The following is a 57,149-nucleotide window of genomic DNA, read 5'->3' on the forward strand; positions in this document are numbered from 1 at the left end:
TTCACCAAGAAAGCGTAACAGAATTCTCTTTTCATAGAAAAGTAAATGACAAACTAATTCCCAAATGGAATGTGCCCCCTCAACTGGTTTCCAAATTGCCTGTTCCAAAGTAATATTCTCTAGTACTTTTTCAAGTGGTGGAAACCAGTCTTCTTTATCTAAGCAGCTTGCCCATTGTTGTAACAAAAGTGTCCTTACATCCATTTTCTATTCCCTCCAATCATATATAATCCCTTTGTTCAATATTCATTTGGGGCGTGTCGTTTTGGCATAACTAATAATTTCGAGATGAACCATCTGATTACCTCCCTTACTCCACAATCTGGCCCGATTGTTGAACAACAAGTTAAAAAACACTCTTCAACTAAACTGCCCCGTTAGCCATCCATGAAGTGCAAAAATCAGCACTTCACCACAGAAAATGAAAGAGGATTAAGTTCTTTCATGGGAGTTCAATAAGAAAAAAGAGCTGTCTAAAACAGCTCAATGTTCTTCAAGTAAAGCCTCCGTTAGTTGAACAAGAATCATTATTTTTATGACACATCAATATCCTACTAAGACAATAGCTAGCAATAATGCTGGCTTTTTCATTTTTCACATTTCATTTATATATATATTATTTCCTTTCACATCATTTTTTTGAGGTATGGAATCTTTCGCCATACAAAATGACTTAGCAAAAAACTTAGAATGATTCCTAAAAATGCCGTCATAAGAAATTTAGTCCAGACTGATATTGGTAGGTCACTCAATGTATATTGAAGGAAGACAACTACTGGGACATGGATGAAATAAACAACAAATACATTGTTTGATAACATCTTAGACCAACGATTAGTGCCGTTATTTTTTTCTCTAAATAAAATTAGAAGACCGATTACAAGCGAAATACACAGTAACGTCTCAATTAATGATCGAGTCAACGAACCAAAGTTTTGTCCACCCTTTAAAAGAAAAAGATCTACCGTATTCCCTCCAAAATACAAAATAGTTACTATTAATACTCCAATAATAAGCCAGATGTATCCTACTCTCGCACTCAAAGTTAAAAACCATTTGCGATGATAGGCCATAATGCCTAAACAAAAGAAACTCACATACTGCGGTACATGTGCAAATTCTGTTTGAATAAATCCTACGAAAGCTGTCCAATGATCAATAGGAAACCATATCCTTGTAATGAAAGTCACTAAACTAACGATCAACCACAAGGAGAGAATCTGATAAACCTTAATGTTTCCATCAAATTTTTTTGTGGATTTCTTGGATGTAAAGAAGGTCCAGACTGAAAACACAACCGCATACACAAGTAAATGCTCTAAAAACCATAAATGGCCAAATTGCATATCAGGCCATGATGGTCCAGACCAATTCGTGGGTTCACTACCAAGTCCCAAAAATATATTAACATAGTAAGAAAAAAATGAGATGGGTTCATAATCTCTGAAATTAATGTAATATAAATACATCAGAATAGGAATTATCACGAGAAATCCCAGTAGTAATGGAATCCCAATTCTAATAAGCCGTTCTTTTAAAAACCGTTTCGGCCCTTTTCTCGCGATTGATTGAGGGAGAAAATAGGCTGATAAAAAGAAAAACATACTCATAAAAAATGCTGCATTTACAGAGAAAAACCTGCCCAACCAGTTGATAGATTCATCATCCAAAAAATACCACCAACCACCTGGTCCATATGCTTGTCCAGCATGGTGAGCTACTACAAGCATAATTAAAGCTATTTTTATATTATCGATGAAATATAAATGATCACTCTCTTTTTTCACCTTTAAAACTCCTTTCCCATTAAAAGTTATACTTTAAATAATAGTAACGTATATTTCATCATAATTGGAAAAAGGTTACATTTGCGGTTAATAATCTCTTATTCTTGATCAATCATTTTTTTGCATTATCGGCCTTCTGTGATATTGATAATAAGTTAATTCCTTATTGAACTAACCTGCCCCGTTAGTTGAGTAAAGAAAAAAAGAGCTGTCTAAGCAACTCAATGATCTTCAACAAAAGCACCCCGTTAGTCACCCATGAAGCGCAAAAATAAGCACTTCACCACAGAAAATGAAAGATGATTAAGTTCTTTCATGGGAGTTGAACAAGAAAAGTAAAGTTTATTCAACAATTGCGTTCGTTTGTTTAAGATTTTCTTGATTACCTAATTCCACTTCAGGAGAAGATTGCTTATATCCCAATTTACCCTTTGTAAAAATCAGAATTATCAAAGCGAAAAGACCTAATCCTAGACAAACAGATAAATCAGATTCTTTCAAAGTAGGGTTAGTAAAATGAGGTTGTATAAAACTAAAAGTATTCAAACTAGCGTGAACCAACATAACAATAAACAAATTTCCTTGTTTGGAGTTGAACACCCAAGTTAAAATGATGGAAGCAGCTAGGCATAGCACAATAAAAATAGGTAAATCGTAATAAAGAAGAGAAATGTTTGAACCCGGACCACCTCTTTGTGCTGCGGTTAAAAAATGAGGTAAATGCCAAAACGCCCAAAGAATTCCGAGCAATAGCGTTGCTTTTAATGATCCAAACTTAGATTGCATTCGAGGTAAAGCAAAACCACGCCAACTGATTTCTTCTGGAAACGGGCCACCAAAGAAGAAGACTACAACAAGATAAATCGGGTATGTTGCGTAAAATTGCGTTGTAAGCCCTTTAGAAGTTGGAATCCCTCCGTTTAACATTACAAATCCCAAATATATCACAGTAGGAATGACGATAAGTGCAAAGAAGTACCATTTTAAACCTACTTTAAGTTTCCATATTCCTTTTGTAAAAACTCTCCAAGCTCCTTTTCCTTCGAGAGTCCGAATCATAATATATGTAGCTAACATAGGACCAACGAAAGCATTAAGTCCAAAGAAAACATCGAAAATTTTAGCTTTGGGGATGATATTCCATTGAGATAAGATAAATGGAATTAATACAATCCACGAAAATAAATATGCCATAACAAAGAATGAAGTTAATGGATGAGATTTTAAAATCTCTTTTAGATTTCTTGAGGTACTTTTTGATTCTGTTAAAGGTTTCAGTACAAACAACTCCCTCGATTATAAAAGACTTTGATAGGTATAATATTGGTTTTTTGATCAATAACACCTCGTAAACCCACATTTCAGGTTAAATGTCTCCCTCATACTAAGATATGTTTAAAATAGCATAGGTATTACCTCCTTGTTCAACAAAACTGCCCCGTTAATTCAATAAGAAAAAAAGAGCTGCATATGCAACTCAATGATCTTCAAGTAAAGCACCCGTTAGCCATCCATGTAGCGCAAAATCAACACTACACCACAGAAAATGAAAGATTTTTACGTTCTTTCATGGGAGTTTAATAAGAACAGCGACGCTTCTTCAACAATCGCGCCCGATTGTTTCTGTAAAGTCATCCGTTTCGAGCTTAATATCTTATCCGTAAATTTCTTTATAAAAGAGAAACGACGGCTATTTAAACCGTCGTCTGAGAAATGGGATATAAATTTAGTGCATGAAAAATGCTACTACCAGATAACGGTTTTTTTTATTGCTATCTGGTAGTATTTTTTGTTGTATGAAATACATAATTGAAATGATTATAGCTATCGCAACTTAAAGCCAAATGGTTTACTTTCTCAAATAAAAGTTTTTATTTTTTAGGAAACAATGTATAAGACCATGAGTAGATAAAATCAATGATAAAAACAATGCTCCAAATTGCTCCAATTCCAAAAGTAATCTCATTAGCATAGGGTGATTCCTTTGCTATCCCTTTTTCTATCCATGACAAATCAGTTAAATACATTTTCATCTCTGTAAGGTTTTCCGTTCCCATAATCCAAAAAAACGCTTGCACTGTAACAAAAATAACCAAATGTATATACGATGACTTACGATACTTCTTTGCAATATATTTAGGGTTATTATTTCTTTTAATAATTTTATAGTCTTTATCAGATAATAATTCAACACCACGAAACGTCCCAATTTTTCTACGCATCCAACGATCTAGCTTTATAAAATCAAATATACCAAATGTAAATGCATAAATAATAAATATAGTAATAACAATTTGAAATGTTGAAATCTCTCCTGTTTGCTGATACACATACAATCCGAGTAACCCTTCAAGTATTAACATAAATAAAAATAGAAAAATGAACATAATGCTAAGTGTAGGTTTATTAAAGAAATAACGAAATATACCAAATAGGAGTAGTACCCCTATAGATAATAACTCAATAAGTATAAACAATTCCCAACTATATTCAAGAATAACTCCCAATCAAACACCTCCTTTGTTGAGAAAAAACAGTATAAGATAATTACAGCAATATGAAAAGGAAACCTTTATATAGATTTATGAACGAATTCTATTTTCAATCTGACTTATCCAGTTTAAATCTGCCTCTAAATGTAAAAGTGTGCCATTGATTAATAAATATTTATGTTCTTCATTTTGAATAAGAAATTCCGTTTTTAATTTAGTCAATTCTATAACATCTTTCATTATCATTGCTTTTTGTTGTTCTAGCATAATTTTTTCTTGCTCAAAATGGATTTTTCGAGCACAGCTCCATTTAAAATGAAAGTCGTCCTTAGTAGAATGATAAGGTACAGGTTCTAATAACCATTTTTTTAATTCATTTTCTCCTGACTTTTCTAGCTTATATAGCTTTCTTTCTTGGTCATCTATCTCTGCAGATGACACGAGTTGATCACGAATGAGACGGTCAAGAGTAGTATAAATTTGACCAGGATTAATTTTTCCTTTGATACTTAGAAGAGACTCCAATTCTACTTTTAATTCGTATCCATGATTATCCTGTTGGTATAACAATGTTAATAGTCCATACTTTACTGACATAATTGATCAACCTTCTTTAATTGAAGATAAAATATTTATTTTACTAGCAGTCATACTGGATATCCAAGAGGCAAGAAAACTTAGTAATAGACCAGCAATCAATGCTACTCCAATATTAGCAAGAGGTATATTGAAAGGTATGAAATCTCCTAAAAGCTTGGATTGACTAGTAACGTAAAGTAAAATCACACCTAATACTACACCCCCGATGACTCCTACTAAACCTATGAGTAACCCCTCACCAACTACCATCTTTCTTACTTGTTGTCTAGTAAATCCAAGTGCTCGCATTGTTCCAATCTCAGATGTTCGTTCAAATGTATTCATCAAAAGAGTATTAGCTGTGCCAATACTAGCTAAGCCAATAATTAGGAATAGCATAATTAATATTATTTCGTTCATACCAGATAACGCAGAAGTAGTTGATTTAATTTCATCTTCAATAGTTTTAACTTTTGAAAGGTGTTCATTGAAATCTGTCCATAACTGATCTTGTAATTCCTCTCCGCTATATTTATCATTTAATGCTAGTAGCATATCAAAACTATTAGCCCAACCAAATTCATTATTTAAATGATCTTCACCCATAAAACCAACATATCCTGAATAATGTGAAGTATCTACAACATCAATGACTTCAAATTTTTGATTACCAGAAGGTGTATTTATGTGAATGTATTCCCCTACTTTACCACCCCATTCATCAAAAGCTCGCTTACCGAGCAGGATAGATGGTTTCTTTTGTAATTCCTCATATAACGATTCTTTTTCAATATCTTCAAATAATATAGGTCCCTTTTTACTTACGGCAAAAATAGAAAATTGTCTACTCTCATCATTCATTGTTTCCCATGTAATAGGTGTAGCTTCTGTTAGTGGAGTAACATTTGCTACAGAATCATAAGAAAATAGAGTTTCTATATCTTCACTAGACCAAGGGGCTTCCGATGTAACCCTTAGATCACCCCCAAATGTATTTCTAATATCACGTTCATACCCTTCAGGAGCAGTTTCTATAACAGAGCTTAACAATAAGATGACTGCTATTCCAATGGCAAGTATAGCAGAAGTATTGGCATTTCTATTTAATTGCTGTGTAAGGCTATGCGTAGCTAAAATTCCTGAATAGCCAAAAAACATTTTGAAAATTGGTTTAAAGATCTTACTTATTCCTATTAACAAGAATGGAAACAGCAAAATAATACTTGCTAAAATAGCTAAATAGGAAATAAAATGATCAATAAATATAAAGGAAAGTAAGCCAACTCCTACAATACCTCTAAATAGATATTGTCTTTTCGACGATAATGTTTGAGTCGCCTCTTTTAATGTCAAGAGCACCGAAGTTTTCCCAGCATTGTAAATAGGAAATAAGGAGAAGATAATAGGAAATACAATTCCTATTACAATGGCTGTTATTGTAGGCATTTTCCAATTCAAAGTGTACACCGTATCAAATTCAAATACACTAAGCAAAGTTTGCATAAACATATCGCCAAGCCAAATCCCAATTGGAACCCCAATAGCCGTACCAATTAATGATAAAATGATTACTTCAATGAATACAAGTTTAGAAATAGAGCTTTGCAAATAACCAAAACTTTTCATTATTGCAAATTCCTTTTTTCTTTCCATAACACTTGTATAAATCATATTAAAGACAATGAATCCACTAATAAGCATAGATAAAACAGCAATTAAGTAAAAAAATGTGTAGAGACCCCTAATATCGTTACTTTGTAGATCATCTGCGACAACTGGTTGGATATATATATTTGAATTAGTAAATTCATTCTGTAAATCTTGAAAAAGTTTTTCACCATCTTCATTTGTTTGAAATCGTACATATGAAAGCTCATTATCCATACCTGTCCATTCTCTTAACAAATCAAGGGGAGCCATAATTCTAAAACTAGTTGATTCAGCACTTTCCCAATCACTAGGACTCGCAAGCAACTGTGTATACCCGACTATTGCCGAAACCTTAGCCTCTCCTAAATTGCTAAACCGAATAGTATCTCCAACACTTTTATTTAATAAATTTGCAACAGGCTCGGTTATAATTAGCCCTTCATTATCTAACTCTCCTTTTATAACTGGTAGTTTTAGTAAAGAACTATTCTGATCATTCACACCCGTAATTCGTACAGAACGTTGATTTTCCGATTTATCATCAAGATCAAAGAATACATGTTTATCAAGTGCAAGCAACGAGTCAGTAATGATTGGATTGTCTAAATGAGAGGAAACAGCCTCTTCTGAAAAGGTATGTTCATCACTTAAAAACCAATAATCAGCATTTGCTACATACATTTGTTCATAATAATTAAAAACATCATTTGTTGTTTTATCAGCAATTAACATGGAAGTTATAAAGGAAATGCCAATAATGATCCCAAGTAATGAAAAGAAAAATCTTTTTTTGCTTTCTATTATATTACGCCATGAAATTCGCCAAATATTTAGCATAATCTTCATCCTTTCTAGAAATCACCTGATCGACAATTCCATCTTTAATAAGAATAATTCGATCTGCAAATCCAGCTGCGAAAATATCATGTGTAACCATGATTATTGTTTGATTGTAATCTCGATTAAACCTAGTCATTAACCCAAGAATGTCCTCGGCTGTATTTCTATCTAAATTACCTGTTGGCTCATCTGCCAATAATACGGCGGGGTTGCTAACTAGTGCTCTAGCTATAGCTACACGTTGCTGTTGCCCACCACTAAGCAAATTAGCCTTCTTCTGCCCAAGTCCCTTTAAACCGACGGAATTAAGTAATTGTAAAACTGGTTGCTTTTTATCTTTTGTTAAAGTTCCATCTGCATGAAGTGGGAAAGCTATATTTTCTTCCACATTTAGATTACTAAGTAATTGATAATTTTGAAAAACAAAGCCAATATTCTGTCTGCGAAATATTGTCCTTTTCTTTTCTGTCATCCTATTTAAATAATGTTGATTAATTATAATGTCCCCTTCTGTAGGTATATCAAGACCACCTAATAATTGAAGTAAAGTACTTTTTCCAGAGCCACTTGGACCCATAATAGCTACAAATTCACCTTTTTGAATTTGTAAACTAACATTTTTTAATACTTTAATTCTCTCTTGTCCTTGTAAAAATTCCTTTTTAAGATTTTCAACCTGAATCACTTTATCAAATCCCCCTAATATCTTTTATATTATTATATACTAAGTATATAATGATTCAAGATTTTATATTACATAGGTTCTTAAAAAGTCTTGTTTTGCAATAAAAAAAATATTTTATAGATATATACTAAGTACTCATAGAGCGGGATAAGAAAAAAGATATCTATAAATTCAGACATCTTCTACTCGACTACAATATGGTTCTTATTTAATCATATTTATGCCTTTAAAATAATGAACCTCATTGGGACCAGAGCCATCTTCGTATTTCCAACCGAAATCGTAAGAAGAGCTGGTCGTGATTATGTTTCGTTCGTTAAAATAGTAATTTATGGTGCGTTCTTTCATTGTTAAAGGTTCTGCACCTTCCACATTATAAAAAATGTATGCACAATTTGTAGCATTTTCAGAAAAATAATAATTCTTTACTTTTGAAATTTCGTCTGAATTACTACAACCGAATAAGGAAAGCGTAAAAGCTAAAATAAAGAGTTTTTTCATAGGATTGGTTTCCTCTCAAAATATGTCATATGATGTAGTATAATAATTTACCAATGTTAAACGAATACGACAGATTAACCAATTATATTGACCGAAAAAGCCTTAAACATATAGTAAATGGCTATAAAAAAAGAAATTAGAAAAACAATATCAAAAATGAAGTTGTTTTTCTATTAAATCTTCTATTGAATCTATAAAAAGTTTAAAAGATAAAAAATGTAAAATATATGTACAATAATTATTTTACAGCGTCTTTTTTGACAAGGATTAGCGTACTTTCACTGATTGTAGTTATTTCTTCTACTTGTGTATATGATTTATTTTCTAACAACTTAAAGCATAGTCGGCCTTAGAGGCTCTATCCTTTAAAGTCAGGGCTACACGAATCATATTTCCGATGTAACGATTTTCTTTCGTACAACCGTAGTACTGAACGATTGATTTTAAAATCTGTATATACTCCGTTCATCTTTTTAGCATAAAGGGTAACATCCGCTTTATCAGACTTTGCAATTTCATCATATTCATTTATCATTGCTTTAGTTTTTGTTAAAACAGCAAAAAGAGAAATGGCAATATTTAATATAAGAACTTTTTTCATAAGAAAACACCTCATATTTAGTGTCCTCTATATTTGACTGCTTATTAAACTAAACTGCTCCGTTAGTTGAATAGCAACAATCCTTTCGAAAACAGCCTAATTAAAAAACAGAACAACTTTGTTAGAATCTGGAGGGATTATTTTAATCATCATCGAATAAAGAAAATATAGTTAAATAAATAAGAGGTGAGCTAAATGAACGATGCGTTTTATAGTAAACACTTTAAGTTAGAGAAAATTAGTAATAATAGCTTTGCAGCAATAGCCAAAGAAAGTGGCGGGGCTGTCGCCAATGCAGGTTTTGTGGATTTAGGTGATCAAGTTATCGTTTTTGATACATTTAACACTCAACAAGCATCTGAAGACTTAAAGCTCTTAGCGGAAAAAATAACAAACCGAGCCGTTTCATGGGTAATTAACAGTCATTGGCATGGCGACCATATTCGAGGCAACCAAACATTTAAAGATACTACTATTATTTCAAGCCAGATTACATACTCAAAAATAAGAGACAATCACCCCGCAAGATTCAGTAAGCAAAAAAATGATATTCAAGGTTTAAAGGACTATATCCAGTCCTTAAAAAACCAGCTAAATCAAGCCAACGATCCCTCAATACAATACCAAATAGATACTCTAAATGAATTAAAAGATTCTTTACCAACTTTGGAATTAGTAGTGCCTAACCAAACTTTTAACAATGAAATAACCTTTCAGGGAACGAAATGCAGTGCAAAGCTTTTCACGCTTGGAGGTGGCCATTCATTTTGTGATGCCATGCTTTATATTCCTGATGAGAAAGTAATATTTATGGGTGATTTATTATTTGTGAATTGTCATCCAACGTTTTTTGAAGAATCTGCCCCTGTGAAATGGAGCGATATTTTAAAAGTAGTTGAACGACTAGAAATTGAAGTAGCAGTACCCGGACACGGTCCAACGGGAACAAAAGAAGATATCTCAAAAATAATCAATTATATTTCTGAAATAACTTCCATTGCAGAAACGAGCAACAAAGATGAGGAAATAGAAATTCCTGAAATTTTTAAAGAGTGGCATTCACCGGAGATTTATCAGCAAAATATAAAACGTCTAAGAGAATTGACAAATCCTTAACTTTTAAGCAGTTGTTGTGAAAATGAGATTGATCTAATATAAGTTAAAGAGAGGACATGGCAATCTGGCCCTCTCTTTCATTCAATTAATTCCGATGTTTTAAGTTACCTCTATCGGTTGAGTTCTTTTGAGTTGTTCCTAAAATCCCTTATTTGTTAACACCGTATCCTGATAAATCATGAAATACCCATTAAAGATGAACTGGCAAATCTACTTGCTGTAATCGTACCTAAGCGTTATTACCACTTTTCATTATTCTTATGAATTTTTCTATAAACGAAATCTGCATTATTAATTCCTGTCCAATTACTAATAAAATTAATAATCACCATAAAAATTCCAAATAAAACAAACGCCATAATATAATGACCTAAAAATAATAAAACAAAAGCCATAACCAATATTAATATTATTAAAACTATTACCGTGACTTGTAATTTCCCCTTCTTCTTATCATTCATATGTTCAACCTCCTATCAAATCGCCAATATTTTTCCGTATCTTTTAATATGTTTCCAATGGTTTATTTTACCATATTTCTAATATTTAAAATAACATCCAGTATAAACCTTATTAGATTAAACTACTCCGTTCGTTGAGTAAGACAAGATAAAACAACAATCGTTACGAACAGAATCATAAAAAATAGAACAAACATATTTTTTATAAATAATATGTTTGTTCTATTTATTTACATACGTTTGAAGGTTGTCACCCAAATTGCTCCTATCTGCCTGTTCATACTTAGGAGAATCCCTGAAAAGATGGATAGGACGTCCAAAATCGTGGATAGAATACCTAAAAGGATGGATAGAACGTCCAAAATCGTGGATAGAATACCTAAAAGGATGGATAGAACGTCCAAAGTCGTGGATAGAATGTTCAAAATCGTGGATAAGCACATCATTGCTCCTTTAACCGTACTAAAGCTGTTTGAAAATCCTGGCTCTCCCCTACTTGACGGAAATTTTTAAATGGGTTGCTCACTTTTTTCATTCGCTCCAGTACAGCGGGAATCGTAAATTGATCTGGTGTTAAATGCTCATTAACTTCCTCCCAGTGTAATGGTGTTGCCACTAAGCCCTTCTCATTGCCACGAGTTGAATACGGCGCAATAATCGTCTTGCCTTCTGCATGCTGCACATAATCTAAATATAATTTTTGATGTCTATTCTTCTTTAAACGTTCGATTGTATACAATTCTGGTTTTTGCTCACATAAAAAACGACAGATAAATTCCGTAAATACGCGCACTTCGTCATAAGTAAATGCATTTTCAGGTAACGGTATATATAGCTGTAATCCTTTGCCTCCTGATGTTTTCACAAAAGATTGGAGCTTAAAATAATCAATAATTCCCTTTAAATCTAGTGCCCCAGTAACGGCAAGCGAAAATTGATCGACAGAAGGAGGATCTAGATCAAAGACAATTTCAGTAGGATGCTCTGTTTGTAAAGTTTGAAATGGAATATGTAGCTCAAGCGCAAGCTGATTGCCTAGCCACAATAGTGTTTCAAGATTGTTGCAGACAAGATAATGAATATCGTCCATCCATCCTGTTGAAGCAAATGCAGGTATTTTCTCGGGACTACTTTTTTGATAAAAGCTTTCCCCCGGCACCCCATGAGGAAATCGAATTAACGTAAGTGGTCGATCTCGCAAAAAAGGTAGCAAATACGGAGAAATCATTTGCAAATAATGCAAATAACCATCCTTCGTAATACCGGCTTCAGGCCAAACAGGCTTATCAGGATGCGTAATCTGAACAGTATCTGGAATAGGAAAGAGTTGACGCTGCATATGCTGCCAATGACAATCCTCTGGCAACATCTCCAGTCGAAATGCATGAAAACGCGGTTCTCGACATTTGCTGCCATCGAAATCAATACATGCTATATCAACACAAATGGATGGCTCCAACTCCCATGTTTCATTATTCCTCTGCCCATTTGCTTGAAAAAAAGCAATAAGTGTTTTACGTTCTTCCTCTGACATTCCATGTTTAAAACTAACAACTTCAACTAGCTTCTCCTGTTGATATATACTGCCATGAAAATAACCATTGCCATGATCATATTTCGTAACCATGACCGTTACATAGATCCAATTTTTTATTTTTAACCAATGTGTCGAGCGTGTATCTCCAATCCATTTACTCGTTTTCCTCTTCGCTATCATGCCCTCTCCGTTGTAAACCTTAATAGCTTGCCAAAGAGATTCACTATGCTCCACACTGCTAATCGCTTGTAAAGGACATTGATCCTCATAATTGACAGTCACCGGGAGATTTAAAGTCGTAAAAAGCTTAGAAAGTTGCTGTTTGCGTGTTTTCAAATACTTACTTGCCAAGGACTCCCCTTTATAGGTTAATAAATCAAAAGCAATATAATGACAAGGAAAAGCTTTTGCATGCGTAGCAATAACATCTTTGTTTTGCATCCTCCCTCTTTGTTGAACAAGCGAAAATTCACTGTTATAGTTATTCTTTAAATACACTAATTCACCATCAAATGTTAACGGTAAATACTTTTTAACTTTATTAAATATACTCCTACAAAAGTCAAGGATCTCCGGAAACAAATGATTTAAGTTATTGCCATTTCTACTTACTAACATTGGCTGTTCGTCCCACACTAACATACATCTAAATCCATCATATTTTGTTTCGTACATCCATTCCTCACCAATAGGCGTTTCAAGCACTTCCATTAAAAGCATTGGTTTCATATGAATACCTACTTTTCTTTTTACGTTCAGTTTTTGACGATTTCACTTTAAGATACATAAAAATAAGCAAAATATATCATAGTAAGAAAAACGAGGTGATACAAATGCATACAGTTTGGAAAGGCAGTATTTCATTTGGTCTTGTCAATATACCGGTAAAACTTCATGCCGCTACTGAAAATAAAGACATTAAATTACGACAGCTCCATAAAGAATGTCATACCCCTATTAGCTATACAAAGGTTTGTGAAGGCTGTAACCAAGAAGTAAAAGATGAGGATATTGTAAAGGCGTATGAATATGCCAAAAATAAGTTTGTCGTATTAGATCAAGAAGAATTAGAGAGCTTGCGGAAGGAGAATGAAGATAAGGCCGTTGAAATCATTGATTTTGTGAAATTAACTGAAATCGACCCTATTTATTTTGAACGCACTTATTTTTTATCCCCTGATTCGACTGGCGGAAAGGCTTATTCCCTACTACGTCAAACATTAGAGCAATCCGGAAAAATAGGCGTTGCTAAAATCATTATCCGTTCAAAAGAACAATTAGCGATCGTCCGTGTTTATCAAAACGCTTTAGTGATGGAAACAATTCATTACCCAGATGAAGTAAGAAGTGTTGGTGATGTTCCCAATGTTCCAAGTGAACAAAATATTGTTCCAAAAGAGCTTGAAACCGCATTGATGCTCGTCGATCAATTAACAACCGAATTTAATCCTGAAAAATATACGGACGATTACCGCAATTCATTAATGGAGCTTATAGAAGAGAAAAAAGCTACGAGTACAATTTCAGCTAACGATAAACGCCCAGTCCCTGATAATGTCACGGACTTAATGACAGCTCTTCAAGCTTCCTTAGAGAAAACGAAAAAACCCGCAACGAGAAAACGAGCAACGAAAACGAAGAAAAATGCTTAAAATACACATATAAGAAGCGTATCCTTTATTTATTGGATATGCTTAATAACGAATCTCCCTTTTACTTGTTACAACTAATAGCTTGTCTCTATACATGCCATATCTTTGATAAAAATTAGGTTTGCTGATCTCCTCAAAATAACGATTCCATTTAAACATTTTAATTACTTATTTTTATTTTCTTGGTTTTCTTTTTGTAATAATAATAATAATTGAACCGCATTCGTGTTATTATTCACAGCTTCTGCAAGCAATCCTAGTGATTTATCGAACTTCAAAAGATCAGTAAAAAAGCGACAAATGGAAATCCTGTATTGCTAATCAAACCAATTAAGAATTCATATTCTCCGATCGAAGCCCCCCTTTCTTTATAAAGGGAAATTCATGGACTTTTTATCAACCTTTAAAAAAATATCATTATGGTTGTCAAATTATCATTGTTTTTCCCTTTATAAAGTATTGAATGAATTTCAAAACTCATTTTAACGAATGGTGGATAATTCGAATGGAAACTCAAAAAAATCAAAAGGATTTAAATGAAATTCTCAAATTAATGGTACGAATATGTTGTTTGTGTTGAATAAGTAATATTGTTGCCACTCCAACCTACATACTCCACCAATTCTGTAGTTGTTAGAATATGAATACCCCTTACGCTTCGCACAATCGTCTAAAACGGATTGTAACTGTTTGCAGTTCGGTTTTTTTAACATTGCAACAAATCCAGTTACCGTAAGACCGTAGCCAGAAATGTCCAAAACCTTTGCCATTTTTGGTGCTACATATTTGGAGTACCAATACCTACCGAAGCAATTTCTACTCCTAAATCAGATATACTGACTTTATTGTTTTTTTGTGCGCGGCAGCGAGGAAACTTTGTACCGAACCTCTGTTTCTCGTTTTACAATTTTTGATGACATTATAATATCCTCCTATCCTCCTGTTATATGAATTTGTTAGAGTTGAACAACCTAACACTCTATAAAGGGGACTTTCAATTCGATTTAACAACTTTTTTTTAAAAAAGTCTTATTCATGTTCATACATTTTGACTTTACATAACATTAGAAGTAGGCAGTAACGATGAAGGGCCAACCCTTGTCATTACTGCCTTTTCATTTAAATTACAAGTTATTGCATATGCAGCATTTTATACAACGTTGGTTTGACAGCGTTTGAAGGCTGTTTTACTACCTAAATTGTGTATAAAATATTGCATACTATGATACTTGTTCAACTTTGTTTACAGTCTGAGACTGTGAACAAAGTTTTACCATTTAGAAACTGCTGTTCCAACATAAATGGCTTTTGCTTTTTTATCAAACGAAGATTTATTTGCCCAAATTTCAGTTTTCACATGTAATCCTTGAGAAGAATACCAAGTTGTAACCTTTAGATACTGTCCTACAACTGCTGGTGGGAAATCTTCAATTACACCAACACTAGTAAGACCATAATAAGTTATGAATCCCAAATATGCTTTGCCTAAAACGAATCCAATTTTACTTTTTTTGAAGTAATACTCAATTGCGGCACCTAAACCTACAACTACAAAATATTCAGCTCCAGCCTCTAATTTACTAACTTCATGATATGTTACTTCTTTTTTATCAGGATAATTAAATACTGACTTAAGATGTTTGCTTTCCGTGTACCTTCCTAAAAGTTTAGCAACAACATTTTGAGTTCCAATAGCATTAACTTTTGGCTTAGGAAGAGTAATAGTATGAGTACCAACAGTATTAGCTACTGTTGTAAAACTACTATCACTTAATCGATAATTACTTGGCCATTCGTAGCCAATAGATATGCCTGTTTTTCCTGCATCTTTTACCTTTACTTTATAAGTTACTTTAATTGTTCCATTAGTGTTTTTTGTAACACCTGTTACTGCAACATTTGCATCAATGACAGCACTAGCCATAAATAAAACACTCCTTTTTATAGTTTTTGATGTACATCTGTTATACAAAGTGGATGTATTAACATTAAAATCAACCATTCCATTAAATTAATTATTTTAAGAACGAAAAACCGATAGCTAATAGACTTTTTTTGCTATTTTTTGAACTAAAAGTTGAAAGGGACAGCATAAAGCTGTCCCTTTTTGATACCATATTAAATAAGAGAAAGAGCAGGAGGAAAAGCGCATCTTAAATTAGTTATAGGCTTTGGTAGAGCCAACTTTAGGTCTCGCAACAGATCGATATTACTTAAACTATAAGAGGCAAGCTCAAAATGAGGTAGAATTTTAAATTTGGAGGGACCTGTATGAAGAAAAAAATAAGACTTGGTTTGTTTGCAATTGGTATAGTAATGATGTTAAAAGGTATGACTTATTTAATGGGGTATTCAACAAATGAATTTTTAAAGTATCCTTTGTATTTAGGAATGTTATTAATAGTTATATTTTTCCCTATCCATAAAAAATATTAAAAAGAAAGTAAGCTCTCAACCTTTTCGACGAGAGCTTTACTTATTAGCAATATAAACAAGCATAAGTGGTTTCAGGATTTGAAGTGACCCCTAAAAGTTAGACACGGTTATTTCATTAGGCAGCGGCTAGGGCATGGGTTCGATATTGTATCGGACTCATGCCTTTTAATTTTGCCTTAATCCTTTTTGTATTGTAATACATTATATACTTTTCTAATTCAGTTTTAAAATGGTCTACACTTTCAAATTTTTTGAAGTATAAAAACTCATTAATCCCGAAGAAATTCTCCATTACAGAGTTGTCGTAACAGTTTCCTTTACGAGACATGCTTTGGAGAATACCTCTATTTAATGCCCAAAGTGCGGCAATTTTTCAGCGTAAGGCTCCTAGAGATCGTTTAACCCAACTAAGTGCAGTTCGATTACTATTCCTTCGAGTTACCATGCCATTAGGGATATTGTTTGCTTCCTCATCATTTTTTGATTTAAGTACGCGTCAAATATTTGCGATTGTTGGTATGGTAATTGTATTACCTGGATTATTTCACTTCTTTGATTCATTTTCCCAATCTCATAATAATTTACTTACAAATAAAAAACAAAAAACAAGTTAACGAAAAAGCGATTTCCGCTATCAGTCTAATTTGTAAGAATATTGTATTTATTATACAATATTCTTACAAATTAAGATAAAGTTGAAGGAGCTAAATTGTATGTATCAAAATGAGTTTAGTGGAAATCTAGAGAAATATAATAACCCTATTGAATATGATGCACTCTATGAAAATAATAAAGTAGATTTACAATACATTGAAAATCACTTAAAAACAAAGAACGATACGATTATTGAATTAGCTTGTGGGACAGGTCGATTAGCTATTCCCCTTGCCAAGCAAGGATTTGAGGTTTATGCAATTGATATTCACGAAGGGATGATTCAACAAGGCATTGAAAAAGCGAAGAAGGAGAATGTTGATATACATTTTACTGTGCAAGACTGCACACAGCTTCATTTACCAATCACATCAAATTTTATTTATATGACAGGTAATTCATTTCAACATTTTTTAAGTAATGAAAGTCAAAATGCTTTATTCCAATCCGTTAAACAACACCTACATCCTGAAGGAGAATTTGTATTCGATACACGAAACCCTATTCTAAGTGAGCTATCTATTGTAGATGAATACGAGGAAAGCTTGGTAACTAGCAAAGGAGAAAAACTAACCATTCAACACCATGAAGAATATGACCCTATCACACAGATTTTAACTGGTCGTTCTATCAATACGCTAGAACATTCAACTTTCGAAGATTCAATTCGAATTCGCTATACATATCCAATGGAATTGAAGAGGCTATTAGAACAAAATGGATTCGACTTGTTACACCTATATGGATCATGGAACAAAAGTGAGTTTACAAAAGATAGTATTTGTATGATTGTACATGCACAATTAAAAAAATAAAAACTCATTTCACAAACACCAGTTCCCCTCCCTCTGTTATAATGAAGAAAAAAACTAGGAGCTAATAGATGATAAACATTCATGACCGCATGGAGCATTACCGTATAACAGGTTTAAGGATTGTAGCTATCGAAAAGGGAAATATCAGTAAGAAGGATCATTTTGGTGTTCTAGAAGCAGGTACCGATAAAAAATTAATGAGCACTCCATTTTTAACGCTTGCTCAATCAGTAAGTTTCTAACAAGCACTTTAGTGATGAAATTCGTAGAACATGGACAGGTCTCGGTGTATTTCTAGATGGCACGGACGACAAACTCGAGTTTTCCTCTCTTGGCTGGGGTGTCGGGTTTCAATGTATGCTAGTCGCCTATCCATACCTTGAACAAGGGATAGTTATGATGACGAATACTGATACAGGCATGCATCAAATGAAGGGAATCATGGGTGAAATCTATCATTCGCTTTACTAATTACGGAAAAAGAGGCTGTTATCAAGCCTCTTTCTTCACCTTATAATGCATTTGCACCATTTGCCCATAGCGTTGTGTACTTACTAACTCCAGGTCTTGAAATGGATTAGTATCCTTAAACAATGGAATTCCAGAACCTAATAGGTGCGGTGTAACCGTAATAATTATTTCATCTATCAACTGTTCCTTTATAAAGGGATCGAGAATTCCCGCTCCACCTACCATCCAAATTTTAGAGCCTTCCTGTTCCCTTAATTTTTTTGTAAACGTTACAACATCTTCATTCACAAACTCAGCATGTTCGTTTTGTCCACTTAATGACGTTGTGAATACATAACATTTCTTATCGAGATATGGGAAAGACTCAATATGGTCTACAACGTAATCATACGTTCTTTTGCCCATAATAATAGTATCAATGGATTGATACATATCCGAATAGCCTGCATCCCCTTCGCTCTCTGCTTCTTCTAGCCATTGTAAATCATCATTTTCTTTCGCAATATAACCATCCAAACTAGTCGCTATAAATAAAATGATTTCTCGTGCCATAACATCGTCTCCTTTAAACTTTTGTAAAACTCCTGAACAAGGTCTATACTAAACAAAAAACATGACAACTAGTGGCATGTTTAAATGAAAAAGGTGAATAAATGTGTCAAAAGCAAAACGTCTATTAGATATCCTTTTGTTTGTTAGTGCAAAAAAGAAATTTACTGCACAGGAAGTAGCGGATGAATTCAACATATCGATTCGCACGGTTCACCGATATATTTTAGATTTAAGTGATATGGGCTTACCTATTTATGCAGAACAAGGACGAAACGGTGGCTATACTGTTCTATCGAGCAGACTTCTACCGCCTATTTTATTTACAGAAGATGAAGCAGTTTCGATTTTCTTTGCGTTCCAATCACTTCATTATTATCGTGATTTACCTTTTAATACGGAAATAAAATCCGCTTCTCAAAAGCTTTACAGCTCGCTACAAGAAGAAGCTAAGCGGAAAGTAGATAAACTTCAATCCTACATCGCATTTTGGAATCCAAAACGAGCAATTGAAACCCCTTTATTGAAAGCAGTTTTAGAGGCAGCCATTGAAAACAAAAATCTACATATTCACTATGAATCCAAATCAGGGACAACAACGAAACATATTCATCCAATTGGTGTGTATGCTCATGATGGATTGTGGTATATGCCCGCCTTTGATTTCACAAAACAAAAAATATTACTGTTTCGTGTAGACCGCATACTTTCCATTATAGAAAGTGAAGAAAACAAAGAGATATTTGTAAATTTGAAGGAGTGGTTTAGTAGCACATATGAACATAATCAACCTATCCGTTTACATGTACGTTTATCAAGAGAAGGTGTGCGACAATGCAAAAGCGAACCAAACCTTGAAGATTTGGTCGTGATAAAAGAAGATGGCACTGGTTATATTTATTCCATTATAGACAAGGGTGAGCTGAATTTTATTAGCCCCCTCTTCTATCGACTTGGTATGGATGCACAAATTGTAGAACCGAAAGAATTAGTCGATATTTTACGACAGCATGCAAAAGACATTTTATCTATGTATCCAGAAAATAATTAATGTTATATGACGATTTTGTAAGATTGGCGTAACATTCATCGTTACTACTTTATGGATAACTTCCGTATACTTTGTGAATGAGGAGTGAGAAAATGCAACCAATTGAATTAAACAAACGAATTGATACACTAGATTATTTAAGGGGATTTGCTTTATTAGGGATTATTCTAGTCAATATTCCAGGATTACTGTGGATTAATCCACCAGAAACATCTGTAGATGTTGCATATAATAGATTTTTAACACTTTTTGTGGAAGGTAAGTTTTTCACCATTTTTTCGTTTTTATTTGGTGTTGGCTTTTATATTTTCATTTCCCGTGCCATGGCTAAAAATGAAAATGCGTACCTATTATTTATTAGAAGAATAATTATTTTATTGTTAATCGGACTTGTACACTTTTATTTCCAACCTGGAGAAGCATTAACCATCTATGCAATATTTGGGCTAATTGCGTTACCTTTTTACAAAGTTCGTAAAGAAATAAACCTGACTATCGGGCTTATTTTATTAGCAGTAACCGCTTATTTGGGTTTCAAAATTGTTATGCCGTTCCCTCTAATTTTACTAGGATTAGCTGCTGGGCAGTATCGAATATTTGAAAAGATCCATGACAATCGTAAAAGAATAGTTATTTTGACAGTTATTATGTTCTTTATTAGCATTGGGGGATTGCTGTATCAATGGCATTATGTCCCAGAGGCAATGGTGAACTTTGATCAAATGACAGAAGGTGAGCTTAAGGAACATGTGACAAACATTGAAAATTTTGCACTAATCGGGCTTCAATTTAGCCCATTTGTATCAGCATTTTATGTAGGATTATTAATGCTTTTATTGCAACACCCTTTATGTCAAGTTTTGCTTTCACCATTAAAATACTATGGTCGAATGGCATTAACAAATTATTTAGGACAAACCGCGCTGATTTTAATAATTGGCCATGCCTTTCACCTTATTGGCAATATTCGTTTCATCCAATCACTTTGGATTTGTATTGGCATTTACATTTTCCAATTACTTTTCAGTAAGATTTGGTTAAAATTCTTTAAATTTGGTCCATTTGAGTGGTTATGGCGCATGGGTACTTATTGGACAGTACCTTCCTTGCTGAAAACTTCTACTAATTCTAAAAAACACGCCTAAAAAACAGTTATTGATTTAGGCAAAGACCTAACAGCAATCTTTTCTTTTTCATAAAATGGTAGTGTACCTAATTTGCTTCCAACTTGCTCATACCTTGGGCAAGAAACACACCCCCATCATTATTAAATCTTTCTTTGGTCACTTTCCGCTTGGGAAAGTGGCCTTTTTTTCATATCATTTACCCCAAAATTTACTTTTTATAAAAAAACCGACAAAATCATAAAGATTTTGTCGGTACTCTGCTTATTTAGCAGCCCAAATATCAATTTCTAATTTAATGTCAGGAAGTCCTAAAGCAGTAATATAAGCTATTGTCATAGATGGATAAGGATTTCCAAACATCGTTTCCCATTGTTGATAGAAGTCATCCCAATCTATTTCTTCTGTTGCCCAAATATTGGCCTTCACCACATTATCTGCGTTAAGACCCTCTGCTTCTAATATTAATTGAATATTTTTTAATGTATTCTTAACCTGCTCGGTTAGTGACGATGGCAATTCACCGCTAGCTCCTACTCCAATCTGTCCAGATAATGCATACATTGTTGCATCCTTAGGAATTATTGTAAGATGGCTGTAATTGCCAACAGGGTTCGGTACTTGGATTGGATTTTTGCGTGTTATTTTAGTATTCATAGGCAATCTCCTTTAGGGTTTTATTTTCTAAAAAAGGGCAGACTCGCCCCTAAAAACTCCATTTTAGAAAAAAACAGCAGTTGAGAATCCGATACCCATACTTAAAAAACGTATTGATCTTTTTTTCATTTGGATTCTCCCCCTTCACCTAAAGTTATTTTCACATTACCATATATTTCTTTATCCATCAAATCTCTACATTTTTAATTCATTTTCTTTTTGGTAAAAATATTCACCAAACCTACTAAATAGTAAATAACACCTGACACGATAACACTATAAAATAACACAGTGATTGACGTTGGACCCCATACTTTAATAAATTCCCAATTTGATCCCCCAGATAATATTTTCGGGAACATCATGATCAGTGCAAAAATTGTTGCAACACTTAAAGAATGAATAACTAATAATAAAGCCATTTTCATAGTTAAAGCTACTATAATTCGTTGTTTTTTACTAACCTTCTTCAAGGATTTTAGCAATAGAACGCTTAAAAACATCCCAAAGCCTACAACAATAACGGATATAAGTGAAACAATTTTATCCAAATTCTGATAGTTGTCAGCATGAATAGTATTTACCGTCTTCCCTTCCCATAAATCCATCACACTTTGCCCTATCGCCGTTGTATAGCTCGAGTTCATATTGGATAATACGGCTACTCCTAGTTGTTCATCGGGCTGCATGATGAAATAAGATGAAAATGTTGGATTATTACCAGCATGGGATATATATTGTTTATCGTCTTTTCCCATAACTCCCCATCCGCTTGCATAGTATGTATCCTTATCGAAGGGCTCTACAGATTGATCTGGGATATGAGATTCTTGAATCATTTTATTATCAACCGAAGAAATTTGGCTATTTCCTAACTGTAGCTTTAACCATTTTGCTATATCATTTGTGTTACTTATTACATATCCTGCAGGTATATTTCCACGGTAAATAGGTGGTGTATATTCCTGCTCTCTCATTAGTCCGATTTTATATCCTGATGCCATTTCATTAGATTTAACTTGATGAAGTCCAACAAATGAATCATTCATAGAGATTGGCTCTAATATTTGCTGTTTGATATACATATCAAAGGGTTGTTTTGAAACCTTTTCAATAACGAGTCCCAAAACATCATAATTGACTGTTGCGTATTCAAATGAGCTACCAGGTTGTCTATTTAATGGCTGATCAAGCAATTTTTTCACCGTCAACTCAAGTGCATTCCGTTCGTTACTTTTAGGTATAGTTGATATTGTGTTCGTAGCTATACCACTTGTATGATACAGTAATTGATTAATAGTAATCGGCTGAGGTTCTCCATTATATTTCAACTCCAACCATGGGATATACTTTTTGGCATCATCAGAGCGTTTTAGTAACCCTTCCTTTTCCAATTTTAAAATGGCCAGTCCAGTGAATGCTTTCGATGTAGATCCTAGTTCAAATAATGTATTGGAGGTTACTGGTGTTTTTGACTGAACATCGGCGTATCCAAAGCCTTTTTCATAAACCGTTTTCCCCTTCTCTACAATTACTATCGATATCCCTGGAATTTTACTAATCGCCTTTTGCTCTTGAACAAATTGATCAATCTTTTGAATTTTTTCATTTGCATCTGCGTTTACTATTGTTGGCGTTAAACTATAAAAGGCCACAATCATAACAATTATAGACATATAGATTTTTAATAGTGATTTCATTTTCATTCTCCTTTTTGCAATCATTGCTGGGTACAAGGTTATAAATTTTCATAACAGCATCGATAACTATACCAAGCAATTTGGACCACAACCATCGTTTTACATGACTAAAAACATTACAATATGACAGTTTTGTAACGTACAGTGCCTATATAACTATATAAATTTGAAATCTTGAATAGACATAAAAAGACCAGATTTCTCATTCTAAAAAATGAGCACTGATCTTTTTTATGATATCCATTAAGATTTAAATTTTTTCTCTAAAAGCTCTTCTCAACTGATGCACTTAATGGTTGCTGAAAAGAAAAAACTATGTTGTTATCGTTTATTTTTAATGACAACCTCGGTTACAGCTAACGATTTTCGCGGTTTAATATTATTCATGATAATATCCGCGATGTCATTAGGATCCATTAATGTTTTCGTTTTTTCCTCAGTAAATATTCCGTCCCAAAATTCTGTTCTCATACCACCCATGTATACAGAACATACATTAATAGCGGTTTCATTTAATTCTAATGCTAGACTCTCGGTAAATCCTCGGACACCAAATTTACTAGCACAATAAACTGATTCAGTTACTTTTCCATCTAATCCAGCTGTAGAAACAATATTAACAATTGTTCCTTCATTACGTTCTTTCATACCTTTTAGTACGGCTTGTGTACAAAAAATTGTTCCTTTTAAGTTAATATCAATCATTTGATGCACTGAATCCTCACTCAAGTTTTCAGCATAATCAAAATAACCAACACCCGCATTATTAATTAGCAATGGAATCGATCCAAAATCATCTTGTATAGAATGAATTGTTTGAGTAACCATTTGATTTGAAGTAACATCCACCTCATAAATAGAATAGCCATTGGTTAAAGTTTTAGCCGTATTCTCAAGCTTTGATTTTGTTCTACCAAGTAAACAAATGTGATAGCCTAAAGACGAATACTTTTTAGCAAGTGCTGCACCTAAACCACTGCCTGCCCCTGTTATAACAACGATATTTTTACTCATACTGATCATCCTCTCTCGCAGTTTATTATACCAGAAATATCCTCACCTCGCTCTATCGAGGAACAGAGAATCTTAAATTTAGGAACAAACGTTTACTAACATTCCTCTAAATCAATTGGGGTACATTTGAGAACAAGCTTGTCCTTTGTACCCTAAATTCATTTTGCTGAATAATTAAGTAAAGTCACTCAATTTTTAATGAGTGACTTTTTAATTTAAGGTTCAGTACTGAATTGACGTTTTATAAAATCACTTTCATTTTCTGATAGTTTCCTCCCTAGCTTTATCAACCATGGTCTATATATGTCCATCTTTTCGTGTCAACCAACATTATTTTGTCATTTTTTGGGTTTATGAAACATATACTATTATATTTATTAAGCAAAATGCATACTATCATCGAACACAGAATATAATTCTGGAGGGTGTTAAATGAACACGATTAAATCTTTAATTTTCCCCCAAGACTTGCATAGATTAAGCAAAACTCTACTTAAAGAGATTTGTAATAAAATTACTTTAGATACCAATGGCAATGTAAATGAATTAGCTAGCAGAGTATGGGATGTTTTTGAGCATATTGATGGCGATGTTCTTAAAATGATCAGCAATAATATTTTCTCTGGAGCAGTTTCTTTAGCTTGGTACCAGGCGACAAATAAAACTGATTTAACAGGATTTAAACAAAGTATTATTAAAAAAATGCCATTTAATCCTTTCGAAACAGTAGTTACACCAAATAGCGAAAATGTACCAATTGATCCTACCATTATTGGTGCTGCTGAAATCGAAGGTTCACAACTATATTATTTACGATTTATTCATAGAACAGGTGTCAATGTTGATTACTTTTTAGCTAACCGTAGAGAATACATTAAACACGAAATTACAACTGTTTACATTGATGAAGTTAAGGGAATAATTGAAGTACGAGCAAGTTCAACTGTTGCCAAAAAAATAATTGCTTGGTTAACTAAAATAGTCGATGAAGAATACGAATTCAAACAGTATGATTTATTGGAGAATTATGGTGGTAACCTTGCGACTTTAGCGGATTCCCTTCAAGGAAGGCTGATTGATGCTACAGGAAGACCAGCAGGATTAGTCAATACATTTGAAGAAACGCAAGGTCAATCCATTGTGAGTATACTTTCTGCAATTGACGAATACTATACTAGTGGTGAATTATCAGTTCTAGAGCAAAATTTAAATTGCGAACATATCACCGGTATTTTAGAAACAACACCTTTTACTTTGTTACTGTTAAGTGGTCTTGAAACGATAGGATTAGGTAGTATTAGAGAACTACGAGGTTTACCCTTATACAATTATTTAGAACCTTATCTTTCCAAACAAAAAGGATCTATACTATTTGAACATAGTGTTGATGGCGTTAAACAAGAATATTCTGTTCGAATCGGTGTCAATACAAAGACATTTAAGTTCAATGTATTTGCGTCTGAACGTGTATTGGATTATATTAGAGAAAAATTGATTTACCAAATTTATTCTGCGAGGTAAAAGTATTGAGCAATTTAAAGCCATGGGAAATTTCTCAAAAAATAGATAATGCACTTGAGGTAATTGCTATTAGTAAAATTGATAAATTTTACCATAGTTATATTGCAAAAATAACTAACTTGCCTCTTGGATTAGTTATTGATCAATTATCTGAATTAGAAAAACAAGAAGCGCTCGTTATAAAATTAGAATTTCAATGTGAGGAATGTAGTAGAAGTATTTTAACTGCTAGTAAATCCGAACTTGAAAATATGGATTTCATTACTTGCAAATATTGTGGTACAGAAAATTGTTTTGATCCTTTAAATGCTATTCCAATCATTGAATTAAGTGAAGATTTCAGACAAAGTTTTTCAAAAAAAAAATTACTAATAAAGAGGAAAATGTCCGGTTAAGTAAACAAAATAAACCAGAGAGTTTAAGAGAAATTATAGATATTTTAGCAAAAGAGAATTCTGATCAAGTATTAGATAAAGTATCAAAACTTGGGAAAGTAACTATTATATTAGGAGATGGTTATATGGGTGAATCTAGTAAATATGGTGGTCTAACTTTTGGAGAAAACAAAGGTAATATAACTATTGAAAACAATGGTACACTCAGTCAAGGGATAGCTAGCCCGCCAAGTGACATTATCAATGCTTTACAACAACTTCACGAAGAAATTCAACACCTATCCGTTGAACAACGAGAAATTGCAGAAGCTCATTTTGAACTCCTTGAAACTTATATAAAAAATGGAGAAAAAGAGAAAGCTAAAAAACCATTAGAGAAATTAACTACAATACTAGGTGTTATCAGCTCGATTGTATCTATTGCTTCTGCCTTAGGACTTGGAATTCCGTTAAAATAATTATAGAGATCAAAATTGGGGTACAAATTATATTTGTACCCTTAATTATTATATAAACATATTTGTAGTTTTAGTGTGTTCATAAAGAAATTTCTTTTTTAATGGTATTACTTATATCTGCATCTGACAGGCCTATTCTCCATTTATTTCAAATCTAAATTTCTTCTGCTTTTAATTAATTTCCGTCTACATGACTTTATTTGTTCTACTCATAAAAATATCCCCTTCAAAAAGGACATGTAATAGACTAGAAATATAGTCATTTTTTAGATGCCCTATTTAAAGAGGATAATTCCACACTAAGTGTTCTCCAGTTTATTTACTATCATTCAAATCATCAGGATAAACAACTTTGTTAATTACATCTCCATTTGCTTCATCTTTAAAAATTACTGTCACTTTAAACTTCTCCGGATCCATTCCATTGAAAAGTTGATAATACATTCCCACTATCGCAAGTCCCATTGATGACATAGCATCAAAACTGTTTTCAAACTGTTCTTTATTTACAGTTAGTGTAAACTCAGTAAAGGATTTATTATAAGTTACATCTTTTATAGAAGTAAAATCATCACTAGTTTTAATTTCTTCTACCGTTTCTACAACACTTTTTTCCAGATCTTTCAACATTTTTTTATGAACTGATTTAGGCATTTTGTATGTTACAGAGCCGTCACTATTTTTAATGACTTCTTTAACCCCTTCTTCTTTCGCTGCAGTAATCGCTGTATCGATGTCCTGACCTTCCAAAAACGAAGCTGGTATTGTAACTTCAACGTTTAATAGTCCTTTATCGACTTTTAATGGTGTTTCCTCTGCTGTTTTATCAGCATTATCGGTTTTCTTACCACTATCGCTTTCTTTATCTTGGTTACACGCTACTAACAAAATAACTAGTAGCAATGTTAGTGGTACTAAAAGTAATTTTTTCATTGTTCAAACTCCCTCCTCCATAAATATACATAAACGGCTGGAGATTTACTATATCAATTTTTATTTCTTCCTTTTCCTTTGCTTTCCACTGATTCATTTAGCTTCTTTCTCAGTTTCATAACAGCAATGCTTTTTCAGGCCATGGTAGCGTTGCATCCTGATAATAAAACTCAAGTGATTCTCTTTTTCTACACAAATTTGGGGTACAAAATGGGGTACAAGTTATTCTTGTACCCCAGACTTTGATATATAGGCATTTGTAGTACTATCTAAAGATATTGTGCTCATAAAGGTAATCATACGAAAGATCGACGAACAAGTACTCATGCTCGTTTATAGCAATCGAAAATGTTCTTGTAATTTCCCCTGTCTCGATATCTCGATAAAGCTCTGAAATTTCTCCGCTTTGATCGTTGCGCATTTTAATGATTGTTTGTAGGAAGTATGGACGCCAACTCCAGTTTTTATTGATCGCTCTTGGCTGCAATTCCCACTGACCTTCTATACGCATTACGTTTGGCGATAGTTGGAAACCATCTTCATTACAAATATACACTCGGAACGAATAACTATCCAACAGCTGCGCTAGATGCTCTAGATGTGTGATGTTGTCACTAGAAGGTTTTACACGATGGACGATCGCTTCTAGCTCCTCCCGCAACTTTTTCAACTCAAAATATTGCGCCTCTAGAATTTTCTTTTCAGAGGTAATAAATTGCTGGCACTCCTCTTTAAAACGCTCCTTTAAAATATCCTTCTCTACGAATGTCAATGCGGAATTTGCTAAGTATCGGCCCTGATAATATCGGCCTCCATTCTTCCACGCAAATTGTAATTGATAAACAGTTTCGATTCCTTCAAACAAAAGATTTGCGCCAATTTTATAAGCGAGGCTACCTATTGCTGATATCATATCTGACTGTGCAGACCAAGAATCATAATTTAAGTCACGAATATTAACCTTTAAGATTTGTGGTGATAATAGAGCAATATGCTCTAAATGACTCTCCGCACCTACTTCCTGAATAGCAATTTTGACACCAAAAGTCGTAAAGTAACGTACTGCATGGTGCAACTTATGAATATCACCTAAAAAACGATGCTCAGAAACAACTAATACAATACGATGTAAATCCTCTTCACTAATATATTGTTGAATAATATTAAAATGACTTTCACCGAAATCCTGCATCAGTAAGTTCGGGTTACTTGGAATATAAATATCAATATCCTGTCCGATTTCTTCTACTTTGGCTAACGCAGCGTGTAAAATTTTATGTTCCATATCGATTCGATATTCTTCTGGGATATCTTCGTTATTCACAAAGTCTTTTAAATTAATTTGTTGACCCTCAATTTGTAACTGTCCGGAAATTTCGTAGGCAATCACCGTATGCGCATCCGCGCTAAATATCGGTTGAAAATACCCATGTATTTGATCTAAATTTGTTAACACTTCAATTGCATCCATTGTCGAAACCTCCATACATGATGTTATCCAAGAATAACATTACATTCACAGCTCATTTCATGAAAAAAAGCTCTCTGACTGTATAATAATTTGTTTAAAGTAAATTGGCAACTTCACATGACGTTATTTTATGGAATAAATTGTCCTGAAATTTAACAAATCCCCACCAAAATGATGTATTAATAAAACGCATTAGCGTTTTAAAAAGTTTTTTCACACGCTTTCTGCTCATCACTTCTTACAATAAAGGTCACAAGAAGTACCATTACTTTGACGAAAAACATTTCTTTTTCATACTACATTCGTACACTAAACATATGCTTAGGTTTATGTGCGTTTTTCTGACAATTCATCATTCATAACGACTTTCCCATAAAATAGGTTGCTTAAGTACATATATTTTTATTTAGTGCCACTCTAACACATGGATTCGCCTTTTTCATGTAGTACTGTGCAAAATCCCCTTAGAATTTCTTCCTATTATAACTTATGCAACTACCGGAAGTGAAAGCCGTGATAACTAGAGGATTTCATCCTATTTCCTAACATTATTCAGCCGTTCACCTATTTATTTTTTTTGCTGATGCATTCTCTACTAATTAGATGAATTATGCCTCGGTATAATTGCATGAAAGAAGTTAAAAAGCAGTATTCCAACGTATGGATTATACCCTACAGGAATACTGCTCATAACTATTCTGACATAAAGAAATACCAAATAATCGCCATCGTAATTAATGATAAGATGACTGCAAATGTTACACGAAGTGGTGAAATCGGGGCATCTCCACCTACTTGACCTGTCTGTCCATTCACCATGAATCGATAAACCTTTTCTTTGTAGCGGAATGAAGAAAGCCAAATTGGTAACATTAGATATTTATATGTAATATCATCATGTGTTGTTGAGAAATTTAAGCCAGATACTACATCCGCATGATGTTCCCAACGTATTTTTGAAGTAATTTGTGCCTCCAGATGATCCGAAATTTCTCTCTTCGCTTGACTCCATCCGTCCTGTAAACCAATACTGTAGCGCTCTGATAAAAAGCCTGATACATATTCTGGTTTATAGGCTTTATTATTGAGTAAATTAAAGGGTTCTATTTTTCGCATCATATTTCGATCATAACGGGCTGTCGCACTTATTAAATGATCATCAATAAATTCCTGATAAAAACCACTTGTGGAATACCAATCCGTTTCAGTTCGGGTATTCCCCTCTTTATCTGTAACTGTTCGATGTCTACCGTATCTTGCGGAATACCTGGAGCTAGTTTTAGTATCAAAAGTCCAGTATGGAAGATAAACCCCTTTAAATGAATCAGGCTTTGCACTATCTTTTGCTGCTCTCGGTGTAAACCATTTTCCTTTAATCCATCTTTGGAAGTTCTCTCCTGCTTGCTTATCTGTTATTTCAAACGCGCATACTCCGTTCGGTGCTAGTGTATTTTTAGCACTAGCCTCCATAACTTGATTAGAACCACAATACGGGCAACTATCGGCTACTTGTAATGCATCATATATAGTTTCTGCCGCACAGGATTTACAAATAACTGTTTTTTTCTCTACACCCCAGTTAAAATTCCCTCGTTCTTCAGCCTTTGCAAAATCCATTTCCTGGGCAACTTTTTCCTCTCGCTTCTCTGGGGCTGCAATTTCAGTCTCATAGCCACAATATGGACACGTAAGCTTTCCAGTTGCGGGGTTAAATTCAATAGATGCACTACATGATGGACACTCAGCGTCAAAATCAAGCTTTACTTGTTTAAAATTTTCAGCATCTTGCGTTGGCATCATTAGTCATCTCCTTACTTAACATCATTCTCATCAAAGACATCGCCACACTCCGAACAGAACTTTGGTGGGTTCGCTGGATCTTCTGGCTGCCATCCACATTTATCGCAAACGTATTGTAATGCTCCTGAAGGTTTTTTAGCACCGCATTCGCTACAGAATTTGCCTTTGTTGACAGCACCACATGTACAAGTCCATCCTTCTTCTGCAGGTTTTGGTGTCCCACAATTTGAGCAGAATTTACCAGTGTTTTCGTTACCACATGCACATTTCCATGCATCTGAGTTCGTCGCTGTTTGTTGTTGCTGGGCTACCTGTTTATTTTGCTCATTCATTTGGTAAAGCTGTCCTGCATTAACACCGCCTGCTTGAGCTGCCATGTTCATGCCCATAAATCCTGCCATTGCTCCGCCATCATTTTTGGATGCTGCAATCATTGCTTCCGCCTGAGCACCCGTTAAATGAGCCGCAGCCATACCTGGATCACGCATTACTGCATTTCGTTGTAGTTGTTTAATCATTGCTTCATCTTCTTCAGATGCTTTTAAAGAACTGATGCCAAAGGATACAACTGCTAAACCACGAGTTGCTAGCCATTTCTCTGATAACACTTTATTAAGGGCATCTGCTAGAGCAACTGTATGTGCCGGAATTTCGCTATAGCGAACCCCGCTTGCTGAAATATGTGCGAAAGCCGGCTGTAACGCTGTCATCAGCTCTGTTTTTAATTGGCTATCGATAGTATCTCTTGTAAATTCACGCTCTACGTTTCCGCAAACATTCGTATAGAATAATAATGGATCAACAATTTTATATGAATATTCCCCATGACAACGAATAGCAATATCAATATCTAGGCCGATATTACGGTCGATAACGCGGAAAGGAACCGGTGCTGGAGTCCCATATTTATTACCTACGATTTCTTTTTTATTAAAATAGTACACTCGCTGATCCTTTGCAGGTTCTCCTCCAAAAGTAAAGCGTTTACCAATTTGCTTGAATGTTTCTATAATTCCTTCAGACAAATCAGTGCCATACATAATCGAAGGCTCTGTTGATGTATCATAAACATACTCCCCAGACTCCGCAGAGAACTCCACTACTTTCCCTTGCTCGACAATCATCATACATTGCCCTTCATTTATAGCAATAATAGAGCCATTACTAATAATATTGTCATTACCTTTATTTGACCCTCGTTTAGAAGTACGTTTAACACCCTTTGCCACAAGAATATCCGCTGAAAGTGATTCACAATTGAAATATTCACGCCATTGATCTTCTAGAACACCTGCTAATGCGCCAACTCCTGCTTTTAATAAACCCATTTTTATTCCCACCTTCAACTTATATACTTAACACTTATTTTACCATATCAGTTATGCCTCGACATCATTGCGTCTGCAGGCTTTAGCCCCTCAGGCGTTTTCACAGACGTGAAGTTTTTAACCTGAGATCCTCTATTTCAGCGAATGTTAGAGCAACCGTTGAAATAAGCTAAAATGCTAAAATAATCTACTCATTATGTAGTACGCACAAATAGAACAATTTGTTTCATTTTTTTACTTCTTTATAAAAAATGAGATAGCTCCATAGGAACTACCTCACTCGTATTTATAGTGGATCTAAGTATTTCTTAAGAAAAAGCGGCAATAGCCACTAGCACCCAGGCAATAATAAATAACATCCCACCGATTGGGGTAATCGCTCCAAGCTTTTTCACACCTGTAACAGCTAATACATATAAACTACCTGAGAAAAACACAATACCTGCAAACATTAAATAACCTGCCCAAGAAAGCATACTAGAAGCTCCTAAAAGGGCATCACTCGATAAAATACCAAGCCCTAGTAAACCTAATGAATGGTACATATGATATTGCACAGCAGTTTCCCAAATGGCTGCGTAATGTGGTGACGCAAATTTATCTTTTAGTGCATGTGCTCCAAAAGCACCTAGCACAACACCTAGACAAGCCATAATTGCACCGATTGCCAATAAAAGTTCCATGTTCTTTTCTCCTATTTCGTCTCGCGTGCGATTTCTTTGTATTTCGCATCCCATGCCGGATCAATTTTACTTAAGGATACCGGACGTAACGTATCTTTTTGCGCTAGAATATGTACGGACTGAGCAGTCGCTGCAATCGTGCCGTCTTCATGTAAAATTTCATAGCCATATGTTGTACGTAAGCGATCGTGTTTTTCCACCCATGTACGAACCGTTGCCTCTTGGCCATAATGCATAGCAGCCTTATAAGAAACGGATAAATCCATCACTGGCGATACATAACCATCTTTTTCTAACTCTGCATACTCAAAGCCTGCATCATTGACTAACTGTGAACGACCTATTTCCATCCAAATGATGTAGTTCGCATGATACACTACGCCCATTTGGTCAGTCTCAGCATATCGAATTTCAATTTGTTTTTCACTTACAAACATTTTCTTCACCTCGTCCTACATTATAGCGTAAAAATATTGATTTGGCGGGGTTTTTGCATTTTTGATATGAAAAAAATAGAATATTAAATTTTTCAAAAACAAGGATTTTTATCTAATTCTTTATTTAGCAAAAAATGGTGTTGTCCGTTTTTACCCGTTGTACCCCACTTAATTGGGGTACAAATTGGGGTACACTGGGGTACTCAAAAATATAAAATTATTTAACACCGGGCAGGTGCAAAGGATTAATTAAGTGGAAAAAGTCACTCATTTTTTATACGAGTGACTTTTTTTACAATAGCAATATTAACAATCTTTAAAATTAAAATAAAATCTTTAATAATATTTCTTTGATAGGTTCATAATCGGTTAAGTCGGTCACTTCATCGCGGAGTGGTCTTAATTGTTATTAATTTGTCTCTATAAATACATTTAATTGTCATTTCTATTGCGGAATTTCATAATAGTAAAAACTATTATCGTCCGCTCGACCTGTTATTGATATTCCTGGTCGATTTAAGAAACTGCCTTCTGCCCAATATCGATATTTTCCGCCATTTTTAAAATCATTATCTAATACATTCTTAGGTGTTGAGATATTAAATTGTTCGCTTTTGCTTTTGTCAACACGAGATGATAATCCATAGCCCTCTAACGAGCCATCGGCAATGCCATGCAAACTAACGTCCCGACTTGGGACTAAAGTGTATTCGTAAAAAACTGTATAAAAATTTCTATTTAATCCATTATAAGATGGAGTATTTTCATTAAAGAACATATCTTTATAGATTCCTTTTGCTTTCGAACCAGTAGTATCTATCACTATTGCTCGTTCAATTGTCGCAACTCCTTTATTCAAATGAGTATGAGGCTTACCAAGAATAGCTTCATATCCTGTATATTTCGTTTTCTTGAAATTAGAAATTGTTAAGATGTTTGTTCCTGTGTTAGCAACCTCAAGCAACTCCTGTAATCCTGTGAAATCAGAAGGTGCTTTTTTCATAGCATCCATAAAGCGGATAAGAATTGTTGCTACCTCGGCACGAGTTGTATTACCGTTTGGTTTGAACGTAAAGTCACTGTAGCCAGAAAGCAATCCAGTACCTAGTGCCACCCCGATATAAGGTAAATCTTTTTTGTTTACCCCACCTTTGTAAAACTCAGGAATCGGAATAATTGTAAGGCTTGAATTCGCCATTTCTTCAATTGCTTTTGCATATTCAGGATTAGCATGAGCTAAACCATTTGCAAGCCAACGAGACATTTCACCACGCGTCATTGGTTTGTTTGGCTCAAATTTATTGTTCGTGAAGTCGCTCTCCTGAATAAATCCAACTGCTAATCCTTCTTGAATGGCATCAATTGCCCAATGTGAACCCACATCTTTAAATTTTGCAGTAGTGCGGTCTTTGCTATCGAACATCCTAGATAAGAATGTCGCAAACTCTGCGCGTGTAACTTGAGCAGATGGTTTATATGTACCATCCTCATATCCTGTTACTAGTCCTTTTTCAGCTACCTGTTTAATGGACTCATATGCCCAATGTGACTTAGTTACATCTTTAAATGTAGTTTTTGTTACTGATGCTGCTTCCACATTTTCACTTGCAACTGGAATAACGACAGCAGCTATCATCACACTCGTAGCTAGAGCTTTAATCATTATATTATTGCTAGATGATTTCCTATGTAACATTCCATACCTCTCCTTTAATAAAAACCATATGTACACACTAAAGTTACCACATAAGACCTAGATAAGGAATAAAAACTAAGTAAAAATGCCTTCTTTTATCCCTTTCTATCTACTTAACTATGAAAAGTATGTCTGATTCGGCTATTTCCGATCAATTGATTTCAGAATATGGGGGAAAATTCACTTCAGAAGAAGCGCAATACGCATTATTAATTTAAAATAAGTAATGCCTTCCACTATTAAAAGCATTACTACGTATTAGATCCGCGATGCCGTTTCCTATTACAAACTCGTCACTGTTTTGGACTGCAGATGAAGATTCACCTTTTAATTTTTTATTAAATTTTCCTATTGCTGTTGATGCATAATTGTTTGCGATTGTTTCTCTATTTTGTGCATGCGAGCAATAACCTTCTGCATTTGTATACCATCCTTCCGCATGAGAAGCATATCCAGAAGCATTTGTATACGGTCCTTCCGCATGAGAAGCATATCCAGAAGCTTCTGTACGCACACCTTCTGCATGGGAAAAATTTGCAGAAGCCTTTGTATCCATACCTTCTGCGTGTGAGCTACTTCCAAGAGCATTGGTATTCATACCTTCCGCATGTGAATTATAACCAGAAGATTCTGTACCCACACCTTCTGCATGGGAAATCAATAAACCTAATATGAATATCAGTAAGAAATTCAACGAATAATCACTTGTGATAATTCCGTAAGTTGAGAGTGATACAACTATGATTGAAAAAACAATTTGTAATATTGTTAGCAAAACTACCATCACCTTTTAAATATTGTACTTTGATTATACAATACAACAGGTAATGTGGATATAATTCCCAACCATTAGCCCTTTTATATTAATTAAGATACCTAATCTCTTAAAAATATGGGCCGGCAGTGTTTGTCGCGCTCCGAATAAGTTTATGGAGCGCAGGTCGGTCGTTGGTCTGTTTCTCCCTAATATTTGGTATTTTATAAATGCCCAGGAAGGAAAACCTTACCGCACCGACCTTCCTCCGAGTTTACATCATATTTTTTCGATTACAAAACATGCTACATGCTTTTCATTTGTTCCTTTTGTTACACATTAAAATGTATTCAAAATAGTTTTTTTCATATATTACTTTATTTCATTAAGTATTCTTGCAACTTTATATTCCCCTTTAATTTCTATTGCCATCATGCTATCAATATTATTCGTAATTTCCGTATTTTTTATTTTGTATAAATTTGTACCCTCACTTAGTTTATAACCTTCTTCATGATTTTTCGGTAATTCTTTTGTTTGTATTGTTATTTTCCCAATTTTCTCATCCAATTCATTTTTGGTTATTGGTTCGTTTGTTACAATATAATTATGTCCATTCCAATTAAACACTGGGTTGGATATATTGTGGTTTTCATTACAACCACTTAGTAATACAAAAATAAAAAGTAAAAAAAATACTATATGCTTTCTCATAGATGCCTTCCCTTCAAAAAAAGATGAAGGGTAAACCCTCCATCTTTTTATTTATTTGTATAAAATTTTCACATAGGTACTTTGTGCACTTGGATAATTTTCATAATACGTTTTCAGAAAAATCCCTGCAGGATTATATTCATCTACTTTATATTTTGTAACAATATACTTTCCGAATACTGCTGGTCTACTCCATTGACTATAATCTGCAGAAATATAATAACCGTTGCCTCCAGCATCAGCAATACTTACTGACAGTGGTCCATATGATACAGATACTGAAAATGATACACTAGATGTACTAAACCAATAACCACTTGCACGGTTATAACCACTGAAGCCAGGATGCCATCCAAAGTTATAATCAGATGATTCAGTCCATGTATTTACCTTTGTATAGACTTTTTGATTACAAGTAGCACATAATGGAGAAATACTTTGCTCACCTGTTTCTTGATTTGCATTTACAGAAAATGTATCAGGTAGATCTTCGTAAATAGTTACAACTTTCCCATCGACTTCTTTAGTTTCCAAAACTACATTTGTGTCAAATGGAGGAGTAGAGTTTAAAGTTTCGATATCCCCTTGCGCACCTAAAGCAACTGTTTGGTTGAATAAAAACAATGGTAATACTAAAATAGTACATAACAAAGCTAAACAAATTTTCTTCATTCCACATACCCCTTTCGATTATTTTATGCACCGGTACAACAATATAATTCCATCTTTTTAACAAAAAACCTTCTTTTTTTACAATTTTAGGTTATTAATACCTACAACTTAGTTAAATATACATATTTTTATCTTGTTAAATTTCACAAAAACATTTATATCGATATCAAAGACTAATAAAATAGCATAATATACTTATAAAACGTACTTTTTTAGCATTTGTTCTATAATATTAATCTTAATTCTAAATATCGTTGTACTAGAAAGCTTCATGTGCTTACCAATTGCTCTCATGCTATTCCCATTAAGAAGCCTATGCAGCACCTCAATTTCCCTGTCTCCTTGCACTAATGGAATACGCTTTTGCACCTCAACAACCTTAATTTCATATTCACGAATGCGTTTGTGACTTGAATACACTCGTCGCTGCACCTCAATAAATACTGGATCACTCGTACCACCACTTGCCTTTGGTAGTGTTGCTTCAATCCCATATATAGCTGTTTTTGCACCGATGTAGCTGTTGTTATCTACCTTCGCTACTGGCTGCCGTTCTTCTTTGATTGATTCAATCATCCAGCTATAGTCTTCAATCCACTGCAGTAAATTTTCTTTCGTTACCTTGTTTTGCCCTTGTTTCATAGGTTTGCCCTCCTACGGTGTGATATAATACTTTTGATAACCTCAAAGGGCATTAACCAATTCTTAGCTGTAGCGTGTAACGACGCTACACCTTTTTTATGTTACATTTTACAAAAAATACATATACGAGGTAATTCAATGGACATATTTTCAGGTTTAACCATTGGTGCAAGTCTGCTTTATTTCATTCCACCTATGTTATTACTACCTGTTGTAATGGTGATTTGTGTAGCAATTTATAGAGCTTTATTCGGAAAAATATTGCCAACTAAGGTTTATAATTTCTTGATGGGCCCAATTGCACTACTAGGTTTCTTTATTTGGGCTATTCCAATGGATATGGGGTTTTATGAATTTTTTAGAGCTATGTTTTAATCGCTCTATTTTCGTTTAATCTTCAAATTGTTCATCAGTCTGATGTAGCGTCTGCAAACGCTGCGGCTTTTTCTATGTCACAATTTACATATAATATAAAATGAGGTAATTGTATGGATTTATTAAAGGCTTTTGCATCTGGTGGATTAAGTGTGCAATTTATTATACTGCCAGTAATAATACTTATGGTTGTTGAAATTGGATGTATCGTTGTTTTTTCGTTAATCTTCGAAAAACTACTACCCGACAAAATTTATAAATACCTTTTAGTCTGCGTGACTCTAGTTGGTTTTTACATTTGGGCTGTGCCAATGAATTTAGGATATTCTGAGTTTATTAGAGAGATGTTTTAATCGCTCTATTTTGGAGAAGTAGCTTCAATCAAAGTTGCTAAACCTTAAAAATTCAAATAGTTTCGTACTGAAGCTGTAGCGTCTGCAAACGCTGCGATTTTTTTACTTTCTTTAATGGTTCATTCGATTAAACAAAGCTAATACATATAAACAAAGTGAACACATATACCTTCCTTATTTTTTAAAATAATATTAAACTTGCTAAAATTGTCCAATACATTATAATAATATGAGTAAAAAGGATCTTTGATTTTATTAATAAACAACGAACAAAGAACCATTACACTTGAGCAATATGTCTCATTCAATTAGATTTATGGAGGAATAAAATTTATGAAAAAAAAATTAATCGGATTTTCAGTTGCAGGTGCGCTCCTATTAGGTAGTGCGGGTGTTTATGCTAGTTCTAATAGTAAAACACTCGAAGTTTTCTATAATGTCAAAGATATCAAGATTAACCAGGTATCTAAGATGCCAGAAAACAAACCTTTTACATACAATGGTACTACTTATGTTCCTTTACGCTTCATTAGTGAGCAACTTGGATCTCCAGTGGAATGGGATAGCGCTAATCAAACAATAAATATAGGTAAAACAAGCGAAAAATCCGCTTTTTACCCTGGAAGAGATCTAGATTATATGAACTTCCAAAGCGAAGTAGGTTTTAGCGATTTATATAGTTATTCATTTAACCAAAAAACAATTTCTGATAATATTGGAAATGATTATAGCAACTACATTACAATTTCAGATAATTATAGGGGTGATCAATGGTCATTGCTTGAATTTCCTTTAAATGGTCAATACAACACTTTTAAAACTACTTTTGGATTGACTGAAGAAAGTAAAAATATATCTGCAGAATTAAAATTGGAAGTCTATCTTGATGAGAAATTACAAGAAACCTATACAATTTCTGCTGGTGAAATGCCAAAGAATATCGAATTAAAACTTAAAGGTGCCAATAAAATTGGCTTTAAACTAATTAAAAAAGAACGTACTGGAAATGATGCTACCGTTGGTCTATTTGATGCAAGATTTTATAAGTAAGGCATATTAAGGGAGGGAGGAAAATCCTCCCTTTAATTCTTCAATACAAATAAGTTCTTTATCCATTATTCAAATAATTTTCAAGTCCTCGACTCATCAAACAATTTTTCAAATATTACTTAACCCACCTACGCAAATTACAAATCTGCTCAAGCTCTTTCCCAATGCTCCGTAGTTGCCTATAAGTCTTGCTTTAGCCTTGCTCTACGTTGTTTTACCTCCTGTTAGAAGCCTGCTGATAAAACAACCTATCGCCGTTCTACCAGCAGTGTGTTTAGTTAAATTAAGTTTCCGTCAATTATCAACAATTCGGGATGGTCACTCTGCAATTGTTCTAAGATATCATTAGCAGGAATCAACTCCCACCCTCACCTTTTGTTTGGCAAAACTTAACGATGGCATGATCTCTATCGTTTCCATCAAAATTCCAAATCACCCTCGTCATCAGCAACCAATTCTACATATTTTTTCTTTGCTTGTTCCTCGTTTTCGGCTTTAATTAATGCGATATATGGATGTAAAAATCAAAGAATTTCAATTTGTTGTTCCTCCTTTTAGTCTTCAAGTTTAATGAGTTGTAATCTGTTATTTACTTTGCATTTCGAACGTCGATGATAAACATCTCCTGCAAAATTGTCTACAATGATTTCACGAAATAGACTTAGCTGCTTCATCAGATATCCTCCTAACAAAATCTATCAAAAACCAAATAAATCCATCTGTTTCCACTGATCCCGAGGTAATTCTTTTATTTCAGGTTCTACTTCAATTTTCTTTACTGGTATCTCTACCGCTTCGACCGTCTCAAAAGGAGCAATAATATCGAAATATTTCGTTTTATATGAACCCACTGGCGCATTATTTGGTCGATACCATCATCAATTGATTTTTGTGACCGTAATTTACGACCACATCTTTTACAACTAATCATTCAGCCCGCTCCTTCAGTACATCATAAACCCCTTTGCTGGTTTACTAATTACTTTCAGCACCGATATATCTCCTCTCATCAGAACGGTAAATAATCTTCTGAAACTTCTATCGGTCCTCTGCTTTTTGCAAATGGATCTTCATCCACCCGTGTATAGTTCGGCTGATTCATTGGTAGTTGATTTTGTTGATAAGAATTGTTCCCAAATGAATTTTGGCCAGGCATAGCTCCACCAAATTGTTGCTGCTGTTGACCACCCCCATATGCTGGTTGATTGTTTCCAAAAGCTTGACCTCCGTATTGGGGCTGGGGCGGTTGATTTTGCTGATATGGATTTTGCTGCTCCTGATATTGAGGAGTGTTCGGTTTACCTCCTGTGTTGGTCCGTGGTTCTAAAAACTGAATGCTATCCGCTACCACATCGGTAGTGTAAACACGCTTACCATCTTGACCCTCGTAGCTCCCGGTTTGAATACGGCCTTCAATCCCTAGTAAATTTCCTTTCCGTTGATAGTTTGCTAGATTTTCAGCTTGCTTACGCCAAGCAACACAAGAGATGAAATCAGCATCGCGTTCCCCTTGCTCGTTAGTAAACGTACGATTGACTGCCAATATGAAACGGCATGAGGCAATACCATTTGGGGTATATCTAAGTTCTGGATCTTTTGTAAGACGCCCAACTAATACGGTACGATTAATCATTTTAAAACCTCCCTTTGGGTTGCAATTCCTGCTTGTATGTTATTTTCAAGGTACCTAAGCTGTTGCAGGGCGTAGTGAGGGCATTTGCTATCGCTTAATCGCTTCTGTACGTCTTGGAGGACTTGAAGCGGAAAAAGGTACTCACTTATGAGTTGGTTTATACGATCTGATATTTCCTCATTAGTCATGATCTTCACCATAGAGTGCTTGTCGTGCAATTGCTAATTGTTGGTCATTCATATTAGCAGCAGTTTTAATTAAATCCATATCACCCATTGATACACTCCCCTTTACTTTAGTAACTCTCTTAGGCATTCCATATCGTTTACGTACTTCATCACGCGTCATATTGTGCACTAATTTACAGTGAGTTTTAGTGATGATGGTACCAATATGACCACAATTATCGACCGGACATTTCACAAATTCATTACCAATTGCATTCCATGACTTATTTAAAGACAATTTGTCATGTCACCTCCTAATGCTTTGTAACGGCTTTTATCAAAGCTCTATCGGTTAGATTGCTCACTGATTGACCGTTTGCTTGAAGAATCTTAATCAGATAGTCACGAATTTTTTTGTGTCTTTTCATACTGCTTATGCCCCCTATCTAGCTTGGCTAATATTTTATGTCGCTCTGCTTCGAAGTCTACTGGTTCTGTAGGCTCCGATGGTTCTATAGGCTTTTGAGAAGATTCATTATTTCTGTTTTTAAACCATTCAGGTACAACCTCTTCGCGTCTAGGTTTCTGATAAGTCTTTTGAGTTCTATTTTGTTGTTGAGCTGCTTTTATACGTTGATTCTTCCAACGCAAATCTTCTGCTTCGATTGCTTCAAGAGTGAACAACTTTTTATGCCACCAATCTTGTAAAATAGTCTCTACGTAACCCCAAGTAGTTTTACCGTTCATAACCGCTTTCTCCATTGCGTATATAACTATCGGCTCTGACAAGTCATTAATCCAATTGTCAATTTTGTTTATTACGAGAGAACCTAATGCACCAAAATGATTTTGCTCGTAAAATGCAAATGCATTTTGTTTTAGTGGAGTTGAAGGTTTTGACGCTGAGCAAGCAGGCACCCTTTGATCATCATCATCATTATTATTATTTTCTGTAGTAATCTTTGTATTTGTAATCTCTGTAGTAATCTCTGTATACGTATTGCCCTTACGGGTAGGAGGTGTTTCCCTTATGGGCAATACCCTCTCACCCTGGAGGGTAACACCCTGTTCCCCTTGAGGGTAAGACCCTGTTTCCTTTATAGGTAACACCCTATTGCCCATAAAGGTAATACCCTCCAAAAGACCTATGTTTAGATCAATAAATAAAACATTTGATAAAGATGTTCCATTTGTTTGGACTGTACGGAACTCACGTCTTATAACAGCTAGTTTTTCTAAACGATCCATTGCTACTCTTACTTGTTTTTTACTAAAACCAAATTGATCGACAAAGCTGTCATAAGAACGTTGTAGAGCATCCGCTTTAAACTTCTTTTTAATTCCTATTAGTCGACCTGACGCCTCTTCTTTTACATAAGAAGGACGGTACCAATAAACAATTTCGCTTAGCAAAGTAATCGCAATTAAATCTGGCTTTCCAGTGCTTTCTAGTCGAATATTTTCATACCATGTATGCGGTATCACATTACCTTCCAAATGCATTTGACCGATTGCATCTACTGTAGTATTACCTGTTGTAAACATTAGGTTTGCCCTCCTATAAAATGTCGTCCTTACGCTCACATATTGCGAAACCACCACGTATTTCAATAGTTCTATAGTTTTGGTAACGTTGCATGTATTGCACCACTAAACGTATTAATTCATCTTTGTCTCCCTGAGACTGATCAAAAATCGATTGTGGTAAAAGGACCCTATGTGGCACATATCTCATTGTGCTTGTGGCGGTTTAAGGTTTAATACATAGTTAATAACCATTGCCGCTTCTCTATCAGTTAAATACTTTGGATGTTTGTCAGGTATCCTACATTGTTGAAGTGCCCCATTGAAAAAGGCCATTCCATCTGCATTAAAAGTATTGGCTACTTCGTTAACCACTTTTATAAGATGGTTATATTGTTCTTGATTAACTAGTTTACGTTCCTGATCTTGATTTCCCTGATGAGTTGATTGTGTTTGTTTAGGATAACTATTTTGTTGCTGTTGCTGATCCATATATTGATAGTCATTACCGCTAGCCCCGTTTGCGTCGTCATCTTTTTCTGTTGCAATACCTAGCATAGCTGCTAGACTATATCGCTTCATGTATGTGATTTGACCTCCAAAATCCTGCATACTTTGTGCTGCAGGGAATTTGAGAGGATAAGATTTCACATACTCACCTGACTCATGTAAAAAGATAGTTTCTACACAAGCCATTGTTAAATTACCTTCCACAGTCGAATAACTATTCTGCATGATTGATAAATTATTGTTGATAAAAATAGGCCTTACAGCATCGAGTATTCCGTTTAAATCGGTATATTCAAACGTGTAAGTACTTCCTCTTTTTGTCTTTACATTAACCGTTGCATTGTGTTTTGGTGTTTGAATAGCAGACCAAGCTTTAGCAAGTGCTGCTGAAATATTAGAATTACTCTCGGAAAAAATCATCTCTTCCCTCCTAGTTGATTTTTTTAGGACAGTGACGTAAAATATTAAGTAACTATTTTTTACAAGTTTTCTTTTTAAGGACTGCTGCTGGAACAGTAGTCCTTTTTAATTTCACCGTCTTATTTGTGTTATAATTAACTTGTATAAGTTGTCATTGGTGTTTAATCGTTCCCGCGATTAAGCAGCTTTTTTATTGCCAAAAAGCAATAATTGCTGGTACACCAATTGCTATGATGATCAGCCCACACATCACACAAAACTCCTTATGTTTTTGATCTCGCCCATCATCTGGCATATAAAGATAATTAACTAACCTCTTCAGCATCTGAACCACCACTTACCCACTAAAACCAAGCGTTCTTGTAACGAAAACTTGTCCCATTTTTTAAACTTGAACATTTGGCACCTCCAACTGTTTCAAGCCTTTAATGATCTTATCCACTTTCACGTAATCAATTTTCTGACTTGCCTGTAATGCTTCTAAACTACGAATAATGTCGTATGCCCTTTCTATGGCTACTTCATAATCTTCAATAACCACATTCACTTCCAATGCACCGATAGCTCCGTAGATCGCCTTACGGTGCTTGATTATTTTCATAACATCCACTTAAACATTCCTCCTATAAACATTGGTACTGTTTGTAAAAATTGAATTGCTGCATCAGCACTAAATAACGCTGCTATAACAACATCTTGTGAATTTGTTATTGCTGCTGCTTTAGCTAAGAATGTTGCCTCACATGAAATGAGGTTTTGTTCTATACGGCTAATCGTTGATTGTGTCGTGTGCATTAAATCTGCAAACACCTCTTGCGAAAGTTTCGCCTTCTTTCGGCACTTTCTGATTAGGCCTCCAACATCTGAATTCATATTTTTCCACCCTTTTTATGCAGTTTGCGCATACTATGCATGCGTTGCATTGTTTCTCTATTAAGTTAGCTTTAATATTGAGATAAGAGGTTGATTTGCCCCAACCTCTTACTAGATTGGTTGTTTGACTTGAGGCCATTTGCCCTGGCCTCTCCTAATTGCACCTGCCCGTGCTTTTGATTAATTCCATTCATTCATAATGATGTTTTTAATAGTTTTTGCTGTAGGTTCATATAACCAGACTCTTTTTCCTTTAAATCCACGTTGTCTCTCATATTGCTTGATACGTGGATCACATAAGATATGTTCTTCTAGGAACGTTTTCTTAAAAGTTGTTGCTCTCATAATGTCATCGATATCCCAAAATAAAATTTCAGGTCTAGCTGTTTCGCTAATGAGTTCGCGCAGTTCGGACGTGATTTTTTCTTTTGTGATTCCTGACATTTCAAATAAAGTTTTAATGACCATACTTTCACTTGGTGAAGATTGAATCATTCTATCCCTCCTATTTATGAAACTTTTCGAGGAATCCAAGAATCGATATAACGTAGTGCTAGTTGTAAATCTTGACGTCGTAAATCTTTGTAACTTGCTACAGCAAAACGATCTTTAATTTCACGATATAATTCTCGGAACAACTTAGAGCGTAATTTTGTATCTTCTTCAACTTGATAAATTTTAGAACCAACAGCCTTTTGTACAGCTCTTTGCTCACCTGATGCTAGTGTTATTTGTTCTTCTACTTTTTCATTAATTTTTGAAAGTTCCTTGCGGATTTCATGTTGTTCTTCTTTTATTGCTTGAGTATCTTCTACTAGATCTGCTGTTGTACGTAAGACTGTTACTAGTGCTTGATCTTTTGATAAAGCTACAACTTTTTCTTTTACGTTGTAGTACTCGTCTACTAAAAGTTCGTAAGCATCCCAAGCACTGTCTGTGTTAAGTGATTTAGCATGTAACCATGCTCCTTTTTCAGTCCAAAGATAAAGCGTTTTAGCATTTTTAGAACCATCGTGAATATCAAGACGGTGTAAAAATTCGCATTTTTCTTCACCTTCTAAAGCAATAAAATGTTTACCCAGTTTGTACCGATCTCTGTTGTAATTGAAGTTATAGCTGATTCTGTCAGATGTCGTTTCAAAACTTTCAGCTAATTGAGTTGTTGTTAATACACGATGGTTATCATGGACGATGATTCTTAATTGATTCATGTTATAACCTCCAAATCATATTTACTTCTCTCTAAAGACACATTTTGTGTCCTTTGTGTTTAAAAAAAATTTCATCAATTGTAGTCCCATAGTAATCGGCTATTCTCTTTGCTAAGTATAATGATGGTGTTCTATCACCTCTTTCAATTGCGCCTAGCATCTGAGGAGTAATTTTTAAATCAAAAGCCACATCAGACCTAGCTTTTTCACCTCGAAGTTTTATTAATGCTTCTCTATTCATTAAAGTGATCTTCATTTTCTCACCTCCACCGAAAGAAACATTTTGTTTCTACATACACATCATATTAGACACTATACGTTTCTATCAACTCTTTTTAGAAACTTTTTGTTTCTAACAATTATTAAACATGGAAACAATGAGTTTCTACACTTATAATATAATTAATGAGGTGAGTGCTATGTTCGGAGAAAATCTAGCTAAATTAAGAAAAGAAAAAAAGTTAAGTCAATATGAATTAGCTGAAAAGATGAATTTTTCAAGAGGAAAGATTGCTAACTATGAACAAGGTACACGTCAACCCGATTTTGAGACTCTTCAAATGTTTGCTGATTTTTTCGATGTAACAACCGACTACCTCTTGGGTCGCACTAAAGAATTGCGACCACAAACACAAGCAGAAAAAGACGAAGCAGAATTCCAAGCATTCGCCAATGATCCTTCCCTACAAAAATGGTACAAAGAATTACCTAAGAGTCGTGAAGAGGATTTACAGAAGTTACGTAAGATGTGGGAAATTATTAAAAATGACAATGATTAAATCATTTACAAAAAAATGATTTTAAAAATTGCATTAAAAGTAACATAATAATATGTTGTAGATAAAGGACATGTTCAAAGCATGTCCTTTAAATAAATCCTTGTATGTAAAATATATACTGTCATGGATACTATATTTTTTTGTTATTAATCTAGTTATATTTTCTCAAGTTAAATATAACTATAAAAGTAAATGACTTAAAGATACTACAATTTTGAATTAATAATCATTATTGAATTTACACAACAAGAAAATTCACTATTTATCTACAAGGTTTGTACAGAATCTTAAAAATTATCTAGAGCAATATATTGCTAGATGACAGACGACTCATAAAGAAAATACACCAATAGATTCACTCAACCTATCGTCTTATCTATGTTGGAGGTCAAAATCAATGGTTAAATCTTTTACGTTTTGTAAAGTAGGGAAATTCGAAAATAATGGTTACTATAGATCAAATCAAATATCATTATTTGAGGAGAAACTAACTAAAGAAAACATAATTTCAAGGGATATAAATGAATTACCACCTGAAACAGGTGAAATTCAACTTAAAATAACACCTACATCTGACGTAGTCTTAAACCACTATAAGGTATTCGAATGTAATTTTGATGTAAAAAGAAATACTTTAGGAAAAGTATATGGTCTTACTTTCCACTCTTACTTAGAGCCTACTGAATTTAAATTGTATTATAGTCAAACAGACCAATTATGTATAATACAAACAAAGTCAGACATAGCTCTTTCCTTTATAAGAGAGTTAAATAGAACACAGGTGTTTGATTTAGATCCTGTTGAAATTAAATATGAAAATATTATGAGTAAGGTAGATGAAATTTCTGGTGCATGGATTGCTGGTTTAAAAGGTAGACATCTAAACGCAGCAGGCTTATTTGGTGTAAATGTGCATAAAAGTCCTGAGTACATAGAAGCTTCTTCCAAAGGTGAACTCTCATTAATCATTATTAAATATGTTAATTCGAGTGATCAAAAAGAATATTCAGTAGGGATTTCACACAAAGGCTCTATTATTTTATATAGTAAATTAGAAACACTTCGTCATGAACTTGATTTTGTCTATCGCATACATGAAGACTTATTAAAATAAAAAAATTCCATGTCTCTACTTTCCTTTAGAGACATGGAGATAAGTTTTAGAAAGCTTACTAATATCACCAATACTAGAAGCATACAATTCTATACTATTATTATAAATGTCAATATTACCCTTTGGATGTTTTACAGTCACTCTAAAACTTTTTATATCCGTTTCATTAGTATTGTTAATTAAAACCCCTATAAATGGATTTTTTCTTTTAAATTTCATGCTAATATAATACTCTTGAGAATCTGATTTAACTAACTGTTGAAGTTTTTCTAAAGGTGTGGCTAACTTTTCCAACATCCCTAAGGAGTCTCTATACGAGATATCTTTATCTCCGATATCAACAGTTAAGTTTTCATAATCCTCTTGCAAACTCACTCTAACCATATAACCTCTAATTGTATAAAGTGCTCTATTCGGTCCCTTTTTCTCTATTTTAAAATCTTCAAATTGACTTAGGTACTTTTCGATCCCAGTAAAAACCTCATCTACACTGACCAATTTTCCATCTTCAAAATTATGTGTTACAGATATTGCCCAATTAGTGGAAGGATTATCGAAGAAGACAAATGACCTTGTAAAAAACATTTTTACTTGTGGAACCATACTAATTATAGTTTGTATTAAAAATAACACCCAACCAATAATAGTTGCACTATTGGCCCAAAAACTCCCTTTATCGGAAAAGTAGTAACCAATAATTCCACCAATTGTTAAAACAAATAAAAGAATTATTACAGGCATTGTTTTCATTAAAGTACTCCCCCTTTCCAATTAGTATTAACATAAAATGATATATATCATTTTATTTATCATACCACAAGAACAAACGTTTCATTTCATTATTTTTCAATATATATTTTCTGCAATGAGTTGCCTCATGTGCTACTACTTATCGGGAATCAATTCTATTCATCCCCCTCTTTCGTGAGACAACCGCTCTTTGAACGAATGGAACTTCTGTAATCTATTATTGAGCCTTCAAATAATTTGATTGTTACTCCTTCTATCGAAGAAAATGGTAGTCAAATTTTTCAACTAACAAAGGAAAAGAATATGGAAGGCAACGTCGGAAAACGACGAGATTCAATATATAGAATAAATCACCGTTCTTCAAAAGACTGGTTAAATTGTCTTGGTTTTTTATTTAGGCGATTGAAACAGTGTATACACTTCAAAATTTGCTTAATTTGTAATAAAGTTTGATTAAATTAACGATATCAACCTTGAAATGAGAACAAAACTAAAGAGCATGTTTTGAAAAAATGATTGTTCAAAACACGCTCTTATTTAATGTGATAGATTAATTTTTTTATAAAAAAGTTCGATTATTTTTGAAACCCTCGTTGCACAAAAGCACCCCGTTAGCTCCATTAGTAATACATTATTTAACCAACGTTTGAAGACTTATTAACACAGGGGCGTACACAATTAGTGGAATAAGCAAAATTACTGCACCAATTTTTTTATTCCCCTTTTGTAATAATAAAAGAGAAGTCAAGAAAAATAATGGATAAATAATACAAGTAATTATTAATACACCATCAACTAATTGATACAGTTTTCCTGTAAATGCACTTATGAATGGGATTGAAATCCATTCTAGTACGCAAAACGCAATAACCAATATCCACAACCATTTAAGTGTCAACACTAATCACCCCTAAATTTTTGATTGGTCAAAAAAGTAAAAACTCTTTTTCCACTTTATCATCCATTACATTTCAATTTCTTGTATTAATTTTACCGGATATACCCAATTCCTGTCTAACGAACCTGCACCGTTAGTTTAAGTACATTTCTTCACAAACTTTACAGTGATATTAACATAAATATCCAATAAAGAACATCTTTCAACTAAAACCTAAAGGCGGGAGAGATGATTTTAATCAATCTTTATTTAAAATTATCGAACTTTGTTATAAATTTTCAAACTTAATTAAAAGATTAGATAAGCTTTGCAACTTTAATTTTTTATAAAAGTATATAATTAAAATAAATATAAACAGTAAAAGCCCTTATAAACGAATAAGGGCTTTTATTTTGCTAATATTGCATATATGCAAAATCAAAATCTTTTACAAAGTTACTCCAGTCAATAGCTCGAGCATCACCATCAGGATCTTCAAATTCAATCATCAAATTATCGTAATTTGAACCAGTTAAGTACCATCCATTACCAACTACGAAATGATATTTAAGTCCCAGATTATTTTCTACTTTATATTTAAACCTTATAGCTACTGGATGTTTGCTCTCAATTGCACTTCTATATTTCAAACTATTAGAATAGGAGCTTGAAGAAGGATTGACGACTTGTACCGCATACCAGTTAGAGGTAGCTGTCTCTTTAATATGAGTCGTTACACCGTTTGCCCAATCATTTAAAGTTGCACCTAAAACTCCCCATAGATTACTTTTCATATCATATCTCATATGGTTAATTGTAGTAGCTTGAGAACCGTAATAAGAATCATCTCGCATATTAGTAAAACCACGAATATCATGATAATAATTAATCACCATAGCAGCGGAAGTTGGACCACATGCTGATTTTGGTTCTACTACCCCTGACGTATGTTGCCACCATCTAGGAACAGAAAAATATGCACTTGTAATTGATGAAGCAGTTAAACTTGGAGAAGTCATAGTTGAATCTGCAGGGGTCAACAATTCATCCCATAATGAACTTCTTTTTGATTGTTTTGCAAATGGCTCTAGTGTATTATTTTGTAATTCCATTTGAAGATTTTGATGCTCTTCAATACTAATGTCAATTTGATTAATTTCATTTTCTAAGTTAATAATATCATCCTCAATAATAGGATCTATAATTGTTAAGGAATTGTTCAAAGATTCCCTCTTATTTTCAAGACTCTTCTTTTCTTCAATTTTTCCATTTTCTAATTCTTTTAGTTTTTCTTCTTCAACAATACTTGTTTGTAAATCTCTTTTGTTGTCAGTAATAAATTTACTGTGAATTTCTTCTGCATTGTATGCAAAAAGTATATTGTTTATACCTAGATAATACGCTTTCTTTTCCCCTTTTTGATCAAAAGTAACTGGATAAGTTGCATTCACACCATACTCCATAATTGGATTTAATGTGTCTACTGCTGCTACAATATAATACCCTTTAGTATCTTCAATTGTGAAAAAGTATGCTAGAAGTGAATCATCTACGTCATATAATTTTTCGGTTAATATGACCTCACCATGTTGAAAGTCCTTCATTTTGATAAAATTTTGTAATGCATTTTTTGCATCAGACTCACTTATTTGGTTGTCCTGATGAGTCATAGTACTAGAGAATTCATTACTTGCTTCTGCCACTGTTAATAAATTGGTAGAGAGAATAAATAAAGTTAGAATCAAAACACCTACTAAGAATCCTATCTTCTTCATAAAAAAACCTCCATTCCATCCATTTGATTCCAATTATAGCATATTTTACAATATCAAAAAATAGATAATTTAGTTTTTTGGAGAGCTATCCTGTTCCCCTTTTAGACAATTGATTACTATAATAAACACCTCTTAATACCGGACCATTAAGCCAATAATTATATGCATCCCGGATTAATAACGTCCCCACTTCAAAAATGTGGGGGTTTATCTTTCAACAAAAAGGGAACATACATTCCTAAGAGAGGTGTTATTATGTATTTTTACAGTCATCTAGAAGACTACATTAAGGATTTTTACACCCAAATGGGAATACTCTCCCCTAGTCTTCTTGACTATAGAAAAATTTCTATAAATATAGGGATTAAAATTTTTTATTGGCCAGATTACAGCCAAGCATTATTTGCTAACGAAAAACCTTTTATTTTCTTAGATGAAACACTTAGCCAGCAGCAACGATGGCAAGAATTTTGCCATGAGTTAGCACATGTATTATTACATACTGGGGATCAATTCGATATGTCTCCCCTCTTTCGTGAATATCAAGAACGTAAAGCCAATAGTTTTATGTATCACGCTTGTATGCCTACCTTTATGTTAGATGAATTAAAACTATGTGATTGCACAGCCAATACGGTGTTGAAACTTCAGGAGTTATTTAATGTTGAGTACGAGTTTGCTTTGAAACGATTAACACAATATTACAATAAACTAATTATGCAAAAATGGCATAATATGAGTCTATTGAATGTGAGATGATTGATACACTCAGGGAGAACGGACATAGAGAGGAGTGAACAAAACTGATTACCCATTACTGATTTCACTTGCCCGTGTAAATTATGGAGGTAATCCTATGGCACGATATAAAATGATCAAAACAAAAAAGGATTGTATTTACTGGTACAAAGATACAAATAACAAAAAGAAATTTTCTTTTCGTTACAAGTATTATGATCGTTTTGGGAAACGTAAGGAAAAAACAATGTTAGGTTTTGACAATGAGCAAGCTGCTGAACGAGCATTAATTGAGGTAAAAGCTAATGTTCTTGATGGAAATGATAGATTTGTAGAAAGTGCTAATTTGACTGTGGCTCAATGGATGGAAATATGGTTTGAAATGAAGAAAAAAGTGTGGCGTCCTGGTACCTATGTGCATTACCAGGAGTCTTATAAAAATCATATTAAACCACTTATAGGCCATTACAAGCTTCAAAAGCTTACAAAAATGACTCTTCAACGTGAACTAATTGATACGTTGGTCTCTTATGGATTAATGCGGCCCACTGTTCAAGGAGTATTTCGTGTCTTTAAATCAGCTGTTTCCTATGCAGTCGAAGAAGATATTCTTATTCGTGACCGTTTTAAAAAAATGGATTTTAGCGCCGCTCCAACCAGTGATAAAGAAAACTATTATACTGAAGAAGAGTTAGAGGAATTTTTAATATGTGTTAAAGAAAATGACCCTACTACTCGTTATTCGTCTATTTTGACTTTAGCAATGAGTGGGATGCGTAAAGGAGAAATGATGGGGTTAACATGGAATGATCTTGACTTTAAAAACAAGGTCATAAACATTAATAAAGCACGAACACGTACAGGTCTTGGACCACCGAAAAGTGATAACGGTTATCGAAAAATTAGTATGAATGATGAATTATATGTCCAATTAAAGAAGTATAAAGCGTGGTGTATTAAAAAGAAATGGGAACGAAGCTTGAAACACGATGATTCGGACTATGTATTTATTTCCCGTCAGGGCTGCCGTCCGATTGGATTAACTTATGTCGAGGACGCAATCGATATGATTTGTAAAAAATACGAATTGCGAAGAATTTCTCCTCATGGATTAAGACATACAGTAGCGTCTATTTTACTTTCGCGCGGAGAAACACTTGTAACAGTTGCAAAGGTATTAGGTGATGATCCAAATACTATTCTAAAAGAATATGTCCACTCATTTGAAAAAGATGAAATTAAATCAATTGAATTAATGAATCAGTTCGCAACAGGTGGATAACGAGAAAAAAGCCATATTTAGATGGAATTGGGGTACAAATTGGGGTACAGACTTTTCTGTGCCCTGCTCAACCCCTATGTATCAATGGTTTTCTCTCATCTCCAACCTAATGATGTAGTTCGCATGATACACTACGCCCATTTGGTCAGTCTCAGCATATCGAATTTCGATTTGTTTCTCACTTACAAACATTTTCTTCACCTCGTCCTACATTATAGCGTAAAAATATTGATTTGGCGGGGTTTTTGCATTTTTGATTTTTGTGAGGTGAAAATTAATGGCTCAAACAAGTATGATGATTACTTAAAAACAAATTTATTATATGTTTATCTTTATTCCATATAAACTCGTATAAAATCTTTTAATTTGGCTGTTTTATTAAAGATTTTTACTAAACTAAATCTTAAAGGACAACAAAAAACAGAGTTAATTTCGAGCCGTATTAGCTACTTCAGGAAAGCCAAGGTCTCCAACAGTTAGTTCAACGGTCTGTAGGCTGTACATTGTATCCGAAGTTATAAATTTATCATCAGCAAATAGCCTCTCTCCATACTCATTCATCAAGATAGAGTATTGTTGCAATTTCAGGATAAGCTGCGATTTAGTATGTCCGCCAACTTCCACCGTTCTGCTAATAAATGGACAATGAGGATATATTTCATCATTTTCGAAACGCAATCGTAGTCACTCCTATCAAATTTTGTACATAAGAAATATTCTACAATCACCTATAAATTTCCTTGGTCAAAAAAAGAAAACAGCCTAAAAAGAAGCAGCCTTTCGGCTACTTCATCATCTGACTCAAAATATTATTTCTCACTCTAAATATCGTTGTACTAGAAAGTTTCATGTGCTTCCCTATCGCTCTCATACTATCACCATTTAAGAGTCTGTGTAATACCTCGAGTTCTCTATCACCTTCTACTAGTTGTATCCGTTTTTGTACTTCAATAATCTTTTGCTCATATTCCTTAATTCGATAATTTAGCGAATATACACGACGTTGTACTTCTGTAAACATTGGATCGCTTGTCCCTCCAGATGCTTTTGGTAATGTCGCTTCAATACCATACATAACTGTTTTAGCTCCTATGTAGCTATTGTTATCGGCATTTGCTACTGGTTGCCTTGCTTCCTCAATTGTTTCAACCATCCAACGATAATTCTCAATCCACTGAAGTAAATTCTCTTTAGTTACTTTAATTTGCCCTTGATTCATAGGTTTGCCCTCCTACGGTGTGGTATAATAATGTTGTAAGCACCGTCAAAGGGCATAAACCAATTCTTAGCTGTAGCGTGTGACGACGCTGCGGCTTTTTTTATGTATAGGTAACATCCATTTGCAAACATTAATATTGAGTGTCTTCGCATGCACTTATAAAGAGCTGTGGCGTTGGTTGACCGTTGCAGCTTTTTTTATTATTAAATCTATTTCTCAGGCAATTAACTATACAAACATAGCTACCACGTCATATTAATAGTAATGTAAAGCTAATTTAGCCTTACCCCTCCGATTTTTGTTACTAAGGGTCACTCCTATCCTAAGTGACCCTTTTTTTATTGTCTTATCTCATAAAAATATATTTTTTAATGCCTATAGCTGAATAGTTTAACACCCCACTCCTTCTCTACAGCTAACATATTATATATTATAAAAAGGAGGTGTGTTTTATGGGATACTATGGTGGAAATGTTGGCGGCATAAATGAAGGCTGCTATTACGGTGGCGGAAATCGTAATGGTTCTGCATTTGCCTTAATTGTTGTTCTATTTATACTTCTAATTATTGTCGGCGCTACTTTCATGCGTAGAGAGTATTAACATTTCAGATTTAAGGGTCGCCCATAGCCAGGTGACCCTTTTGTAGTTACTTTCCTCATATTGTTCATTAGTTTGCTGTAGCGTCTGCAAACGCTGCGGCTTTTTCATATTTCCGAACATTTCATTGGATCCTAAGAAGGTTTTTTGGATCCATTCACTACCAAAATCTTTCTGACACGATCATCAAACTGTTCATCAAATGATATACTTTTCAAGGAAGAATAAATAAGGAGATGAAAAGTGAATGATTGATGCTAAGACCATATTGTTAGATCAACTTCTTGCTAATGCTAATGATCGTAGTTGGTATATCTCATTCTATGAAGCTGTTGATGGACTGTCTGAAGCAGAAGCATTTTGGAAACCTGATGATTCAAGTCATAGTATTGCTGAAATTGTCCAACATCTAATTTATTGGAATGAAACGTGGCAATTATGGTATAAGAAAAATCAAGTTAATGCCAGTTCAAAAACCAATAATGCTGACACTTTTCTTGTTAGAGATGGGGGTACCTTCTTTGAATTAAAAGAAAAGTTGTTAAAAATACTACTTCAATGGCAAGAGCTCATTGAAGAAGAGCAGCTTTTATCTATTGTAAATGGATATCCCGTGAAGGCTGAATGGTGGGCAATAATATCTAATGCCGCAACTCATAATGCATACCATATTGGACAACTAGCATATATTCGTAAAATGGAAAGATAGAAATTTATCTGTTATGTCTTTTAAAGCACACAGAGACTTTTTAATTACGCTTTATGTGTCTTTTTCTAACAATACAGGCCTCATTTACATCTCTTACTTCCTTATCACCTAATGTTGAAAGTATGGCAACTGTAGTAATATATAGATCTTTAATGATAATATGAGATTAGTTAAATATTTCATAGTTTAGGAGACGATCATCAATGTCATTGGAAGAAAAAATAGTGCAATTAACTAAAGAAACACTCGTTGATCTAGTAAACCTTCGTTACAATAAACTTAAAGAAGAGAATAAAATTAACGATGAAACTGAGGAGCTTTTAAAAGAAGTTATTCAAATGCAAGGTATTCTTACATTACCACCTAGTGATGAAGAAATGGACATAGATGTATACGAATATAATGATAATAGTGGTTTTGGTACAGAAATAAGGTTTTTATGGTTTGACGATGAAGAAAGTCCAATAGTACTTTTTTGCGAAGCTAAAACAAATGCTGAAAAAACTGAGGTAACTGAGTTTTACATCGAAACCATCGATGTATAAAAAGGGGTAATTAAGCCCCTTATCAATTACCCCATCATCTGCTCGACGATACATTCGAATCGGAACAATTTTTCACACAGTTCACTCTCAAACCACATCAAACTCTGCCCTCTCAGCACAAACAAAGTGTTTTGGCTGTTTGATGCAGTATTCAAAGCAAAAAAACACCTAGGAAGGTGTTTAAAAATTAAATAAGTTTAACTACTATGTATTATTCGTTTTTCTTTAGTTCCTCTTGATCTATATTGTTCTTTGTTAATAGCTCAATAATTTTTTTATTTTGTTCAACTTGAATATCACTATTTAAAGCGATCATTCTTAACCACTTAAACAATAATGCTATTAAAATTATTAGTATAAGTAAAAACAACATTTCTCGATCCCACTCCCTGCTTAAATTATCCGTCTTATTATACAGTAAACTTTCCAAAGAAAGGGATATTATTCTAGTTAAATGATAAAAAACCTGCCCGTGCTAGGTGAAAGGCACCGCATGGTTAATTTATTAATTGTAGAGTTAGCTCATTTCTTACACAAGTTGCATTTCTCTGTTTCCAGTAACTCGATCCATAAGATTCTGAACTTTTAACAGCTTTTTCTCGTACTCTGCAACGCGCAATAGTGTTTGAGCATTTTACAAAATCTGATCTTTGCAAAAGAAGAAGTGAGCAAAAAAGGGATTACCGAAATAATACGTATGACTATCAAAAAGAGTAAAAGAAAAAGGAACTACCCCTGAGCATATCTCGTAAAGGCACGCCCGCTGATAA

At 34.0% G+C, this 57,149-nt stretch carries 65 protein-coding genes and 3 pseudogenes; 22 read left to right on the forward strand and 46 right to left on the reverse strand.

Annotation, left to right across the window (positions count from 1 at the left end):
- The 9 genes from ACQKN2_RS13610 to ACQKN2_RS13650 all read right to left on the reverse strand — a co-directional run.
- The coding region (locus ACQKN2_RS13610; RefSeq protein WP_427415412.1) for a DinB family protein at positions 1–204 on the reverse strand (204 nt) is incomplete at its 3' end.
- A 422-nt stretch (positions 205–626) separates the two neighbouring features.
- Positions 627–1,787, reverse strand: a complete 1,161-nt coding sequence (locus tag ACQKN2_RS13615) for an acyltransferase family protein (RefSeq protein ID WP_427415413.1) — start codon at positions 1,785–1,787, stop codon at positions 627–629.
- Between the two features lie 342 nt (positions 1,788–2,129).
- Complete coding sequence (locus tag ACQKN2_RS13620; RefSeq protein ID WP_427415414.1) at positions 2,130–3,074, reverse strand: CPBP family intramembrane glutamic endopeptidase; 945 nt, start codon at positions 3,072–3,074, stop codon at positions 2,130–2,132.
- A 584-nt stretch (positions 3,075–3,658) separates the two neighbouring features.
- Positions 3,659–4,294: a hypothetical protein gene (locus ACQKN2_RS13625; protein WP_283869432.1), complete on the reverse strand. Its 636-nt coding sequence runs from the start codon at positions 4,292–4,294 to the stop codon at positions 3,659–3,661.
- A gap of 75 nt (positions 4,295–4,369) precedes the next feature.
- On the reverse strand, positions 4,370–4,876 hold the full coding sequence (locus ACQKN2_RS13630) for a PadR family transcriptional regulator (RefSeq protein WP_376070656.1): 507 nt from the start codon (positions 4,874–4,876) through the stop codon (positions 4,370–4,372).
- 6 nt (positions 4,877–4,882) lie between these two features.
- On the reverse strand, positions 4,883–7,345 hold the full coding sequence (locus ACQKN2_RS13635; protein WP_427415415.1) for an ABC transporter permease: 2,463 nt from the start codon (positions 7,343–7,345) through the stop codon (positions 4,883–4,885).
- Positions 7,314–8,033, reverse strand: a complete 720-nt coding sequence (locus tag ACQKN2_RS13640) for an ABC transporter ATP-binding protein (RefSeq protein ID WP_427415416.1) — start codon at positions 8,031–8,033, stop codon at positions 7,314–7,316. The genes ACQKN2_RS13635 and ACQKN2_RS13640 overlap by 32 nt, the downstream gene beginning before the upstream one ends.
- 204 nt (positions 8,034–8,237) lie before the next feature.
- The gene (locus ACQKN2_RS13645; RefSeq protein WP_427415417.1) at positions 8,238–8,534 is read right to left on the reverse strand and encodes a hypothetical protein; all 297 of its coding nucleotides are present in this window, start codon (positions 8,532–8,534) and stop codon (positions 8,238–8,240) included.
- A 358-nt stretch (positions 8,535–8,892) separates the two neighbouring features.
- Positions 8,893–9,135 carry a hypothetical protein gene (locus tag ACQKN2_RS13650; protein WP_427415418.1) on the reverse strand — a complete coding sequence of 81 codons (243 nt, stop codon included), beginning with the start codon at positions 9,133–9,135 and terminating at the stop codon, positions 8,893–8,895.
- Between the two features lie 195 nt (positions 9,136–9,330).
- Between ACQKN2_RS13650 and ACQKN2_RS13655 the strand changes: the two genes are divergently transcribed.
- Complete coding sequence (locus tag ACQKN2_RS13655; protein WP_427415419.1) at positions 9,331–10,251, forward strand: MBL fold metallo-hydrolase; 921 nt, start codon at positions 9,331–9,333, stop codon at positions 10,249–10,251.
- Positions 10,252–10,490: 239 nt separating this feature from the next.
- On the opposite strand, the gene ACQKN2_RS13660 is transcribed toward ACQKN2_RS13655, so the two are convergent.
- On the reverse strand, positions 10,491–10,712 hold the full coding sequence (locus ACQKN2_RS13660) for a hypothetical protein (RefSeq protein WP_427415420.1): 222 nt from the start codon (positions 10,710–10,712) through the stop codon (positions 10,491–10,493).
- 442 nt (positions 10,713–11,154) lie between these two features.
- Positions 11,155–12,978, reverse strand: coding sequence for a DNA ligase D (locus ACQKN2_RS13665; RefSeq protein ID WP_427415421.1), 1,824 nt, complete (start codon positions 12,976–12,978; stop codon positions 11,155–11,157).
- A gap of 104 nt (positions 12,979–13,082) precedes the next feature.
- Here ACQKN2_RS13665 and ACQKN2_RS13670 point away from each other — a divergent pair, with 104 nt between their 5' ends.
- The gene (locus ACQKN2_RS13670) at positions 13,083–13,901 is read left to right on the forward strand and encodes a Ku protein (protein WP_427415422.1); all 819 of its coding nucleotides are present in this window, start codon (positions 13,083–13,085) and stop codon (positions 13,899–13,901) included.
- A gap of 545 nt (positions 13,902–14,446) precedes the next feature.
- Here the strand turns inward: ACQKN2_RS13670 and ACQKN2_RS13675 are convergent.
- On the reverse strand, positions 14,447–14,671 hold the full coding sequence (locus ACQKN2_RS13675; RefSeq protein ID WP_427415423.1) for a hypothetical protein: 225 nt from the start codon (positions 14,669–14,671) through the stop codon (positions 14,447–14,449).
- Positions 14,672–15,171: 500 nt separating this feature from the next.
- Entirely contained in the window at positions 15,172–15,825 is a 654-nt protein-coding gene (locus ACQKN2_RS13680) for a hypothetical protein (protein WP_427415424.1), read from the reverse strand.
- 347 nt (positions 15,826–16,172) lie between these two features.
- On the opposite strand from ACQKN2_RS13680, the gene ACQKN2_RS13685 reads away from it, so the two are divergent.
- Positions 16,173–16,337, forward strand: coding sequence for a hypothetical protein (locus ACQKN2_RS13685; protein WP_427415425.1), 165 nt, complete (start codon positions 16,173–16,175; stop codon positions 16,335–16,337).
- A gap of 115 nt (positions 16,338–16,452) precedes the next feature.
- On the opposite strand, the pseudogene ACQKN2_RS13690 reads toward ACQKN2_RS13685, so the two are convergent.
- A pseudogene (locus tag ACQKN2_RS13690) lies at positions 16,453–16,683 on the reverse strand (transposase); the annotation flags it as partial.
- Positions 16,684–17,050: 367 nt separating this feature from the next.
- Here ACQKN2_RS13690 and ACQKN2_RS13695 point away from each other — a divergent pair.
- From ACQKN2_RS13695 to ACQKN2_RS13705, 3 genes and pseudogenes are all read left to right on the forward strand, one after another.
- Entirely contained in the window at positions 17,051–17,806 is a 756-nt protein-coding gene (locus ACQKN2_RS13695; RefSeq protein WP_427415426.1) for a class I SAM-dependent methyltransferase, read from the forward strand.
- A gap of 68 nt (positions 17,807–17,874) precedes the next feature.
- Complete coding sequence (locus ACQKN2_RS13700; RefSeq protein WP_427415427.1) at positions 17,875–18,048, forward strand: hypothetical protein; 174 nt, start codon at positions 17,875–17,877, stop codon at positions 18,046–18,048.
- 25 nt (positions 18,049–18,073) lie between these two features.
- A pseudogene (locus ACQKN2_RS13705) lies at positions 18,074–18,277 on the forward strand (serine hydrolase domain-containing protein); the annotation flags it as partial.
- A 21-nt stretch (positions 18,278–18,298) separates the two neighbouring features.
- On the opposite strand, the gene ACQKN2_RS13710 reads toward ACQKN2_RS13705, so the two are convergent.
- Positions 18,299–18,829: a dihydrofolate reductase family protein gene (locus ACQKN2_RS13710; RefSeq protein WP_427415428.1), complete on the reverse strand. Its 531-nt coding sequence runs from the start codon at positions 18,827–18,829 to the stop codon at positions 18,299–18,301.
- A 103-nt stretch (positions 18,830–18,932) separates the two neighbouring features.
- On the opposite strand from ACQKN2_RS13710, the gene ACQKN2_RS13715 reads away from it, so the two are divergent.
- Together ACQKN2_RS13715 and ACQKN2_RS13720 are read left to right on the forward strand one after the other, a co-directional pair.
- Positions 18,933–19,877 (forward strand): helix-turn-helix transcriptional regulator, encoded by a 945-nt coding sequence (locus tag ACQKN2_RS13715; RefSeq protein ID WP_427415429.1) that lies wholly within the window; start codon positions 18,933–18,935, stop codon positions 19,875–19,877.
- A gap of 92 nt (positions 19,878–19,969) precedes the next feature.
- Positions 19,970–21,022: a DUF418 domain-containing protein gene (locus tag ACQKN2_RS13720; protein ID WP_427415430.1), complete on the forward strand. Its 1,053-nt coding sequence runs from the start codon at positions 19,970–19,972 to the stop codon at positions 21,020–21,022.
- A 243-nt stretch (positions 21,023–21,265) separates the two neighbouring features.
- On the opposite strand, the gene ACQKN2_RS13725 is transcribed toward ACQKN2_RS13720, so the two are convergent.
- The 3 genes from ACQKN2_RS13725 to ACQKN2_RS13735 form a co-directional block, all read right to left on the reverse strand.
- Positions 21,266–21,658, reverse strand: coding sequence for a RidA family protein (locus ACQKN2_RS13725; protein ID WP_427415431.1), 393 nt, complete (start codon positions 21,656–21,658; stop codon positions 21,266–21,268).
- 203 nt (positions 21,659–21,861) lie between these two features.
- Positions 21,862–23,364, reverse strand: coding sequence for a serine hydrolase domain-containing protein (locus ACQKN2_RS13730; RefSeq protein ID WP_427415432.1), 1,503 nt, complete (start codon positions 23,362–23,364; stop codon positions 21,862–21,864).
- 315 nt (positions 23,365–23,679) lie between these two features.
- On the reverse strand, positions 23,680–24,372 hold the full coding sequence (locus tag ACQKN2_RS13735; RefSeq protein ID WP_427415433.1) for an SDR family oxidoreductase: 693 nt from the start codon (positions 24,370–24,372) through the stop codon (positions 23,680–23,682).
- A 432-nt stretch (positions 24,373–24,804) separates the two neighbouring features.
- Between ACQKN2_RS13735 and ACQKN2_RS13740 the strand changes: the two genes are divergently transcribed.
- The 3 genes from ACQKN2_RS13740 (at position 24,805) to ACQKN2_RS13750 (ending at position 26,746) form a co-directional block, all read left to right on the forward strand.
- Positions 24,805–25,893 carry a hypothetical protein gene (locus ACQKN2_RS13740; RefSeq protein ID WP_427415434.1) on the forward strand — a complete coding sequence of 363 codons (1,089 nt, stop codon included), beginning with the start codon at positions 24,805–24,807 and terminating at the stop codon, positions 25,891–25,893.
- Positions 25,894–25,898: 5 nt separating this feature from the next.
- Positions 25,899–26,288 carry a hypothetical protein gene (locus ACQKN2_RS13745; protein WP_427415435.1) on the forward strand — a complete coding sequence of 130 codons (390 nt, stop codon included), beginning with the start codon at positions 25,899–25,901 and terminating at the stop codon, positions 26,286–26,288.
- Between the two features lie 125 nt (positions 26,289–26,413).
- Positions 26,414–26,746 (forward strand): hypothetical protein, encoded by a 333-nt coding sequence (locus tag ACQKN2_RS13750; protein WP_427415436.1) that lies wholly within the window; start codon positions 26,414–26,416, stop codon positions 26,744–26,746.
- 315 nt (positions 26,747–27,061) lie between these two features.
- Here ACQKN2_RS13750 and ACQKN2_RS13755 read toward each other — a convergent pair whose 3' ends face one another.
- The 7 genes from ACQKN2_RS13755 to ACQKN2_RS13785 all read right to left on the reverse strand — a co-directional run bounded on the left by ACQKN2_RS13755 (position 27,062) and on the right by ACQKN2_RS13785 (position 35,094).
- Positions 27,062–27,679, reverse strand: a complete 618-nt coding sequence (locus tag ACQKN2_RS13755) for a hypothetical protein (protein WP_427415437.1) — start codon at positions 27,677–27,679, stop codon at positions 27,062–27,064.
- A gap of 265 nt (positions 27,680–27,944) precedes the next feature.
- Positions 27,945–29,150: an EAL-associated domain-containing protein gene (locus ACQKN2_RS13760; protein ID WP_427415438.1), complete on the reverse strand. Its 1,206-nt coding sequence runs from the start codon at positions 29,148–29,150 to the stop codon at positions 27,945–27,947.
- A gap of 693 nt (positions 29,151–29,843) precedes the next feature.
- Positions 29,844–30,950 (reverse strand): hypothetical protein, encoded by a 1,107-nt coding sequence (locus tag ACQKN2_RS13765; protein ID WP_427415439.1) that lies wholly within the window; start codon positions 30,948–30,950, stop codon positions 29,844–29,846.
- Positions 30,951–30,961: 11 nt separating this feature from the next.
- Positions 30,962–32,278 (reverse strand): SPFH domain-containing protein, encoded by a 1,317-nt coding sequence (locus tag ACQKN2_RS13770; RefSeq protein WP_427415440.1) that lies wholly within the window; start codon positions 32,276–32,278, stop codon positions 30,962–30,964.
- A 308-nt stretch (positions 32,279–32,586) separates the two neighbouring features.
- On the reverse strand, positions 32,587–32,961 hold the full coding sequence (locus ACQKN2_RS13775) for a DUF423 domain-containing protein (RefSeq protein WP_427415441.1): 375 nt from the start codon (positions 32,959–32,961) through the stop codon (positions 32,587–32,589).
- An 11-nt stretch (positions 32,962–32,972) separates the two neighbouring features.
- Positions 32,973–33,398, reverse strand: a complete 426-nt coding sequence (locus ACQKN2_RS13780; protein ID WP_427415442.1) for an acyl-CoA thioesterase — start codon at positions 33,396–33,398, stop codon at positions 32,973–32,975.
- Between the two features lie 445 nt (positions 33,399–33,843).
- Complete coding sequence (locus ACQKN2_RS13785) at positions 33,844–35,094, reverse strand: S-layer homology domain-containing protein (protein WP_427415443.1); 1,251 nt, start codon at positions 35,092–35,094, stop codon at positions 33,844–33,846.
- A 119-nt stretch (positions 35,095–35,213) separates the two neighbouring features.
- Here ACQKN2_RS13785 and ACQKN2_RS13790 point away from each other — a divergent pair, with 119 nt between their 5' ends.
- Entirely contained in the window at positions 35,214–35,312 is a 99-nt protein-coding gene (locus tag ACQKN2_RS13790) for an Ltp family lipoprotein (RefSeq protein WP_427415444.1), read from the forward strand.
- On the opposite strand, the gene ACQKN2_RS13795 is transcribed toward ACQKN2_RS13790, so the two are convergent.
- From ACQKN2_RS13795 to ACQKN2_RS13810, 4 genes are all read right to left on the reverse strand, one after another.
- Positions 35,309–35,869, reverse strand: coding sequence for a hypothetical protein (locus ACQKN2_RS13795; protein ID WP_427415445.1), 561 nt, complete (start codon positions 35,867–35,869; stop codon positions 35,309–35,311). The genes ACQKN2_RS13790 and ACQKN2_RS13795 overlap by 4 nt on opposite strands.
- Before the next feature lie 351 nt (positions 35,870–36,220).
- Complete coding sequence (locus ACQKN2_RS13800) at positions 36,221–36,562, reverse strand: hypothetical protein (protein ID WP_427415446.1); 342 nt, start codon at positions 36,560–36,562, stop codon at positions 36,221–36,223.
- Positions 36,563–36,613: 51 nt separating this feature from the next.
- Positions 36,614–37,234 (reverse strand): hypothetical protein, encoded by a 621-nt coding sequence (locus ACQKN2_RS13805; RefSeq protein WP_427415447.1) that lies wholly within the window; start codon positions 37,232–37,234, stop codon positions 36,614–36,616.
- 195 nt (positions 37,235–37,429) lie between these two features.
- Positions 37,430–37,876 (reverse strand): hypothetical protein, encoded by a 447-nt coding sequence (locus ACQKN2_RS13810; protein ID WP_427415448.1) that lies wholly within the window; start codon positions 37,874–37,876, stop codon positions 37,430–37,432.
- A 138-nt stretch (positions 37,877–38,014) separates the two neighbouring features.
- Here ACQKN2_RS13810 and ACQKN2_RS13815 point away from each other — a divergent pair, with 138 nt between their 5' ends.
- The 3 genes from ACQKN2_RS13815 to ACQKN2_RS13825 all read left to right on the forward strand — a co-directional run bounded on the left by ACQKN2_RS13815 (position 38,015) and on the right by ACQKN2_RS13825 (position 39,654).
- A complete protein-coding gene (locus ACQKN2_RS13815; protein ID WP_427415449.1) occupies positions 38,015–38,251 on the forward strand; it encodes a hypothetical protein in 237 nt (78 codons plus the stop codon).
- 113 nt (positions 38,252–38,364) lie between these two features.
- Positions 38,365–38,604: a hypothetical protein gene (locus ACQKN2_RS13820; RefSeq protein WP_427415450.1), complete on the forward strand. Its 240-nt coding sequence runs from the start codon at positions 38,365–38,367 to the stop codon at positions 38,602–38,604.
- A gap of 333 nt (positions 38,605–38,937) precedes the next feature.
- Positions 38,938–39,654: a stalk domain-containing protein gene (locus ACQKN2_RS13825; protein WP_427415451.1), complete on the forward strand. Its 717-nt coding sequence runs from the start codon at positions 38,938–38,940 to the stop codon at positions 39,652–39,654.
- A 698-nt stretch (positions 39,655–40,352) separates the two neighbouring features.
- On the opposite strand, the gene ACQKN2_RS13830 is transcribed toward ACQKN2_RS13825, so the two are convergent.
- From ACQKN2_RS13830 to ACQKN2_RS13885, 12 genes are all read right to left on the reverse strand, one after another.
- Positions 40,353–40,505 carry a hypothetical protein gene (locus ACQKN2_RS13830; RefSeq protein WP_427415452.1) on the reverse strand — a complete coding sequence of 51 codons (153 nt, stop codon included), beginning with the start codon at positions 40,503–40,505 and terminating at the stop codon, positions 40,353–40,355.
- A gap of 158 nt (positions 40,506–40,663) precedes the next feature.
- Entirely contained in the window at positions 40,664–41,287 is a 624-nt protein-coding gene (gene ssb / locus ACQKN2_RS13835) for a single-stranded DNA-binding protein (RefSeq protein WP_427415453.1), read from the reverse strand.
- A complete protein-coding gene (locus ACQKN2_RS13840; RefSeq protein WP_427415454.1) occupies positions 41,284–41,487 on the reverse strand; it encodes a DUF6877 family protein in 204 nt (67 codons plus the stop codon). Before ACQKN2_RS13840 ends, ssb begins: the two co-directional genes overlap by 4 nt.
- Positions 41,468–41,752 (reverse strand): hypothetical protein, encoded by a 285-nt coding sequence (locus ACQKN2_RS13845; protein WP_427415455.1) that lies wholly within the window; start codon positions 41,750–41,752, stop codon positions 41,468–41,470. Before ACQKN2_RS13845 ends, ACQKN2_RS13840 begins: the two co-directional genes overlap by 20 nt.
- Before the next feature lie 104 nt (positions 41,753–41,856).
- Positions 41,857–42,999, reverse strand: a complete 1,143-nt coding sequence (locus ACQKN2_RS13850) for a DnaD domain-containing protein (protein ID WP_427415456.1) — start codon at positions 42,997–42,999, stop codon at positions 41,857–41,859.
- 186 nt (positions 43,000–43,185) lie between these two features.
- Positions 43,186–43,908 (reverse strand): ERF family protein, encoded by a 723-nt coding sequence (locus ACQKN2_RS13855; protein WP_427415457.1) that lies wholly within the window; start codon positions 43,906–43,908, stop codon positions 43,186–43,188.
- A 190-nt stretch (positions 43,909–44,098) separates the two neighbouring features.
- Positions 44,099–44,233, reverse strand: a complete 135-nt coding sequence (locus ACQKN2_RS13860) for a hypothetical protein (protein WP_427415458.1) — start codon at positions 44,231–44,233, stop codon at positions 44,099–44,101.
- A 60-nt stretch (positions 44,234–44,293) separates the two neighbouring features.
- A complete protein-coding gene (locus ACQKN2_RS13865; RefSeq protein ID WP_427415459.1) occupies positions 44,294–44,509 on the reverse strand; it encodes a hypothetical protein in 216 nt (71 codons plus the stop codon).
- Complete coding sequence (locus ACQKN2_RS13870) at positions 44,506–44,781, reverse strand: helix-turn-helix domain-containing protein (RefSeq protein ID WP_427415460.1); 276 nt, start codon at positions 44,779–44,781, stop codon at positions 44,506–44,508. The genes ACQKN2_RS13865 and ACQKN2_RS13870 overlap by 4 nt, the downstream gene beginning before the upstream one ends.
- Before the next feature lie 180 nt (positions 44,782–44,961).
- On the reverse strand, positions 44,962–45,276 hold the full coding sequence (locus tag ACQKN2_RS13875) for a hypothetical protein (RefSeq protein ID WP_427415461.1): 315 nt from the start codon (positions 45,274–45,276) through the stop codon (positions 44,962–44,964).
- 14 nt (positions 45,277–45,290) lie between these two features.
- Positions 45,291–45,992, reverse strand: coding sequence for an ORF6N domain-containing protein (locus ACQKN2_RS13880; protein ID WP_427415462.1), 702 nt, complete (start codon positions 45,990–45,992; stop codon positions 45,291–45,293).
- Between the two features lie 31 nt (positions 45,993–46,023).
- Positions 46,024–46,248, reverse strand: coding sequence for a helix-turn-helix transcriptional regulator (locus ACQKN2_RS13885; protein WP_427415463.1), 225 nt, complete (start codon positions 46,246–46,248; stop codon positions 46,024–46,026).
- 163 nt (positions 46,249–46,411) lie between these two features.
- Between ACQKN2_RS13885 and ACQKN2_RS13890 the strand changes: the two genes are divergently transcribed.
- Positions 46,412–46,771 carry a helix-turn-helix domain-containing protein gene (locus tag ACQKN2_RS13890; RefSeq protein WP_427415464.1) on the forward strand — a complete coding sequence of 120 codons (360 nt, stop codon included), beginning with the start codon at positions 46,412–46,414 and terminating at the stop codon, positions 46,769–46,771.
- A gap of 397 nt (positions 46,772–47,168) precedes the next feature.
- Positions 47,169–47,885, forward strand: a complete 717-nt coding sequence (locus ACQKN2_RS13895) for a hypothetical protein (protein ID WP_427415465.1) — start codon at positions 47,169–47,171, stop codon at positions 47,883–47,885.
- Positions 47,886–47,900: 15 nt separating this feature from the next.
- Here the strand turns inward: ACQKN2_RS13895 and ACQKN2_RS13900 are convergent, their stop codons facing one another.
- From ACQKN2_RS13900 to ACQKN2_RS13910, 3 genes are all read right to left on the reverse strand, one after another.
- Positions 47,901–48,635: a hypothetical protein gene (locus tag ACQKN2_RS13900; protein ID WP_427415466.1), complete on the reverse strand. Its 735-nt coding sequence runs from the start codon at positions 48,633–48,635 to the stop codon at positions 47,901–47,903.
- Positions 48,636–49,266: 631 nt separating this feature from the next.
- On the reverse strand, positions 49,267–49,533 hold the full coding sequence (locus ACQKN2_RS13905) for a hypothetical protein (RefSeq protein ID WP_427415467.1): 267 nt from the start codon (positions 49,531–49,533) through the stop codon (positions 49,267–49,269).
- A 395-nt stretch (positions 49,534–49,928) separates the two neighbouring features.
- Positions 49,929–51,287 (reverse strand): C39 family peptidase, encoded by a 1,359-nt coding sequence (locus ACQKN2_RS13910; protein ID WP_427415468.1) that lies wholly within the window; start codon positions 51,285–51,287, stop codon positions 49,929–49,931.
- A gap of 255 nt (positions 51,288–51,542) precedes the next feature.
- Between ACQKN2_RS13910 and ACQKN2_RS13915 the strand changes: the two genes are divergently transcribed.
- Together ACQKN2_RS13915 and ACQKN2_RS13920 are read left to right on the forward strand one after the other, a co-directional pair.
- Positions 51,543–52,046 carry an ImmA/IrrE family metallo-endopeptidase gene (locus ACQKN2_RS13915; RefSeq protein ID WP_427415469.1) on the forward strand — a complete coding sequence of 168 codons (504 nt, stop codon included), beginning with the start codon at positions 51,543–51,545 and terminating at the stop codon, positions 52,044–52,046.
- A gap of 97 nt (positions 52,047–52,143) precedes the next feature.
- Positions 52,144–53,307: a tyrosine-type recombinase/integrase gene (locus ACQKN2_RS13920; RefSeq protein WP_427415470.1), complete on the forward strand. Its 1,164-nt coding sequence runs from the start codon at positions 52,144–52,146 to the stop codon at positions 53,305–53,307.
- Positions 53,308–53,739: 432 nt separating this feature from the next.
- Here the strand turns inward: ACQKN2_RS13920 and ACQKN2_RS13925 are convergent.
- Positions 53,740–53,985 (reverse strand): annotated as a pseudogene (locus ACQKN2_RS13925) (helicase); the annotation flags it as partial.
- A gap of 106 nt (positions 53,986–54,091) precedes the next feature.
- Positions 54,092–54,526, reverse strand: a complete 435-nt coding sequence (locus tag ACQKN2_RS13930; RefSeq protein ID WP_427415471.1) for a hypothetical protein — start codon at positions 54,524–54,526, stop codon at positions 54,092–54,094.
- Between the two features lie 452 nt (positions 54,527–54,978).
- Between ACQKN2_RS13930 and ACQKN2_RS13935 the strand changes: the two genes are divergently transcribed.
- The 3 genes from ACQKN2_RS13935 to ACQKN2_RS13945 all read left to right on the forward strand — a co-directional run bounded on the left by ACQKN2_RS13935 (position 54,979) and on the right by ACQKN2_RS13945 (position 56,379).
- The gene (locus ACQKN2_RS13935; protein WP_427415472.1) at positions 54,979–55,128 is read left to right on the forward strand and encodes a YjcZ family sporulation protein; all 150 of its coding nucleotides are present in this window, start codon (positions 54,979–54,981) and stop codon (positions 55,126–55,128) included.
- A gap of 244 nt (positions 55,129–55,372) precedes the next feature.
- Positions 55,373–55,834 carry a DinB family protein gene (locus tag ACQKN2_RS13940; RefSeq protein WP_427415473.1) on the forward strand — a complete coding sequence of 154 codons (462 nt, stop codon included), beginning with the start codon at positions 55,373–55,375 and terminating at the stop codon, positions 55,832–55,834.
- A 203-nt stretch (positions 55,835–56,037) separates the two neighbouring features.
- The gene (locus tag ACQKN2_RS13945; RefSeq protein WP_427415474.1) at positions 56,038–56,379 is read left to right on the forward strand and encodes a DUF7668 domain-containing protein; all 342 of its coding nucleotides are present in this window, start codon (positions 56,038–56,040) and stop codon (positions 56,377–56,379) included.
- Positions 56,380–57,149: the final 770 nt, after the last annotated feature.

The sequence above is a fragment of the Lysinibacillus sp. NPDC093688 genome, assembly GCF_050280145.1.
Taxonomy (GTDB): Bacteria; Bacillota; Bacilli; order Bacillales_A; family Planococcaceae; genus Lysinibacillus; species Lysinibacillus xylanilyticus_B.

Bases quoted from the DNA above. Each gene is read 5' to 3' on its own strand.
- ACQKN2_RS13875 (WP_427415461.1), bottom strand. From the start codon at position 45,276: ATGATTCAATCTTCACCAAGTGAAAGTATGGTCATTAAAACTTTATTT.
- ACQKN2_RS13685 (WP_427415425.1), top strand. From the start codon at position 16,173: ATGAAGAAAAAAATAAGACTTGGTTTGTTTGCAATTGGTATAGTAATG.
- ACQKN2_RS13820 (WP_427415450.1), top strand. From the start codon at position 38,365: ATGGATTTATTAAAGGCTTTTGCATCTGGTGGATTAAGTGTGCAATTT.
- ACQKN2_RS13850 (WP_427415456.1), bottom strand. From the start codon at position 42,999: ATGTTTACAACAGGTAATACTACAGTAGATGCAATCGGTCAAATGCAT.
- ACQKN2_RS13765 (WP_427415439.1), bottom strand. From the start codon at position 30,950: ATGATGCCAACGCAAGATGCTGAAAATTTTAAACAAGTAAAGCTTGAT.
- ACQKN2_RS13910 (WP_427415468.1), bottom strand. From the start codon at position 51,287: ATGAAGAAGATAGGATTCTTAGTAGGTGTTTTGATTCTAACTTTATTT.
- ACQKN2_RS13880 (WP_427415462.1), bottom strand. From the start codon at position 45,992: ATGAATCAATTAAGAATCATCGTCCATGATAACCATCGTGTATTAACA.
- ACQKN2_RS13915 (WP_427415469.1), top strand. From the start codon at position 51,543: ATGTATTTTTACAGTCATCTAGAAGACTACATTAAGGATTTTTACACC.
- ACQKN2_RS13630 (WP_376070656.1), bottom strand. From the start codon at position 4,876: ATGTCAGTAAAGTATGGACTATTAACATTGTTATACCAACAGGATAAT.
- ACQKN2_RS13865 (WP_427415459.1), bottom strand. From the start codon at position 44,509: ATGAAAATAATCAAGCACCGTAAGGCGATCTACGGAGCTATCGGTGCA.
- ACQKN2_RS13725 (WP_427415431.1), bottom strand. From the start codon at position 21,658: ATGAATACTAAAATAACACGCAAAAATCCAATCCAAGTACCGAACCCT.
- ACQKN2_RS13945 (WP_427415474.1), top strand. From the start codon at position 56,038: ATGTCATTGGAAGAAAAAATAGTGCAATTAACTAAAGAAACACTCGTT.
- ACQKN2_RS13825 (WP_427415451.1), top strand. From the start codon at position 38,938: ATGAAAAAAAAATTAATCGGATTTTCAGTTGCAGGTGCGCTCCTATTA.
- ACQKN2_RS13660 (WP_427415420.1), bottom strand. From the start codon at position 10,712: ATGAATGATAAGAAGAAGGGGAAATTACAAGTCACGGTAATAGTTTTA.
- ACQKN2_RS13940 (WP_427415473.1), top strand. From the start codon at position 55,373: ATGATTGATGCTAAGACCATATTGTTAGATCAACTTCTTGCTAATGCT.
- ACQKN2_RS13675 (WP_427415423.1), bottom strand. From the start codon at position 14,671: ATGGCAAAGGTTTTGGACATTTCTGGCTACGGTCTTACGGTAACTGGA.
- ACQKN2_RS13645 (WP_427415417.1), bottom strand. From the start codon at position 8,534: ATGAAAAAACTCTTTATTTTAGCTTTTACGCTTTCCTTATTCGGTTGT.
- ACQKN2_RS13900 (WP_427415466.1), bottom strand. From the start codon at position 48,635: ATGAAAACAATGCCTGTAATAATTCTTTTATTTGTTTTAACAATTGGT.
- ACQKN2_RS13740 (WP_427415434.1), top strand. From the start codon at position 24,805: ATGAACACGATTAAATCTTTAATTTTCCCCCAAGACTTGCATAGATTA.
- ACQKN2_RS13805 (WP_427415447.1), bottom strand. From the start codon at position 37,234: ATGAAGAAAATTTGTTTAGCTTTGTTATGTACTATTTTAGTATTACCA.
- ACQKN2_RS13860 (WP_427415458.1), bottom strand. From the start codon at position 44,233: ATGCTGAAGAGGTTAGTTAATTATCTTTATATGCCAGATGATGGGCGA.
- ACQKN2_RS13670 (WP_427415422.1), top strand. From the start codon at position 13,083: ATGCATACAGTTTGGAAAGGCAGTATTTCATTTGGTCTTGTCAATATA.
- ACQKN2_RS13700 (WP_427415427.1), top strand. From the start codon at position 17,875: ATGATAAACATTCATGACCGCATGGAGCATTACCGTATAACAGGTTTA.
- ACQKN2_RS13655 (WP_427415419.1), top strand. From the start codon at position 9,331: ATGAACGATGCGTTTTATAGTAAACACTTTAAGTTAGAGAAAATTAGT.
- ACQKN2_RS13810 (WP_427415448.1), bottom strand. From the start codon at position 37,876: ATGAAACAAGGGCAAAACAAGGTAACGAAAGAAAATTTACTGCAGTGG.
- ACQKN2_RS13935 (WP_427415472.1), top strand. From the start codon at position 54,979: ATGGGATACTATGGTGGAAATGTTGGCGGCATAAATGAAGGCTGCTAT.
- ACQKN2_RS13720 (WP_427415430.1), top strand. From the start codon at position 19,970: ATGCAACCAATTGAATTAAACAAACGAATTGATACACTAGATTATTTA.
- ACQKN2_RS13735 (WP_427415433.1), bottom strand. From the start codon at position 24,372: ATGAGTAAAAATATCGTTGTTATAACAGGGGCAGGCAGTGGTTTAGGT.
- ACQKN2_RS13760 (WP_427415438.1), bottom strand. From the start codon at position 29,150: ATGGATGCAATTGAAGTGTTAACAAATTTAGATCAAATACATGGGTAT.
- ACQKN2_RS13840 (WP_427415454.1), bottom strand. From the start codon at position 41,487: ATGGTGAAGATCATGACTAATGAGGAAATATCAGATCGTATAAACCAA.
- ACQKN2_RS13920 (WP_427415470.1), top strand. From the start codon at position 52,144: ATGGCACGATATAAAATGATCAAAACAAAAAAGGATTGTATTTACTGG.
- ACQKN2_RS13635 (WP_427415415.1), bottom strand. From the start codon at position 7,345: ATGCTAAATATTTGGCGAATTTCATGGCGTAATATAATAGAAAGCAAA.
- ACQKN2_RS13790 (WP_427415444.1), top strand. From the start codon at position 35,214: ATGAAAAGTATGTCTGATTCGGCTATTTCCGATCAATTGATTTCAGAA.
- ACQKN2_RS13870 (WP_427415460.1), bottom strand. From the start codon at position 44,781: ATGAATTCAGATGTTGGAGGCCTAATCAGAAAGTGCCGAAAGAAGGCG.
- ACQKN2_RS13775 (WP_427415441.1), bottom strand. From the start codon at position 32,961: ATGGAACTTTTATTGGCAATCGGTGCAATTATGGCTTGTCTAGGTGTT.
- ACQKN2_RS13800 (WP_427415446.1), bottom strand. From the start codon at position 36,562: ATGAGAAAGCATATAGTATTTTTTTTACTTTTTATTTTTGTATTACTA.
- ACQKN2_RS13750 (WP_427415436.1), top strand. From the start codon at position 26,414: ATGGGTGAATCTAGTAAATATGGTGGTCTAACTTTTGGAGAAAACAAA.
- ACQKN2_RS13710 (WP_427415428.1), bottom strand. From the start codon at position 18,829: ATGGCACGAGAAATCATTTTATTTATAGCGACTAGTTTGGATGGTTAT.
- ACQKN2_RS13785 (WP_427415443.1), bottom strand. From the start codon at position 35,094: ATGTTACATAGGAAATCATCTAGCAATAATATAATGATTAAAGCTCTA.
- ACQKN2_RS13885 (WP_427415463.1), bottom strand. From the start codon at position 46,248: ATGAAGATCACTTTAATGAATAGAGAAGCATTAATAAAACTTCGAGGT.
- ACQKN2_RS13665 (WP_427415421.1), bottom strand. From the start codon at position 12,978: ATGAAACCAATGCTTTTAATGGAAGTGCTTGAAACGCCTATTGGTGAG.
- ACQKN2_RS13780 (WP_427415442.1), bottom strand. From the start codon at position 33,398: ATGTTTGTAAGTGAAAAACAAATTGAAATTCGATATGCTGAGACTGAC.
- ACQKN2_RS13895 (WP_427415465.1), top strand. From the start codon at position 47,169: ATGGTTAAATCTTTTACGTTTTGTAAAGTAGGGAAATTCGAAAATAAT.
- ACQKN2_RS13770 (WP_427415440.1), bottom strand. From the start codon at position 32,278: ATGGGTTTATTAAAAGCAGGAGTTGGCGCATTAGCAGGTGTTCTAGAA.
- ACQKN2_RS13695 (WP_427415426.1), top strand. From the start codon at position 17,051: ATGTATCAAAATGAGTTTAGTGGAAATCTAGAGAAATATAATAACCCT.
- ACQKN2_RS13730 (WP_427415432.1), bottom strand. From the start codon at position 23,364: ATGAAAATGAAATCACTATTAAAAATCTATATGTCTATAATTGTTATG.
- ACQKN2_RS13755 (WP_427415437.1), bottom strand. From the start codon at position 27,679: ATGAAAAAATTACTTTTAGTACCACTAACATTGCTACTAGTTATTTTG.
- ACQKN2_RS13855 (WP_427415457.1), bottom strand. From the start codon at position 43,908: ATGATTTTTTCCGAGAGTAATTCTAATATTTCAGCAGCACTTGCTAAA.
- ACQKN2_RS13815 (WP_427415449.1), top strand. From the start codon at position 38,015: ATGGACATATTTTCAGGTTTAACCATTGGTGCAAGTCTGCTTTATTTC.
- ACQKN2_RS13930 (WP_427415471.1), bottom strand. From the start codon at position 54,526: ATGAATCAAGGGCAAATTAAAGTAACTAAAGAGAATTTACTTCAGTGG.
- ACQKN2_RS13650 (WP_427415418.1), bottom strand. From the start codon at position 9,135: ATGAAAAAAGTTCTTATATTAAATATTGCCATTTCTCTTTTTGCTGTT.
- ACQKN2_RS13680 (WP_427415424.1), bottom strand. From the start codon at position 15,825: ATGGCTAGTGCTGTCATTGATGCAAATGTTGCAGTAACAGGTGTTACA.
- ACQKN2_RS13890 (WP_427415464.1), top strand. From the start codon at position 46,412: ATGTTCGGAGAAAATCTAGCTAAATTAAGAAAAGAAAAAAAGTTAAGT.
- ssb (WP_427415453.1), bottom strand. From the start codon at position 41,287: ATGATTAATCGTACCGTATTAGTTGGGCGTCTTACAAAAGATCCAGAA.